39 protein-coding genes and 1 tRNA gene (1 of these 40 running past the window's edge) are annotated in these 57,671 nt (G+C 33.5%); 16 read left to right on the top strand and 24 right to left on the bottom strand.

The genetic code is table 11. The features are described from left to right. Window positions 1-59 precede the first annotated feature (59 nt). The 7 genes from LBP67_10235 to LBP67_10265 form a co-directional block, all read right to left on the bottom strand. Window positions 60-572, bottom strand: a complete 513-nt coding sequence (locus LBP67_10235) for an ORF6N domain-containing protein (protein MDR2085357.1) — start codon at window positions 570-572, stop codon at window positions 60-62. 11 nt (window positions 573-583) lie between these two features. After that, on the bottom strand, window positions 584-1,816 hold the full coding sequence (locus LBP67_10240) for a site-specific integrase (protein ID MDR2085358.1): 1,233 nt from the start codon (window positions 1,814-1,816) through the stop codon (window positions 584-586). Between the two features lie 263 nt (window positions 1,817-2,079). Further along, window positions 2,080-2,152: transfer RNA gene (locus LBP67_10245), tRNA-Lys, on the bottom strand. 171 nt (window positions 2,153-2,323) lie between these two features. Further along, window positions 2,324-2,983, bottom strand: a complete 660-nt coding sequence (mnmD, locus tag LBP67_10250; GenBank protein ID MDR2085359.1) for a tRNA (5-methylaminomethyl-2-thiouridine)(34)-methyltransferase MnmD — start codon at window positions 2,981-2,983, stop codon at window positions 2,324-2,326. A gap of 6 nt (window positions 2,984-2,989) precedes the next feature. After that, a complete protein-coding gene (dnaE, locus tag LBP67_10255) occupies window positions 2,990-6,451 on the bottom strand; it encodes a DNA polymerase III subunit alpha (protein ID MDR2085360.1) in 3,462 nt (1,153 codons plus the stop codon). Between the two features lie 294 nt (window positions 6,452-6,745). Further along, entirely contained in the window at window positions 6,746-7,234 is a 489-nt protein-coding gene (locus LBP67_10260; GenBank protein MDR2085361.1) for a GNAT family N-acetyltransferase, read from the bottom strand. Next, window positions 7,234-8,868, bottom strand: coding sequence for a hypothetical protein (locus tag LBP67_10265; protein MDR2085362.1), 1,635 nt, complete (start codon window positions 8,866-8,868; stop codon window positions 7,234-7,236). Before LBP67_10265 ends, LBP67_10260 begins: the two co-directional genes overlap by 1 nt. Before the next feature lie 476 nt (window positions 8,869-9,344). On the opposite strand from LBP67_10265, the gene LBP67_10270 reads away from it, so the two are divergent. The 3 genes from LBP67_10270 to tatC all read left to right on the top strand — a co-directional run bounded on the left by LBP67_10270 (window position 9,345) and on the right by tatC (window position 11,411). Continuing rightward, on the top strand, window positions 9,345-10,208 hold the full coding sequence (locus tag LBP67_10270; protein ID MDR2085363.1) for a hypothetical protein: 864 nt from the start codon (window positions 9,345-9,347) through the stop codon (window positions 10,206-10,208). 121 nt (window positions 10,209-10,329) lie between these two features. After that, window positions 10,330-10,599, top strand: a complete 270-nt coding sequence (locus tag LBP67_10275) for a twin-arginine translocase TatA/TatE family subunit (protein ID MDR2085364.1) — start codon at window positions 10,330-10,332, stop codon at window positions 10,597-10,599. Then, window positions 10,596-11,411 carry a twin-arginine translocase subunit TatC gene (tatC, locus tag LBP67_10280; protein ID MDR2085365.1) on the top strand — a complete coding sequence of 272 codons (816 nt, stop codon included), beginning with the start codon at window positions 10,596-10,598 and terminating at the stop codon, window positions 11,409-11,411. Before LBP67_10275 ends, tatC begins: the two co-directional genes overlap by 4 nt. Before the next feature lie 96 nt (window positions 11,412-11,507). On the opposite strand, the gene LBP67_10285 is transcribed toward tatC, so the two are convergent. From LBP67_10285 to LBP67_10315, 7 genes are all read right to left on the bottom strand, one after another. Next, window positions 11,508-13,277 (bottom strand): long-chain fatty acid--CoA ligase, encoded by a 1,770-nt coding sequence (locus LBP67_10285; GenBank protein MDR2085366.1) that lies wholly within the window; start codon window positions 13,275-13,277, stop codon window positions 11,508-11,510. Between the two features lie 30 nt (window positions 13,278-13,307). Beyond that, the gene (gene fabZ, locus LBP67_10290) at window positions 13,308-13,742 is read right to left on the bottom strand and encodes a 3-hydroxyacyl-ACP dehydratase FabZ (protein MDR2085367.1); all 435 of its coding nucleotides are present in this window, start codon (window positions 13,740-13,742) and stop codon (window positions 13,308-13,310) included. Next, window positions 13,742-14,989 carry a beta-ketoacyl-ACP synthase II gene (gene fabF / locus LBP67_10295; GenBank protein MDR2085368.1) on the bottom strand — a complete coding sequence of 416 codons (1,248 nt, stop codon included), beginning with the start codon at window positions 14,987-14,989 and terminating at the stop codon, window positions 13,742-13,744. The genes fabZ and fabF overlap by 1 nt, the downstream gene beginning before the upstream one ends. A 90-nt stretch (window positions 14,990-15,079) precedes the next feature. Further along, window positions 15,080-16,030, bottom strand: a complete 951-nt coding sequence (locus LBP67_10300; GenBank protein MDR2085369.1) for a beta-ketoacyl-ACP synthase 3 — start codon at window positions 16,028-16,030, stop codon at window positions 15,080-15,082. Window positions 16,031-16,320: 290 nt separating this feature from the next. Beyond that, window positions 16,321-18,459, bottom strand: a complete 2,139-nt coding sequence (locus LBP67_10305; GenBank protein MDR2085370.1) for a S46 family peptidase — start codon at window positions 18,457-18,459, stop codon at window positions 16,321-16,323. Window positions 18,460-18,784: 325 nt separating this feature from the next. Next, complete coding sequence (locus LBP67_10310; protein ID MDR2085371.1) at window positions 18,785-24,784, bottom strand: T9SS type A sorting domain-containing protein; 6,000 nt, start codon at window positions 24,782-24,784, stop codon at window positions 18,785-18,787. Window positions 24,785-24,825: 41 nt separating this feature from the next. Beyond that, window positions 24,826-25,776 (bottom strand): IgGFc-binding protein, encoded by a 951-nt coding sequence (locus LBP67_10315; protein ID MDR2085372.1) that lies wholly within the window; start codon window positions 25,774-25,776, stop codon window positions 24,826-24,828. A gap of 656 nt (window positions 25,777-26,432) precedes the next feature. Between LBP67_10315 and LBP67_10320 the strand changes: the two genes are divergently transcribed. Then, complete coding sequence (locus LBP67_10320; protein MDR2085373.1) at window positions 26,433-29,693, top strand: hypothetical protein; 3,261 nt, start codon at window positions 26,433-26,435, stop codon at window positions 29,691-29,693. Between the two features lie 31 nt (window positions 29,694-29,724). Here the strand turns inward: LBP67_10320 and LBP67_10325 are convergent, their stop codons facing one another. The 4 genes from LBP67_10325 to rfbD all read right to left on the bottom strand — a co-directional run bounded on the left by LBP67_10325 (window position 29,725) and on the right by rfbD (window position 36,023). Continuing rightward, window positions 29,725-31,212 (bottom strand): Gfo/Idh/MocA family oxidoreductase, encoded by a 1,488-nt coding sequence (locus LBP67_10325; protein MDR2085374.1) that lies wholly within the window; start codon window positions 31,210-31,212, stop codon window positions 29,725-29,727. Between the two features lie 82 nt (window positions 31,213-31,294). Further along, the gene (locus LBP67_10330) at window positions 31,295-33,355 is read right to left on the bottom strand and encodes an Ig-like domain-containing protein (GenBank protein ID MDR2085375.1); all 2,061 of its coding nucleotides are present in this window, start codon (window positions 33,353-33,355) and stop codon (window positions 31,295-31,297) included. Window positions 33,356-33,403: 48 nt separating this feature from the next. Continuing rightward, a complete protein-coding gene (locus LBP67_10335) occupies window positions 33,404-35,032 on the bottom strand; it encodes a phospho-sugar mutase (GenBank protein MDR2085376.1) in 1,629 nt (542 codons plus the stop codon). A 148-nt stretch (window positions 35,033-35,180) separates the two neighbouring features. After that, window positions 35,181-36,023: a dTDP-4-dehydrorhamnose reductase gene (gene rfbD, locus LBP67_10340; protein ID MDR2085377.1), complete on the bottom strand. Its 843-nt coding sequence runs from the start codon at window positions 36,021-36,023 to the stop codon at window positions 35,181-35,183. Window positions 36,024-36,345: 322 nt separating this feature from the next. On the opposite strand from rfbD, the gene LBP67_10345 reads away from it, so the two are divergent. Next, window positions 36,346-39,279: a GH92 family glycosyl hydrolase gene (locus tag LBP67_10345; GenBank protein ID MDR2085378.1), complete on the top strand. Its 2,934-nt coding sequence runs from the start codon at window positions 36,346-36,348 to the stop codon at window positions 39,277-39,279. Window positions 39,280-39,325: 46 nt separating this feature from the next. Here LBP67_10345 and LBP67_10350 read toward each other — a convergent pair whose 3' ends face one another. From LBP67_10350 to LBP67_10370, 5 genes are all read right to left on the bottom strand, one after another. Further along, window positions 39,326-40,099, bottom strand: a complete 774-nt coding sequence (locus tag LBP67_10350; protein MDR2085379.1) for an EFR1 family ferrodoxin — start codon at window positions 40,097-40,099, stop codon at window positions 39,326-39,328. Then, window positions 40,099-40,686 carry a flavin reductase gene (locus LBP67_10355; GenBank protein ID MDR2085380.1) on the bottom strand — a complete coding sequence of 196 codons (588 nt, stop codon included), beginning with the start codon at window positions 40,684-40,686 and terminating at the stop codon, window positions 40,099-40,101. The genes LBP67_10350 and LBP67_10355 overlap by 1 nt, the downstream gene beginning before the upstream one ends. A gap of 318 nt (window positions 40,687-41,004) precedes the next feature. Continuing rightward, entirely contained in the window at window positions 41,005-42,234 is a 1,230-nt protein-coding gene (locus LBP67_10360; protein ID MDR2085381.1) for a murein transglycosylase domain-containing protein, read from the bottom strand. Between the two features lie 102 nt (window positions 42,235-42,336). Continuing rightward, window positions 42,337-43,035 (bottom strand): murein L,D-transpeptidase catalytic domain family protein, encoded by a 699-nt coding sequence (locus LBP67_10365; GenBank protein ID MDR2085382.1) that lies wholly within the window; start codon window positions 43,033-43,035, stop codon window positions 42,337-42,339. 45 nt (window positions 43,036-43,080) lie between these two features. Beyond that, a complete protein-coding gene (locus LBP67_10370) occupies window positions 43,081-44,037 on the bottom strand; it encodes a L,D-transpeptidase (GenBank protein ID MDR2085383.1) in 957 nt (318 codons plus the stop codon). 485 nt (window positions 44,038-44,522) lie between these two features. Here LBP67_10370 and LBP67_10375 point away from each other — a divergent pair, with 485 nt between their 5' ends. From LBP67_10375 to LBP67_10405, 7 genes are all read left to right on the top strand, one after another. Beyond that, window positions 44,523-45,188 (top strand): hemerythrin domain-containing protein, encoded by a 666-nt coding sequence (locus tag LBP67_10375; protein ID MDR2085384.1) that lies wholly within the window; start codon window positions 44,523-44,525, stop codon window positions 45,186-45,188. Further along, window positions 45,175-45,783 carry a LuxR C-terminal-related transcriptional regulator gene (locus tag LBP67_10380; GenBank protein MDR2085385.1) on the top strand — a complete coding sequence of 203 codons (609 nt, stop codon included), beginning with the start codon at window positions 45,175-45,177 and terminating at the stop codon, window positions 45,781-45,783. The genes LBP67_10375 and LBP67_10380 overlap by 14 nt, the downstream gene beginning before the upstream one ends. A 616-nt stretch (window positions 45,784-46,399) precedes the next feature. Next, entirely contained in the window at window positions 46,400-48,823 is a 2,424-nt protein-coding gene (locus LBP67_10385; protein ID MDR2085386.1) for a TonB-dependent receptor, read from the top strand. Between the two features lie 217 nt (window positions 48,824-49,040). Beyond that, a complete protein-coding gene (locus LBP67_10390) occupies window positions 49,041-50,144 on the top strand; it encodes a PepSY domain-containing protein (protein ID MDR2085387.1) in 1,104 nt (367 codons plus the stop codon). Window positions 50,145-50,240: 96 nt separating this feature from the next. Further along, on the top strand, window positions 50,241-50,720 hold the full coding sequence (locus LBP67_10395; GenBank protein ID MDR2085388.1) for a DUF5606 domain-containing protein: 480 nt from the start codon (window positions 50,241-50,243) through the stop codon (window positions 50,718-50,720). Window positions 50,721-50,855: 135 nt separating this feature from the next. After that, window positions 50,856-51,623: a dihydroorotate dehydrogenase electron transfer subunit gene (locus tag LBP67_10400; protein ID MDR2085389.1), complete on the top strand. Its 768-nt coding sequence runs from the start codon at window positions 50,856-50,858 to the stop codon at window positions 51,621-51,623. Beyond that, window positions 51,617-52,525 carry a dihydroorotate dehydrogenase gene (locus LBP67_10405; protein MDR2085390.1) on the top strand — a complete coding sequence of 303 codons (909 nt, stop codon included), beginning with the start codon at window positions 51,617-51,619 and terminating at the stop codon, window positions 52,523-52,525. Before LBP67_10400 ends, LBP67_10405 begins: the two co-directional genes overlap by 7 nt. 198 nt (window positions 52,526-52,723) lie before the next feature. Here the strand turns inward: LBP67_10405 and LBP67_10410 are convergent, their stop codons facing one another. After that, window positions 52,724-53,890: a sigma-54 dependent transcriptional regulator gene (locus LBP67_10410; protein ID MDR2085391.1), complete on the bottom strand. Its 1,167-nt coding sequence runs from the start codon at window positions 53,888-53,890 to the stop codon at window positions 52,724-52,726. A 329-nt stretch (window positions 53,891-54,219) separates the two neighbouring features. Between LBP67_10410 and LBP67_10415 the strand changes: the two genes are divergently transcribed. The 4 genes from LBP67_10415 to nth all read left to right on the top strand — a co-directional run. Then, complete coding sequence (locus LBP67_10415; protein MDR2085392.1) at window positions 54,220-55,797, top strand: ComEC/Rec2 family competence protein; 1,578 nt, start codon at window positions 54,220-54,222, stop codon at window positions 55,795-55,797. A gap of 292 nt (window positions 55,798-56,089) precedes the next feature. Further along, complete coding sequence (locus tag LBP67_10420) at window positions 56,090-56,620, top strand: sigma-70 family RNA polymerase sigma factor (GenBank protein MDR2085393.1); 531 nt, start codon at window positions 56,090-56,092, stop codon at window positions 56,618-56,620. A 383-nt stretch (window positions 56,621-57,003) separates the two neighbouring features. After that, window positions 57,004-57,207: a hypothetical protein gene (locus tag LBP67_10425; protein ID MDR2085394.1), complete on the top strand. Its 204-nt coding sequence runs from the start codon at window positions 57,004-57,006 to the stop codon at window positions 57,205-57,207. Further along, window positions 57,207-57,671, top strand: the 5' portion of a protein-coding gene (gene nth, locus LBP67_10430) for an endonuclease III (GenBank protein ID MDR2085395.1). The gene runs 168 nt beyond the window's last position; 465 of the gene's 633 nt are visible here — the first part of the coding sequence; the start codon lies at window positions 57,207-57,209; the stop codon falls past the right edge of the window. Before LBP67_10425 ends, nth begins: the two co-directional genes overlap by 1 nt.

The following is a 57,671-nucleotide window of genomic DNA, read 5'->3' on the forward strand; positions in this document are numbered from 1 at the left end:
GAAATACTTCCCCGTTTTTGATTGTGATTGTTTCTTCTTTCATGGTACTAATCTTTTTGTTATGATTTATAACCAATTTGTTTTCTTGGATTAGAATTAGGTTCGGGCTTACTTAATAGTTTCGTTAAGGCTTGGTATATTTCGTTAAATTGCACATCTGTACTTTCCTCCAACGCCTCAATACGTTTCAATAATTCTTCGTGTCCAATTACCATTTGTCGCATCAGAACAAAAGCCCGCATGATGGAAATATTTACTTGAATGGCGGTCTTACTCCGTAGAACTGATGAAAGCATGGCTACTCCTTGTTCTGTGAATACCATTATTAAGGACACGCCAACGTTATATCCAGAGGGTATCACATTTTGTGATACCCCTATATTCACAATCATATCGCTTTCTTCCCTTGTTAATTCGAACATAAAGTCTGATGGAAATTTGTCCATATTTCGTTTAACTGCTTGTTTTAATGCTCTTGTTTCTACTTGATACAATTCTGCCAACTGAAAGTCCAACATTACCCTGTAACCTCGAACTTCAAAAATTTTATTTTGAATAATTTGTAATTCCATAATTTTGTGTTTTATTGATTTATAACTAATTTTGTCTCTATTCCTTTAAGTTTTCCTGCTAACATTGCCATATCATCACTAATTTTCGTATCCGTAATTTTTGCATAAATTTGAGTGGTTTTGATATTCGTGTGTCCAAGCATTTTTGATACGCTTTCAATTGATACTCCTTTCGTAAGAATCAGAGTAGCAAACGAATGTCGAGCTAAATGGTACGTTAATTTCTTATTGATTCCACACAAATCTGCAATTTCTTTCAAGTAAGCATTCATCTTTTGATTACTCAAAATAGGAAGAAGCAAACCATTAGGAAGATTACCTTTGTATTTTTCAATAATTATCTTGGGAATATCCAACAATGGAACACGATATGTTACATTCGTCTTTATTCTTTTACCGATAATCCATAGGTTATCGTCAAACGATTTACAAATATTATCAGTTGTTAAGCTTTTCACATCAATATACGCCAAGCCGGTAAAAGCCGAAAAAAGAAAAACATCGCGAACTTGTTCCAATCGTTTGATAGAGAAATGTTTATTCATGATAATTTCTAATTCGTTTTCTGTAAGATAGCCGCGGTCTGTTTTTTCAAAACTAAATTTGTAATTTACAAAAGGATCAACATGAAGTTTTCCGTTGTTTTTGGCAATTAAAACAACGGTGCGTAAATGTTGAATGATTTTCACAGCGGTATTATGTCCACAGCCATAATTCGTCTTCAAAAATATTTCAAAATTAGATATAAAGGAATAGTTGATTTCTTTTATACTGATGTCGGAAATCTTATACTTTTCTTGCATATACTGTTGAAGCCTATTATGAGTTCTCTCAAATCGTTTTACTTGATTTGTTCCAATGAGATTGTTTTCACATTTTGACTTCATCATCTTGATGTGATTTTGAAATAAATCTAACAAGGTATCATTGTTTAATTGTTGCCCTAAAAAGGCATTTCGGATTTTCTCGGCTGTAACGACAGATTCTCGTTCGGAAATTTCCCGATAATGATTATATATCTTCGCTTTACAGTTATCTAAGAAAACATTTAATTGTTGGATTTGTGCCGTCTTTCCAATTGCTTTTCCGGCATTGGGATTCCAATCGGCGGGATTAACTTCACACTTTAAACTAAATTGACTGACTTTACCGTCTAAGGTAATCCGTGCCATAATGGGAGCTTTCCCATTGCTTTTGATTGCATTGCCTTTAATATAAAAAAGGACTTTGTACGTGCTTCGCATGTTTACTCATTTTTAATGGTTACAAAATTAAACTTTAATTCTGTCAAATGAGTCATTTCTTCTGTGCCAAATTACGACAAATCAACGCCTTATTGCGACTTTCGTTACCTATTTCAGTTTTCCAAAAATAGGTAACGATTTGGTAACTGAGCTTTGTCTGAAAATGGCTTTTAAATGTCTTGAGGAGGGTATAAAGAAAAAAGCCAAAAATCAGTAAATGTATTATCTTACAGAGTTTTGGCTTCGATTTTGTCCTTTTCCAGTGTCCTCGCAGGGACTCGAACCCTGGACCCATTGATTAAGAGTCAATTGCTCTACCAGCTGAGCTACGAAGACTTTTTTAGGCTGCAAAAATAATATTTTTTTGGCATTATGATGAATTTTTAAATAATTATTAAGAAGAGTAAGGAGATAAGAATAGGATTATTTTATTATTTCAGTACCTTATTAAACTTATATTCAAGCATATTACCGAATAAACAGAATTAAGCATTTCGGTTTTATTTGTTAATATTTAATTATTCTTGTAACTTCCCGTTTACCAACCGGACCGGGATGTGATTCCACTTCGAAACCTATGGTTTTCAGCATTCTTTTAAAGGAATTTTTTGCACAATATGTAACTATGACTCCTCCCGCTACTAAATGTTCTTTTAATTTCAAAAATATTTCTTCCGACCATAATTCCGGTTGTTTCGACGGGGAAAAGGCATCGTAATAAATCAAATCAAAATTATCCTTAAAATCAATTTCCTGCATCATTTTATTGATTTTAAACAAGTGAAAATTTTCATCAATCTTTATTTCTTCATTCCATTTCGAGATGTGAAGTTTCAGATAATCATTATTATCAATACTCAATAGTTCGCTGTAATTTAACTTCGATACGATATTAATATCTAAAGGAAAAGCTTCACAAGTTATATATTCGATATTAATTCCGTTCTCACGTGCAAAAATATATGTCAGAAAAGCATTCAATCCCGTTCCGAAACCCATTTCAAAAATCTTTAGACTTTCCCTTCCTTCAAAATATTTTAATCCGAGATTAATAAAAATATGACGGGATTCATTTACAGCACCGTTAACCGAATGATAGCTCTCTTCTAATTCCGGCACATATAAGGAGTTGGAATTATCTGAAGTTTTTATTATTTCAACCTTCATAGAATATTATGAAACTTTAAATTTCAGATTATATTCAAGGCACAGTTTAACAAACATCTGGGGATCGATGCCGCTACCGGAAACTTTTGTATCTACTACATAATTATGCTTTTTGTCGTATATCTCAATGTAAAGAGCGCAACTGCCCGGACATTGTCTTATATATGAGCTGAGATTTTCAATATATTCCGGAGTTATTTCCTGCGTTTCAACATACAAAATTACTTTTTTGGTTAATTTACTTAATACGGAATCCAAAAGCATAATCTCGGAAAACTTAAAAACATGTTCATTACTGCCTTTCCAGAATCTCGGTGCAACGTTACCCTTAATATAAATTAAACTTCCCGGTATAATAAAAGGCCCAAACCTAATATTATCTTCGGAAAATATTGCCATAGAAATATTCGTATCATAATCTTCAAGGACAAACCTGCTGTACTCATTGCCGTTTTTGTCGTAAGCCTTAGTAACATCGCCAACCATTGCGGCAAAAGTAAGATTAGGCATAGCTTTTGATTCGTCAAGAAGTTCTCTGACATTTGACAATGAACAATTTGTAAAATAATTTATTGTTGTTCTATATTGGTCAAGAGGATGACCTGAAAGATAGAAACCTATATTTTCTTTCTCAAGTTTCAACTTTTGAAGTAAGCCGAACTCCTTGCATTCGGGAAATTGAATCTCAAGATTTTCTTCCTGAACCTCACCGAATAAAGACATTTGCGGCGAATTCAAACGGTTTTTATAATCATTAATAAGTTTTAAAAAAGTATCAATAAATAACTGTCCGTCTTCTCTTTCCTTATACAGGAATTGTGCCCTGTGAATTCCGGGGAAAATATCAAAAGCACCTGTCATCATTAATGACTCAAGACATTTTTTATTCATAGCCTTGGAATCAACCCTTATAGCAAAATCAATAATATCCTTAAATGAGCCATTTGCATTCCGTTCCGTAATAATAGATTCAACGGCAGTGCTTCCGACGCCTTTAATTCCACCTAATCCGAAAAGAATATCGCCGTTTTTATTGACAGTAAAATTGATATTACTTTCATTGATACTCGGACCTAAAACTGTGATTCCCATTCTTTGGCATTCTTCAATAAAGAATGTAATCTTCTTTAGATCGGAAAGATTGTGAGTGAGAACCGATGCCATATACTGTGCAGGGTAGTGAGCTTTAAGGTAACCTGTTTGATAACCGATAATTGAATACGCAGCAGCGTGCGAACGATTAAAACCGTAGGCCGCAAATTTCTCCATTGTTTCGAAAATGCTTTCGGCTTTTTGTTTTGCAATATTATTTTTTTGAGCACCTTCAATAAATTCGGCTTTCATTGCCTGCATTTCCTCAAGTTTCTTTTTACCCATCGCACGCCTGAGTACGTCCGCTCTTCCGAGGCTGAAACCCGCACAAATCTGAGCCGTTTGCATGATCTGTTCCTGATAGACCATAATTCCGTAAGTTGGTTTTAATATTGATTCCAGATCCGGATGCGGATATTCGATTTTTTCTTTTCCTATTTTTCTGTTAATGAATTGAGGAATGTTATCCATAGGTCCCGGACGATATAATGCGTTCATAGCGATGAGATCTTCAATGTTTTCCGGCTGAAGGTCTTTCAGGTATTTTTGCATTCCCGGCGACTCAAATTGAAATATCCCGACAGTATTTCCATTTTGAAAAAGTTTGAAGGTAAGTTCGTCGTCAATCGGCAGATCATCAATATTTATTTCAATACCTGTAGTTTGCCTGATATTTTCAACAGCATCTCTAATTATTGATAAAGTTCTGAGCCCGAGGAAATCCATTTTCAACATACCGGCCGATTCCACTTGAGAGCCTTCGAACTGAGTGACCATCATTTTGGAATCTTTTGCAGTGGCTAAGGGAATATGGTTTGTAAGATCTTCGGGACCGATGATTACACCGCAGGCGTGAACTCCGGTCTGGCGAATAGAACCTTCCAGTTCTATAGCATATTTTATCACTTTTTGAGCCAATTCCGGACCTTTTTCCGCTATTTCCTTCAAGTCCTTATTCATACTGATAGCTTCAGGAATGCTGCCGGCTCTATCGGGAATCATTTTTGTCAACTTATCCGCATCGGGAATAGGCATTTTAAAAACTCTCGCAACATCCTTCAAAGCCAATTTCGAGGCCATTGAACCTATAGTAACAATTTGGGAAACATGATCCTGGCCGTATTTCTCGATAACATAATTCAGAACTTTCTCCCTGCCTTCGTCATCAAAATCAACATCAATATCGGGCATTGAAATTCTTTCCGGATTAAGAAACCGCTCAAAGAGGAGATTATATTTAATAGGGTCAACATCTGTAATACCAATGGAATAAGCAACTGCAGAACCGGCAGCGGAACCTCGTCCCGGACCAACGAGTACGCCCATTTCACGGGTCTTGTTTATAAAGTCCTGAACAATCAAGAAATAACCTGGAAACCCCATCTTCTCAATTACGGAAAGTTCATAATCCAATCTTTCTTTTATCTCATCGGTAATTTCACCGAATTTCTTTTCGGCACCGTTATATGTCAGTTTTTTCAGATATTCCATCTCACTCATGTTATCCTCTGTAGGGAAAACGGGTAAAATAACCTGATCTTTTTTTATCGAATATTCTTCAATTTTATCCGCAATCTCTAAGGTATTTGCCAAGGCTTCTGGATATTCGGGAAAGAGCATAGACATTTCTTCATAAGTTTTCAAATACTCATGTCCGGAATATCTTAAACGTTTCGGATCATCATAATCTGAAGCCGTACTTATGCAAATATAGATATCATGGGCTGTTCTGTCTTCTTTTTCTATATAATGTACGTCGTTTGTGGCAATCAGTTTTACATTATGTTTTTTAGATAATTCCGCTAAAACAACGTTTACCTTTTTTTGATCTGGGATTCCGTGATCCATCAATTCGAAATAAAAATCGTCTTTAAAAACTCTTTTAAACCAATTGATTGCTTCTTCTGCGCGTTCAAGCATATTATTTCTGATAAAATAAGGTATTTCACCGGCAAGGCAAGCGCTGGAAACAATAATTCCTTCGGAGTATTTTTCTAAAACTTCCTTATCTATTCTCGAATTATAATAGAAACCTTCCTTAAAACCTATGGAATTCAGTTTGCACAGATTTTTATATCCGATAAGATTTTTTGCAAGTAAAACGCAATGAAACCCGCGTGAACGTTCACTATCCACATTCCCTTTGTCGAAACGACTATTTTCGGCTATATATGCTTCACAACCAATGATAGGTTTAATCCCTTCTTTTTTAGCTGCATTAAAGAAGCTCATAGTACCGTACATATTACCGTGATCTGTAATTGCAATAGCAGGCATGCCCAAAGCTTTTGCTTTTGCAACAAGTTTGTTGATATTAGACAATCCGTCTAATATAGAATACTGAGTATGAACATGTAAGTGAACAAAGTTTGACATTTTAGGAAGGTTTTTCAGGATTACAAAGATAGAGAAATTAGATGAGAATAGAAGTGTGCGAATCGAAAGTTATTAACAATTACAAATTTAATTAAGGGAGTATTCTGGTTCTATTGCCGTCATTCTGAGTGAAATAAAAAATTCAGATGTATGAGAATATAAAAATTAAAGGCACATGTAGATAAGACATTAATACTTTTTCTATTTACTAAAATCGACTTAAAATCTTCACAACCTTTAAATCAGTTTGAATATTACAGTATTTTGAGGCTTAATAATATTAATTTATACTCGTTAACCTTTGTAAAAGATTTGCGAAACCATATTAAATCCGCGTTTTTCGAAAAATGCATGGGCAGAATGATTATCTTTTCCGGATTCCAAATAAAATTCCGTTATTCCCCTACTCTTTAACCACTCCATTCCGCTGTCAAAAAGTAAGGAACCTAAACCTCCGGTTCTATGGTTTGGCGAAACATACAAATCGCAGATAACACCGAAAGGCTCACCGCCGTCATCATCAATTTCAACAACGGTAAATCCGATTATTTCCTTATTATTTTCAGAAACAAAAACTTCGGAATCATTACTATTAATTTTCCGGATAATGTACTTTTTCCATTGATTCTCTCCGCCGGAAGCAACTTTTCCATTAGCCAATCCGACTCCCATTTGCATTTCACCATGAGAAATATATTCGGGATGTTTTTCTAAATTATTGATAAATAATTTAGTTAAGAAATCAACATCCTCATTTTTTGCTTTTCTAATTTCCTTTTCCATTATTTTTTCCTCCTAACATTAACAGTATAGATTAACAAGGTCATTAGACCCGTAAAAATCAGAAATATTGTTATGCCGATTAAACTTATTCCTATTCCGTTCGATTGTATTTTCAATGACTCCAGAAAAGGAATTTTTGTTTCCATAAATATAATCTGGAATAATGATGCAACCGATATTCCTCCCAAAACTATATTAAGCAACGTGCCTTGTTTCAACGACTGAGTTTCGCTGATATTATTAAGCGAGTTATCAATTCTTTCCATCATCTCTTCCAATTTCTCGCGGTCTTCTTCAACACCTAATCTCTTCCTTGTTCTGTCGAACATTATTTTATGAGAAACAAATTTCGAATATTTGACAGCATCTAATTTCGACAGTAATTTTGTAATTTCGATACTTAATTTTGCATTTGCTTCAATAGCTTTATTAGGGTTTTCAAAGGCTTTATCCGAAAGAACAGATTCCAGCAGTATATCCGTTACGTAAGATATAGTATGTTTTTTAGCAAGAACCATTTCAAGAATGAGCAGATATTCCGGCCATGAAACGTGATAATGACTTCTTTCTTTGAGATGTTCTTCCCAATCTGTAGGAGCTTCCTTACCGCCCCGCAATCCGTAAGTTCCAAAAACAACACAAACATTCTGATTGACGAGAATAAGATCGTCGGTATCTATTGCAACGTTTTCGCCGCAAACATCATCATGGGCTTCTTCTGTTCTGTAAGGCCATTCTGCAGGATAAAGAGACATAAGCCCTACTAATTCCCGTTTATGATGTTCCATAATATGCGATATTATTTCTTCCTCCTTAATCCTTCCGAAAAGATTGTCATAATGCTGAAGAGATTCCCAAATATCAACAAAAGCATAAATCGTATCAGCACCTACTGTCGGAATTTTGTTCTCGTCTTTTTTCTTTTTCCGATTTAATTTACCGTTATTATTATTGCATCTCACATCATCGCATAAATGCAGAACACATTCTTTATATCTATTAAAGACCTGAGTTAGTAAAGCTTTATCGGATGTAAAGCGGCAATTTTCCTCATAATTATCATCCCATTTCCCGTTACAATCCAAGAAAAGGCTTTCAATAGACAGACCGTCAATTTCAACATTAATATCCGTATGCGAGCCGTCATCACTCATACTCCAGTGCTCCGCACCTTCGGCCAAGGAAATCAAAGAAATCACATGGTCTGTAGTAAGTAAATCCGATGCTTTAACTATTTCATCATCAATAACCATGCGGTAAGTTATGGAAACGGTTTTGTTGAAAAATAAAGACATTTCAACATGCATCTTTCCTTTAATGTTAAGAGGATAAGGTTCTTCCAAATCAATATTAAAAGTAAACTCTTTAAGTTTGTATCTTTCTACAGGACTTTTATTTCCTGAATAGATAAAAATTTGTTTATCTATCGGATCCAAATCCCGTTCAACATACTTTTTTAAATTATCAGGAATACAACAAACGCTAAAGTCCCCTTTACAATCTTCTTTTCTTTTCTTTAATTTTTTATTATCGAATTCTAAAGTGAATATTTGCATAAACACAATAGAAAGACCTTTATATTTCAGTCCTTTGGTAAAATCGTTATTACATTCCAAGTTAATTATTTCACTCATTTTATTTTTCCCGATCTTGTTAAAATAGAAAATAAAATTCCGGCACCAATACAAATAATTACTAATACCGGACTCCATACAACATCAATAACTTCCGAAATAATTTTCTCTATACAAGTTATAAATGGCAGGTGCAAATTTAATATAATAAATGGAATGACGGAAGTAATTTGAAAAATCTATTCGAAACAAGGTTAAAGGAATATTTCTAAATTATTGAGATAAGAAAACTGAAGATAATGATAAGGAAATACGGGAAAATATCGGGTGAAATGAAAAATACATTTCACTCGAAATGTTGATATTTGAACGGGTTAATTCGGATGCGAAACACTGATTAATGTAACTAAAATATGATTTTTTTCTAATATTTATATTATTATTCAAAAAATGTTGTACTTTTGACATTGATTTTAATATATCGAAAATGAAAATTTAAAAACAACCAAAATATAAACAATTTAAATTACATCACTATGAAAAAAACTTTGTTATTTATTTTATCAATTATTGTTCTTCTTGGTACCACATCTTGTACTAAACAAAAGAAACAAATCGAAGCATTACAAAATCGTACAGACAGTTTACAAACTGTTGTAAATGCTAAAAATCAACAAATCAATGACCAACAACAAGATATTAATGAATATATCGGATTGATTATTGAAATTCAGAAAACCATTGAATCCATTAAGGAAAAAAGCGGACAGTTGACTGCTCAAACTATGGAACAAAAAGGCGCTACTACTGAAGCTCAAAAAGAACAACTTAAAAAGGATATTAGCGATCTATACGAGATGGTTGAAAACAGTAGAAAACAGGTTAATTCTCTACAAGGTCAATTAAGCAAATCTAAAAAGGAAATTCAAAATCTTACTGCTTTAGTTTCTAATTTAGAAGAACAGCTTAATGCAAGAGACAAAGAAATTGCCGAATTACGCGCATTGGTTGAAAAACAAATCGGCCAAATCAATATTCTTGAAAAAACCGTTACTGAAAAAGACGTACAAATTCAAACCCTTGAAGGTCAGGTTAACGACCATACTATAACTTTAAATACAGCTTGGTATATTATCAGTAACAAAAAAGACCTCAGAGAAAAAGGAATTGTTGACAACAAAGGCAGAGTTATTAAAGAAACCAATTCAAACTTTACTGCAATTGATGTTAGAACAACTACTGAGATTCCGGTTAACTCGAAAAGAATTACTATTTTAAGTGCTCATCCGGCTTCGTCTTACGAACTTGTATCAAAAGACAAAGTTGTAGAAAAGATAATAATTACTAATCCGGCTGCATTCTGGAGTGTTGAGAAGCGTTTGGTAATTCAAATCAAATAAGAAACATTTTTCTTCAGCAAATAATAAAAAAGAGTCACAAGTGGCTCTTTTTTATTATTCGGATATTAAGTTGATATTTAAAAGTGTTTATGGTAGTATCATAAAACCACAAGTAAAAATTATGACAAACAATATTATTCTCGGAGTTCTCGGCGCACAGGAAATAATTTTTATAGCTCTTATTATATTGATTTTTTTCGGAGGAAAGAAAATACCGGAACTTATGAGGGGGTTAGGAAAAGGTGTACGGGAATATAATAAAACTGTCAATAATATTAAGGATCAATTTAATGATATTAATAATGATGTTGTTTCATCGGGGACGAAAACAAAAGAGAATAATCCCGACGAAAAAACCGAAAAAGATGATACCGGGGACATAAAATCATGAAAGAGCTCAGTATATGGCAACATATTGAAGATTTGCGCTGGACAATAGTTCGTTCTGTAATTGTAGTTCTGGTTTTTACAATTGTTGCTTTTATTTTTAAGGATTTTGTTTTCAATTCGATAATTCTTGCTCCCTGCAGTAACGATTTTGTTTCCTATAAAATAATAAACAAAATATTACATGCTTTTTCACCGCAGATTAATATAATGGCTGAAAATATTAGCTTAATCAATATTAATCTTGCCGCACAACTATTCATACATCTTTCAATTTCATTTTATTTAGGATTAATAGCAGCGGTACCTTATATAATTATTGAAATATGGCTTTATGTTTCGCCGGCCTTATATTCAAACGAGAGAAAGCCTGCAGTTACAGGAATAATTTTTTTTGTACTCTTATTCTTCTTGGGTATATTTATAGCTTTCTATATAATTTTTCCAATAACTCTCAGCTTCTTAAGTTCCTATCAAGTAAGTGAGTCGGTTCCTAATCAAATCTCTCTCAATTCCTATATTTCAACATTTCTTTCATTAATATTTATGATAGGATTAGTTTTTGAAATGCCTGTTGTTGCTTATTTCTTCGCAAAAATCGGAGTGTTGAAATCGGCTTTTCTAAAAAAATACAGAAAAGTAGCAATAGTAATAATCCTAATCCTTGCCGCTATAATTACTCCTACTACAGACATTTTTACCATGCTTTTAGTTGCCGTTCCTTTGCAGTTATTGTTCGAATGTAGTGTTTTGGTAGTGAAGAAAGTTGAAAAAGGAAAGGAAAGAAAGGAAAAAGAGGAAAGTGCAAAAACTTGAAACACAAAAAATAAAAAAAGCACACCAAGGGAAAGGGGGTGTTGAGCGTGTTAAATATTTAATTTAACTTTCCCTCGGTGTAACTTAGAACTTTATCTATAAGCAATAAAGCTTATCAATATTCTCTTTATATCTATCAATAACTACATATCGCCTGATATTCAATGGTGACAGAATATTATTATCTATCGTCCATTCATCTGCAATCAATTCAAATTTTTTGATCTGTTCTTCTTCTTTGAAATAAGAATTATATTTATCGATAGTTTTTGCATATCTTTTTAATACTTTGGGATTGTTAACAATATCTTCTATTGTTGAGTATTCTATACTATGTTTTTCGCACCAAGATTTAAGAAAAGAAAAATCGGGATTAATTATCGCAACTGGATATTCCCGATTTTCCCCAACAACAACTATATGTTTTATAAACCTTGATTCGGTAAATTTTAATTCGATAGGCGCCGGATTTATTGTTACTCCCAAAGATGTTGTAAAGAGATTTGCCAAACGACCACGAATAATCACCTGACCTTTATCGGTAATCTCTGCTAAATCACCTGTTTTAAACCATCCGTCCGCATCAATAACCTTCTTTGTTAACTCTTCGTTTTTGTAATAGCCCAACATTACATTATGTCCCCGGCAGAGTAATTCACCGTTTTCAGCAATTTTAATTTCAACTCCGTTCAACGGTAGTCCGACTGTTCCGGCTTCTCTTCCGTCTTTTGCCCTATTACTTACTGCAATTACAGGAGAAGTTTCGGTAAGTCCATAACCTTCGAAAACAGGTATGCCGATAGCGGAGAAAAAAGAAGCAAGTTGTTCTCTGATACTAGCACCACCCGAAACTAAAATATCGAAATTAGTTCCGCCGACCAACTTTCTAAGTCTGGAATATACAATCCTATCGGCAATTTTATATTGAAGGTTATAAATTCTCGATCGCTTACTATCCTCTATTTCATAATTATTTGCCAGATTAATTGCCCATGAATAATTTATCTTTCTTATTCCTTTCAAATTATTACCCCAGTCCAGAATCCTATTATATGCCTCTTCAATAACTCTGGGCACCAATGACATCATCGAAGGTTTAATCCATCTCATCTCTCCGAACAAATGATCTGCATTTCGAACATAATAAACAGACATTCCCAAGTATTGATATAAAAAGACCAAAACTCTTTCATAAGCATGACTTAAAGGGAGATAGCTTAAAGCAATGTTTGATTTAGGATCAGGGATATGTTTTAAGTTAGCAACCTGATTTAAAATATTTGCATGTGAAAGCATAACACCTTTTGGAAAACCTGTTGTTCCCGAAGTATAAATGATTGTAGCACAATCTCCCGATTTAATATTGGTTCGTCTGTTTGCAAGTTCAATCGGATTCTGAAATGTTTCTCCGAAATCCACAAGTTGTTCAAAAGTAGGATATGTACCGTACTGACCTATAGTATAAACCAAATCCACGAAAGGAACATCGCAAAGTATATTTTCGGTTTTGTTAATTATACTCTCAACCTCAACAACAATTAATTTGGTATCGCTATGATTTAATATATAATGGTAATCCTTTTCGGAAATAGCCGGAAAGATAGGAACCGTAATGGCTCCTACCTGCATAATGGCCATATCCAACATATTCCATTCCGGTCTGTTATAACTCACTATAGCAATTTTTTCACCGGGTTTTATTCCGAGTTTAATAAAAGCATAGCTAAGGTTATTTACAATTTCAACATAATCTCGAATACTGTATTTCACCCACTCATTATCTTTTTTCCCGGCAAGCGCAACTTTTTGATTCGGAAAAAGTTCGATGTAACGGGCAAGCAGATCAAATAACCTTGTTTCTTTCATATTCTTGTTGTGATTATTTTTTCTTTTTTACTATTTCTGAATCGGTAATTTATCATTATCAATAAGAGCAAAAGACAGATTTCCTTTAACACATAGTTCGCCTTCTACCCTTGCTTCGGCTTCAACGAAGAAAATAAGCGCTCTTTGGTCGGTTATTCTTGCGGTAATCACAACATTATCGCCCGGTTTTACCTGTCTTTTGAAACGCACTTTATCAATTCCTGCATAAAAAGGAGTACGGCCAATAAGATGATCACCGATGAGTAAGCAGCAAGATTGTGCCATTATTTCACACAAAATTACACCGGGAACAACCGGATTGCCCGGAAAATGTCCTTTTAAGAAAAACTCTTCGCCGGTAACATAATAATTTGCAGTAGCAATTCCATTTTCAATAACAACGTTATCAACCAACAACATAGGTTCTCTATGTGGGATGTAGGTTTTAATTTCTTCTCTATCCATTATTTATTTTTTAATTTTCTAACTGTTAAACTTGCATTATGTCCGCCAAATCCGAGAGAATTTGAAAGACCAATTGTAACATCAGCCTCTACGGCTTTTCCTGGAACATAATTAAGATCGCATTCCGGGTCAGCCTCTTTCAAGCCGATAGTCGGAGGAACAATTCCGTTTTCCAATGTTAATACGGTTGCTATTAATTCCACAGCACCGGCAGCGCCGAGCATATGACCTATCATTGATTTATTTGACGAAATCAAAGCATTGTATGCTTGCTTCTCACCTATCGCAATTTTAATAGCAAGAGTTTCAGATTTGTCATTTAACGGAGTACTTGTTCCGTGAGCATTAATATAAAGTAAATCCTTATCATTGAAACCTGCTTCATCGAGAGCCATTTTCATTGCACGAGCAGCTCCGCTTCCATCCGGTCTTGGGGCTGTAAGATGGTGAGCATCGCAAGTATGACCGTAACCTGTAATTTCGCCATAAATTTTAGCATTTCTTTTAACAGCGTGTTCGTATTCTTCAAGAATAACGACACCTGCGCCTTCGCCAAGAACAAAACCGCTTCTGCGTTTATCAAAAGGCATAGAAGCACTTTTGGGATCTTCATTTTTTGTCAGAGCTTTACTATTAGCAAATCCGCCTATCGTAATCGGTTCAATAGCCGCTTCGGTACCTCCTGCAATAATTGCATCGGCAAAACCGTATTGAATAGCGCGATAAGCCTCGCCTATAGCATTTGTTCCTGTAGCACAGGCTGTAACAACCGGCAAACATGGACCTTGAGCATTGAATGCAATTGCCACATTACCGCCTGCCATATTTGATATCATCATAGGTACAAAAAGCGGGGAAACCCATTGTACACCCTCTTTCATCATTTTTTCTGTTTCATTTACGAAAGTTTTAATACCGCCAACTCCCGAACCAATGTAAACACCTAATCTTTCGGGTTCTATCTCGAGTTTACTGTCGTCCATAGCCTGTTTTGCCGCAGCAAGAGCGTATTGAGCAAACAAATCGGTACGTCTTACCGTTGAACTATCAATTCCGAAATCGGCAGGATTAAAATTTTTGACTTCGGCAGCAATTTTAACCGGTAAATCTTCAGAAGGTATAGACTTAATAAAATCAATACCGCAAACACCGTTTTTCAGGTTATTCCAAAAAGTTTCAACATCGTTACCAATAGGCGAAACAACGCCCATACCTGTAATTACAACTCTTTTCATATTATTACTCATTATTTTTTAAATTCATAAATTTATTACTATATCAATGGCAGCTAATTTCGAAGTCAAAACAGTACTTCCGAAATTCCGCTACCTCTTTCTTTACCACTTAATAACACAGGCTCCGGTTGTGAACCCTGCGCCAAAGGCGCTGAAAACCAGAGTTTCACCTTCGTGTAATTTACCCGACCTTTTCATTTCATCTAAAAGTAAAGGTATTGTTGCAGAAGATGTGTTCCCGTAATGTTCAATATTATGCGGGAATTTTTCTTCCGGTTGATTAAGTTTTATTCTGATAGTATCTATTATTCTGATATTTGCTTGATGAAGAATGAACTTATCTATATCATCAGCAGTCAGATTTGCCTTTTTAAGTACGGCTTTAATATCTGAAACCGAAGAGGAGATAGCAAGTTTGTAAACATCACGACCATTCATTACCAGCGGAGCGTCACCTTCGGACTTCTGATTGAAAGGGGTTGGCTCTAAAGCTCTTTGATAATATAACGGTTCAACCTTACAAGTAGTTGTAAGATGAGTTGCCTTAAGATTATCACCACGGCTTACAACAACAGCAGCGGCAGCATCGGCAAACAAAATACATGTATCACGTTCATTCCAATTGGTATAGCGGGAAGGTTCTTCGGCACAGATTATCAGAATATTGTTAACATTCTCTTTTGCACAAAAATAAGATTCCGCAATATCCAACGCATAAATAAATCCCGTACAGGCAGCATTAATATCAATTGTAGGACAACTCGCTCCTATTTCGCCTTGCAGAATACAACTTAGACCCGGAGTTACATAATTATTTGCCACATTAGAACAAATAATAAAATCCAAATCCGCAACTGTAATGCCCGCATCTTCAATTGCTCTATTTGATGCAATAGTTGATAATTCCGTAAGATCTTCCGTTGAAAGCAGGCGTCTTTCTTTGATACCGGTGCGTGATTGTATCCATTCGTCGCTTGTGTCCAAGAACTTAGTGAGCATATCATTAGTAACGACTAATTTAGGTACCGCACTGCCTGTTCCGATGATTTTCATAGTTATTATTTTTTATTATTATTAAAATCAAGAATTTTGTCTTAAAACTTTTGCAAAGAAAAAATAAAAGAATCAACTAAAAAAAAAAATGTGGTTTCTAATGATAAAAATAGGTAAAACTTCAATTTGTGGGACAAAAATTGGTTTTTTGGGGCGAAATGATAATTTTATTCGAGGTGAAATTGATAATAAATAGTTATTTGTGGCGAAATTATATAAAAATTCCGATTCAGGATTTATTACTCTTTACTAAACAATAAATCCTGAACCGGAAAGTTAGAACCCAAATATTACCTTACAATAGTCAATTCATCTATTAAGTTTTGAGCTTTACCTAATTTTTCTATTACAAATAGAATAAAACGTGCGTCAACCGATATTGTTCTTTGAACTTTCTGTTCAAAAGAAATGTCGCCACTCATTGCTTCCCAATTACCATCGAAAGCCAAACCAATCAAATTACCTTCACCGTCGAGGACGGGACTACCGGAATTACCGCCTGTAATATCGTTCGTGGAAATAAAATTAACTATCATTTCGCCATCATCAGCATATTCGCCGTAGTCTTTCGTATTAAATAATTCTATTAAATCATCAGGCAATCCGAACTCCCAGTTATTAGGAATATATTTCTCCATCACACCTTCCATAGTTGTTTCAAAATTATATGTAACCGCATCCGCAGGTTGATAAGAGGCTATGTTTCCATAAGTTAACCTCATTGTAAAATTAGCATCGGGATAAAAATTTCTTTCAGGATACATTTCCATTAATGCTTGCATATATAAACGCGAAGCCTTATTTTCAATTATATCGCTTTGTTCGGTCAAATTCAGAAGGTTTATATAAGATTCTCTTATGCTGACTAAAATAGCAAATAAAGGATCTTTATCCAAACTTTTCGGTTTTTCAAACCAATTGTTCAAACGTTCAGGCGAAGTAAAAACGGATTTTTCAAAGGCATTATTAATATATTTAGTGAAATCTCCATTGTTTTTATCACCAATTTTTAAAATCAATTCGGGAAGAAATTCCCTTGGTATATCCTGATAAAATAAATTTAATAGTGCTATGCTTGCATCTTTATCCAAATCGGCATTATAATTTTTGAAAAAGTTTTCCGAAGCGGGGCGCAAGCGGTCAACTGTATTTTTATAATCACTGTTATTTTCTTTAAGAAGGTCATTCAATTTGATGTAATTCATTGAATAAGAGATGGCTTCACCGCCTCTGAGACCGGCTTCGACATGATAAGTAATTGCCGATTGATATTTTGACATCACATCATATCTTTCTTGAAAATCCTTTAATACATTACTGTATTTTGCTTTACGTTTAGCATCTTGATTTATCCATTTTGTAAAATCTGCTTCCATTGTTTCTTTCTTTTCTACAACCTTATTACGTTTAAGTTGCTTAACCTGACCGATAAAGTATTTCCAATAATTACTAACACTTGCCTGTTTCGAAGCATATTGAATGAAAACTTCAGGATCTGCATCCATGTGCGCACGGTAAACATCCAACTTTGTTGTACGGCATTTTACTAATGACGGACCTTGATGCTCGATAATAAGTTTCACATTTTGAGAAGATGAATATCTGTCGGTAGAACCCGGATATCCGAGAATCATTGCATAATCGCCTTCATCAACTCCTTTTAAAGAGATAGGAAGATAGTATTTTGATTGCATAGGAATATTATTTTCCGAGTAAGTTGCGGGCGAACCGTCGGGAGCCGTATATACGCGGAAAATCATAAAATCGCCTTTATGTCGGGGCCAGGTCCAATTATCTGTATCGGCACCATATTTTCCTATTCCCCACGGCGGACAAGCTACCAGACGAACATCTTCATAAACATCATATTCAAACAAAATATATTGATTACCATGATAAAACGGAATAATCTGAACACGAATGTTTTTATCGCCTTTTCTTTCATTAACAGTGTTCTTAATCGTTTCTGAGATTTTTTTGTTACGAGTTTCTTCATTCATATCATCATTGATGTTTTCTAAAACAATATTTGTAACATCTTCAACATAAGACAAGAAAGACACTCTCAGACCGGGATTTGAAAGTTCTTCTTTCAAATCATAAGCCCAGAAACCATCGTTAAGATAATCATTTTCTAAAGACGAATGTGCCTGAACCTGACCGATTCCGCAGTGATGGTTAGTAAGAAGCAATCCGTTCGGAGAAATAAGTTCTCCGGTACAGCCACCACCAAATTGAACAATGGCATCCTTTAAACTTGGCTTATTTAAATCGAAAATTTGATCAGCCGTAAGTTTACAACCTAATGCCTGCATTTCGGCGAGGTTCTGTCCGTTAAGCATATAAGGCAACCACATGCCTTCATCAGCTTTTAAAGCATTAAACGACAATAATAGTATCGCCGAAATTGTTAGTAAAATTTTTTTCATATCAATATAAGATTAAAATTCAGAATTTATTGAAGTTGTAATTATAATCGCATATCCTCAAACTATATTTATTGAATAAGGATATGCCGTTACGGCTTGAAATAATCTTGTTAATTCTAATAAGTTTTTCAGGAAAAGATTCTATAGAACTCAACATCATTGCTGCAACATTATATAAATTATAATCTACAAAAGTAAGAATCATTGAAATATAAAAAGCATCTTTTATGAAGTTTTTATAAACAGTTCTTGAAATTTCTTTAAATAAAATTTCTTTATCATTTGACTATAACTATATTAAATATCTGTGATTATTTTAGTAAAACTATTTCAGGACGACGTACTTTCTCACAAATTGCTTATTCTTATTATGTACAACAAGCATATATATTCCATTTGTCAGATTTTGTACAGAATACTTGTAGCGATAAATATTATCCGAAACATTGATATTCTCCGAATGAAGTTTTTTGCCGTTATTATCATAAATCTCAATCTTGACTTCACTTTCTAAGTTTATCAATTCTATCGTCAATTCATTACTTACCGGATTCGGATATAATTTGACTTCTGAATTATCTTCATATTCATCAATACCATAATAACTTGTAATAATAATCTCTCGCCCATCACTTTCACATCCGTTGAGAAAAGCTTTGACTTTTAATACCGCTTCTCCGGTATTTAAAACATAAACCGTACATCTCGGAGAATTATTTTGAACTATATACCAACCATCGCTGATGATAGTCCATTCATAAGTGTAATTTTGATTGTTCGGAGAAACCTCATATTCACAAATTTTTGCCCCGTTGCCCTCTTTTATTATTATTTCATTGGCGCCGTTAATGTAATTAATTTCCGGAATCGGTTTTATGATAATATTCTTTGTTACAATACTATCACATCCATAAAAGCTTTGAAAAATTTCCGTTTGTTCGCCGCTTTCGGTATAAATTTTATCTGCCCAATAATAGGCACCACAACTTTCAACATTGTCAAAATAATGCATATATTTCTTATGAATTGTGATTGTGTTCGTTACAACACTATCACAACCTGTTAGTTGACTCTCAAAAGTTTGTTGATAAACACCGCTGGTGTAATATGTCTGACCACCCCAAGTATAACTGTAACAGGCTTCAGCAATTGTATCTTTGTAATGTTTATCCAAAATTGTTAATACTAAATGTACGATACTATCGCAATTATTTGTTGCAACTAACGTCTTTGTATAAACACCGCTTTGGATGTAAAGATCGCCTTCCCAATAATACTCATTGCAAACTTCCTGCAGGTCATCAACTTCATATTCTTCTACTATTGTTACATTATGAATCTCAGTACTGTCGCAATTGCTTTGTGTAATGAAAGTTTCTTGGTAGGTACCACTCTCAGTATAAATATTGCCGTTCCATTCATAAAATCCGCAATTTATTATCTCTCTCATAATGCTGTATCCCGGATTAACCTGCAATTCCAACCGTATAATGCTGTCACAAAAATATTGATTTACATAAACCTGGTCTTCTGTTATTAGTCCTACTAAATTTTCAGTATCAATGTAAAAACCATGATTATCGTATATCTCGCCTTGGCATATTTTATCTTGAATAATTACTAATTCTCGCGGATTTATTTGCAAAAACAATTCAACAATACTGTCACAGAGATAGGCACTTACAAACTGCTGACTCTCAGTATATGTTTGCCCGCCCAAACCTTCCGTACTTACTTCAAATCCATTTTCATTGTATATCTCACCTTCGCAGACTATAGCTTCTATCGGAGTATAAACATAATCGGAGATTGTTAAATTCAATATTAAAATACTGTCGCAATCGTATTCTTGAGTATAGTAATGTCTTTCGTAAATTCCACTCTGATTATAAGTTTGTCCTTGCCAGAAGTATGGAACACAAGTTTGAACTGTTTCGTGTAAGTAATATTCCGGATAAATCGTAAGATTTTTCCTTACAACGCTATCGCACCCATGTTGATTCGAAAGTATTTGTTCATATAATCCGGTTTCTGTATAAATTATACCGTTCCATTCATACTCCCCACAAAATGTTACATTTTCTACCGTATAAATTATCTCAGGGGGATAAATCGTGATTGTCTTTATTACAATACTGTCACAATCATGCTCGTTTTTAAAACTTTGAGAGTACACACCATTCTCTGTGTAAATTATACCGTTCCAATCATACTGACCGCAACCGAAATCATCTTCATAGTAGAATTCTATTTCCGGATAAATCGTTAACTCGATTGTTATTATGCTGTCACAATTATTCTGCGCTATAAATGTCCTTGTGTAAATACCGTTCTGAGTGTATAAAATACCATATATTTCAATGGCGCCACAACTTTCGTAAATTTCGGTATGTTCGTAGGCAGGAAGTATTGCAAAATTTAATGTTACTGTGCTGTCACAGCCGAATCTATTTGTGAAGGTTTGAATGTAAATACCGCTTTCCTCTAAAAGTTGATTACCCCACTGATAATTGCCGCAATGAGTATAGCTCGCTGTGTTTGTTTCAGGATGTGTAATAGTAAGGTTTAAAGTTGTAATACTATCGCAACCGTAAGATTGGGTGGAGGAAACGTGTTCAAAAGTATAAGTGCCGATTAGTTCTTCCGTGTTGATTGAAAATCCATGTTTGTTATACTCAAAACCTTGACAAATACTGTCGTTGATATGTGTGTCATAACTGTTGTGAATGGTAATATTCATCACAACAATACTGTCACAACCATTATATTTTTCGTAAGTTTTAAAATATTCACCACTTTGAGTATAAATATCTCCATCCCAATAATATTCATCACAAGATTGACCGCTCTCGTAACTATATTCGGGAGTACCGTTCATACTTAGTGTTAATGTAACGATACTATCACAACCCGTAAGTTTACTTGTTAGATTTTGAGTATAAACTCCACCTTCGGTATATCCAACATTATTCCAATTGTAAACATAACAACCTACATCAGTGATTTCAACACTGTCTATAGGAGTTACATATATATCCAAACTAACAATACTGTCACAACCGTAAATATCGGTGAAAACTTTGGTGTAGTTATCACTAATTGTGTAAGTCTGTCCAGCCCAAACTACTTCCCCACAACCATAAAGTGCGCCCATATGATATTCAGTACTCCTTAAATCCAAGTTTAATTCCCTGATGCTATCACAACCGTAAATATCCTGATAAATCTTCCTGTAGATACCGCTTTGGATGTAAAGTTCGCCTTCCCAATAATATTGATAGCAATCTATAACATTTTGTCTGTAGACTTCACCCGGATTTATAAATAAATTCAAGACCGCAATACTGTCACAACCGTATTGAGTTTTGAACTCTTTGATATATAATCCGCTTTGAGTATAAATTTCGCCGTTCCATTCATAATTGCCGCATATGTGAACTTGTTCAAATGTATCATGAACCGGGTTAACCGTTAAATGTAAAGTCACAATACTGTCACAGCCGTTTTGTGCTTTAAATGTTTGCCTGTAAGTACCGCTTTCGGTATATCTTTGATAATTCCATGTGTAGCTGCCGCAGACTTCTTCCCAGAACTGTTCGGCTTTCATCGGATTGATATGTAAGTCCAGCGACACAATACTGTCGCAGCCGTATTCATCCTGTAAAATTTGAGTATAAATCCCACTATTGTTGTACACATTGCCATTCCAAACATAGGACACACATGCAGTATCATATAAGAAATGGATTTCGTTATTCCTGATTGTCAGATGAAGCATTACCAGACTATCGCAACCGTGTTGGTCTGTTAACATTTTCGGATAAATACCGGTTTTAGTGTAGGTTTGGCCGTACCACTCATAGCTTTCACAAGCAACTTTGCCAATATTATATATTTGAGGTTGGTAAATAGTAAGTGTTAAAATGACAACACTGTCACAACCATTTTGGGTATTAAATGTTTGCTGATATATACCACTTTGGGTATATTCTCTTTCGTTCCAGATATATTTCCCACAAGCCTCATCAAATATGTTCTCAAATATATTATTGTTAATTATCAAGTCTAATGTTACAATACTGTCGCAACCATTTATATCTTTAAAACTTTGTTGGTAAATTCCGCTTTGGGTATAAACTTGATTGTTCCAAATGTAGGTACCACAACTTTCATCTTCGATATCAATTTCCTGTTTACTTAAAAGTGTCAATGTCAGATAAACCAAGCTGTCACAGCCATGTGAATCGATAAATGTTTGGTGATATAAATTCGTACCTAAAGATGTGTATGTTTGTCCCGCCCATGTATAGCTTTCGCAGGTGGAAACTTCATCATAAAAAATTTCCGTATTACGGATACTGATATCCATGTAAACAGTGCTGTCGCAATTGTGGATATCCGTATATGACTTAGAATATATTCCGCTTGATGTATAGATTGTTCCGTCCCAATCGTAACTATTGCAACCAATACCTTCCAAGTAAGTGTCTGTATCATTATGAATTGTCAAATACATTGTTACAGTACTGTCGCAATTGTCGGCAGTTTTTAAAATCTGAACATATTGCCCACTGCGGTCATATTCTATGCCATTCCATAAATAGTTGTCGCAAGACTCTTGAGTAAAGCTATCTGTTGCTGTGTTATACATTGTAAGATCTAATGTTACTATGCTGTCGCAACCGTTGATATCTTCAAACACTTGTTGGTAAATGCCACTTTTAGTATAATTATTTGTTCCCCAAAAATATCTGTCGCAGCCGTAATCGCTTATTATTATACTTTGTGGTTGATGAACGGTTAAATTCATTGTAACAATGCTGTCACAGCCTTTTTCATCAATAAAACCTTGTGAATAGATGCCGCTTACGGGATAAATTTGCCCGTTCCAATTGTATTCTCCGCAGGATGTTTGTTCAATTTCTCCGGAATAGGAATCGTAGAGAATAAGGCGTAAATATTCTATGCTATCGCAGCCGTATGTAGTCTGAAAAACTTTTGAATAAACTCCCGACTGAGTATAAGTATCGCCGTACCATATATAATTTTCGCAGGTTTCAACATCTATACTGTTGATCGGCTGAGGATGGATTGTCAAATCCAAGTTGACAACACTATCACAACCATATTGAGTTTTTAGGTTTTTAGTATAGAGGCCGCTCTCGGTTAAGTAAGTACCTCCCCAATAATATCTCCCGCAAGCTTGTTCCTGAAAAGTTTGAGAAGAACTTTTATGTATGGTCAGATTTAAAGTTAACACACTATCACAACCGTTAGTTGTTTGCAAAGTGTGTTCATATGCACCAGATTCCGTATAAGTTTGTCCGTACCAAGTATAGCTGTCGCAAACTTGACGTGTAATGCCGGTGGTTGTAGAATAATGTAAAAATAAATCTAAAGTAATAATGCTATCGCAACCTTGATTCATCGGCACTAAATGAGTATATCGTCCGGGAGAAGTTAAGGTTTGACCATAAAAATCATAGCTGTCGCAAGCACGGGTGTTGATATAACGGGCGGGAGCATCTAATACGGTAATTGAGACTGTTACAATACTATCACAATTATATTGATTACTACCGGAATATATTACTAAAGTATCATTTTCAGGATAAAAAGAGAAACCATACTTATTATATAATTCGCCTTTACATACGGTATCTTCAACATATAAAGCAAGTCCTTCGGTAATCTCAAAATTTGCACTCAAATAAGTAGTATCAATAACAAGGTACGGACTTAATGTTCGTACCATCATATCTACTGTATAATTTCCGCTTTGAGTGTAAGTATGATAAATAGTATCCCCTACATATGATGTACCGTCTCCCATATTCCAGCAAACATCAACATATTCATCCAACAAGACTTCTGCTCTAAATTCTATCGGTGTATTTATACAATAAGACTGTGTTGAGGAAATCTCGTAACTCAACACATCATCAATATACATAACGAAAATTTTACCTCCGAAAGAGCAAATAAACCCATAATTACTATATCTTGACAAAATATTTCCCACAATTCCACCTTGACTGGTAATCCTATGAACCTCATTGTTTGATAAAATTGTATAACCATAAGAGTATTTGGAATCTAAATACAGAAAGTTCGTATTACTAACATTTATTCCATTTACTTTTATGCTTGGGATATCCTCAGTAAGTGCAATAAAAGTAAAATAAAACAAATAATTGGATCTATGATCCGGGCTGGTGATAATAAAATCAGTGTGTGCTTGATCCAACGGCGCCGTCTTAGTTATAGAAGACGAAGTTGTAAAAGTAGTATGAAGTGTTATAGGTTTATCTGCATGAAATTCCATTGCTTCAGGCCAAAAGAAACCACTTTCGGATTCTCCTTTATTTAAATTGTAAGAATACCCATTAGCATAGGTAATATATGTATTATCATAAAACCTATAGCGGTAAGATAATACTCAGTGCTACTGTTATTAACCATTATAGCTGATGCCTGCTTCCCGCAGTACTTGATAGGTATAGCCTGGTCATAAGTGTGAGAGGCAAGCAAATTATAATTTGGATTATTTAGTCTTTCCTTTTCATAGGTTGCAGAGTTACCCTGAAACACCGCAACTTGACCTCCTTGAACAACTTCTACCCAGGAACCGGATAAACCAATTGTGTATTCAGGGAACTGACTTGAACTAGGAGGATGTTCGGCGCCAATCATATATACTTGACCTCGATTCAAAGTAACCTCAAACGGCAAATCTTTAAACTGGCCGGTATTTGTATCTAATTTAGAAGTAATCTTAATACGTGTATTGTCCGTAGTCGCAACAATAGCGAATTGAGCGGCATAAACATCACCACAATCGTCAATATAATATCTAGTTCCGACTGTAGTTATAGAATAATCTTTTCCTAAACATCTTATCGGAAGCACCAATGTTGCATCAAAAGAATTTTCTGCTTGATTTGAAGCATACACACAAATATTCTTTTCCGCTGTTATCAGCATGCCTGTATTCATTATAGTACCATATTCATCTGTATAAAACTGGGAATATGGTACCTCTAGTAATGTACGTGTCATTGCAGGCACAACAACGGTATTTGTGTATCCTGTAGTAGGATTAGAAATTGTTGCAGTAGTAACCTCTCTAGCAATAATTGTTAGTTGTAATTTATCATTATCATTGGGGACGGCAGTACAAGCCCTTTTTCCATTCTTCATGAAAGTTACCCAAAATTCCTTACCTTCAGTTGATGGAGATGTATTTTGACAGTATATTTGTGGACTTAACGCGGAAAGCATTAAAATTAAAAATAGTATTTTAATCTTATTTTCCATGACAGGAATTTTTAAACTTATCTCATTCGAATTAAATTACACATTGGTAAGACAAATGTTTGCAAATATATTAAATTTTATTAAAATAAAAAAAATTCAAATAATTAATTATTGCTCTTCTATTATATAAAACATATCCAGAATAATAGAGACTGTAAAAAATCGGTAGTTTTTATGATTATTTTTGATTTTTACATTTTCAGTTAACTTACCTGATATCGAAATGTTTTGTTGTTTAAACTCTATATGGAAACTGTTTTTTAGCAAAGATGATACATATATTGTATTTTACCAAATTTATACATTAGGTTTCAATAGACTTTATCTGGAAATGTTAATAAATACAATCTGTCTTTCCGATAAATGTATAGCAGAAAAATAATTAAATCTGGCATTAGAATAAACCACATTATGCTTAAATGACTTATCATTATTTCTTCAAATTGACGATAATCTATTTTATAGCACTGAATTTTGTGAAAAAATTTATTTAAGATATAAATTATTTAGTATAAAATATATGAATATAAAAATCATGCGGCAATTCTATAAATCTTTTGGCTTATATTTATTATCGATTTAATCTCTATACTAAAATCTTTCATTTTTCAATTTTTACTATATTTGCAAGCCAAAGAGCTTTTTGATTTTTTGAGGTGAAGAAAAAATTTCAACATATTAAAATTATATCCGCATTAATTCTTTTAGTGCTTTCATCTTTCAATTCTTATGCCCAGTTTTACAATGGCTCTAATATGACTTTCGGTAAAAGGAAAGTACAATATAAAAACTTTAAGTGGAATTATTACGATCATTCTAATTATCAAATTTATTTTTATCAGAACGGGCAGAATTTGGCAATTTTTACTCATCAAGTATTGAAAGATTATTTACCTCAGCTTGAGAAAGATTTTAATACTCAGATGCCGAGTAATATCCAATTTATAATTTTTAATACTCTCGGCGATTTAAAGCAAAGTAATCTCGGATCTCTTGCAAATACGAGTTATAACACTGGTGGAATTGCTCATATTATCGACCGGAAAGTTTTTATGTATTTTAATGGCGATATTGCGGAATTTGAGAAACAAGTTAGGGCGGGAGCCTGTAAATTAGTTATACAAAATGCATTGGGCGGCAATAGGCTACGAGATAGGGTAAGTATTACTGATGATATTAATGAAAATGATTGGTTCGTTGACGGATTGGTTTCTTATTATTCCGATAATTGGAACACAAAAATGGATGACGATTTTAAAAAAGTGTTTTTCAGCGGCAATATTAAAAAACTTAAACATGTTCAAGGCGAATATTCGGTAATTATCGGGCATTCCGTTTGGAAATTTATTGCTGATAAATTCGGCAAGAATGCTATAAAAGAAATTGTTAGATATGCCCGTAGGTTAGACAATCCTTATGATGCTTTTAAGGTGGTTCTTAGTATCAATTTTAAGGAATTGGAAAAGGAATGGCGAAAATATTATGAAGAATATTATACTGATTATAAAGAAGATAATATAGAAAAACAAGATATACTTCTATCCAATAAAAGAAAAAAACATCTTATTTATAATAATATCAATTTCAGTTCCGACGGAAAATATATCACATATACTACTAACGAAATGGGATTGAAGAAGTTATATATTAAAGATCTGGAAACCGGCGATTTGAAACGTGTTTACAAAACAGGCTACAGATCTAATACAAAGATGGACAATACTTTTCCAGTTTTAGCTTGGCATCCTACCCGACCGATTTTGGCTGTAGCCGTAGAAGAAAAAGGTAGCGTTAAACTTTTTTTCTACACTATTTCGGATAATAATAAAAAGAATTGGTTATTTCTTCAGAATCAGCAATTTTCAAGTCTGGGATTTCAGAAAGTTTTGGATATGAATTATTCTTTTGACGGTGCATATATAATATTCTCAGCCGTAAAAGACGGTCAAACCGATCTTTTCCTTTGGAATATAGTTTCCGGAGTTTCGGTTAATCTGACTAATGATATTTTCAACGATTTTAATCCTGTATTTCTTAATAATCAGGGTGATATATTATTTTCTTCTAATAGGGGAAATGATCTTATAAATTTAAATCCTAATAATGATCTCTTTAGGATGAATGTTTTTCAGCCGGAAAAGGTAACGCGAATGACTAATACCACCAATGCCGATGAAATCATGCCTCAATGGATTCATAATAATTTGGTAACGTACATTTCGGATAAAAACGGGATATACAATATGTACCTCGGTGAATTCGACAGTATTATCAGCTTTGTAGATACAATTACTCATTATAACTATTTTCTTAAAACAAAAAGTATTACAGATTATAATAGTAATATTGTTGATTATGATGTTAAGAATAATACTGCCATTGAAATATTAAGTAATTACAACACATCTTTAATAAGTAAGAAAACTATACCGGCACTCAGCAGTATTAATGACGGTTCCGGTATTGAAACCAAACTTGATAATACATATTATCGCAGCAGGCAATATATTGCAGATTCTCTGACAAATGCTGTGCCTCAAAAGAAAGAGGTTCGACAATTTAAGGATGTGTTAAGTAAGGATTTACGACGAGAGTTCCCTACGAAATATGTTTCCGAAATGGACCCGAGCACTCCCGACAGCGTCTGGGAACAGATTATTATAACTCATTATGAGGAAATTTCCGAAGAATTGAAAGAAGATGATTTTGCTCCCGATAAATGGAAAAATTATTATGTGGAGTTCTTTATCAATGATTTAATTACACAGTTGGATTTTTCTTCCATGAATTATTCCTATCAGCAATTTTCCGGAGGAAGTAATCCTATTTATCTTTATTCCGGATTTAATATTCTGCTTGGGACCGGCTTAACCGATTTGATGGAGGATTATCGCATTACAGGAGCATTTAGTTTGTCTAATGATCTTGTAAATAATGAATATGCCATTTCTTTTTCTAACTTGAAAAAAAGATTGGATAAAGAGTTTATCTTTCATCGCAATACAGATTATACATACAATTCATCCGAAATCGCCAAACTTCGTACCCATGAATTTATGTATAAACTTACCTGGCCGTTTACAGACTATTTACATGTAAGCGGAACTGCAATCTTGCGTAATAATAAAACAGTAGATATTACTTTAGGAAGTCTTGAATCAATTGCTGAGCCCATTAAAAACACAAATTGGCTCGGATTTAAGGGAGAATTAACTTTTGACAATACATATCAGCTTTCTCAGAATATTTTGTTGGGAACACGTTTCAAAATATTTGGGGAATATAGTCAAATGATTGTTAAAGAGAATAGAAACATGGTAGTTTTAGGTTTTGATTTCAGAAATTACCAAAGAATTCACAGGCAGATGATTTTTGCTTGGCGAATTGCCGGCAGTACCTCTTTCGGTACAGACAGATTGATTTATTACATGGGAGGTGTTGATAATTGGATTGTACCGAGATATAATTATGATAATCAAGTTAGTGATGAAATAAATTACGCGTATCAAACTTTAGCAACAAACATGCGCGGATTCAGTCAAAATACCAGAAACGGCCCGAATTTCATAGTTCTGAATACTGAAATAAGGCTTCCTGTTTTCAGATATTTTGCAAACAGGCCTTTAAGTTCGAAATTTTTGAATTCAATACAATTGGTAGGTTTTGCCGATTTAGGAACTGCATGGAACGGATTAAGTCCGTATAGCGATGAGAATGCTTTATACCGTAAAAAATATTACGCTAATCCAATGCTAATTGAGGTCATAAATTATAAAGAGCCTTTTGTCCTGGGATACGGTTTAGGATTAAGATTTTCTTTATTCGGTTATTTTGTTCGTATAGATTACGGATGGGGATTAGAAGACTGGAAGATAGCGGATAAAGGATGGCATATTTCCTTTAATCTTGATTTTTAAATTCACATTTACATACTTACATCAACATACTTTATTCCACTTCAAACTGATTATTATTATTTGCATTACGCATATTTCTCACTTGAGTATTTCCACCTTCAATCAAACTTAAATCTATAGGTTTATTGGTTTTCCAGTAGCCGCCGGTAAAATCGGGAACATCAATAGAGTTTGATTTATTTGCAACCGACCATTCGCTCAAAGGAGCTATTGCACTCCAAAGTGCCGCATCATATACATCTTGATCTAAAGGTAGTCCGTTACGCAAACAATCAACCAAACGCCAATCCATGAGAAAATCCATTCCGCCATGTCCTCCTACTTTCTTTGCCAATTCACCTATCTTCTTAACAATATCTAAGGTATATTTTTCTTCAATTTCTTTAAATTCATCATCCTTAATCCAGGAATGCCCCTTTGAAATTTTCGGCGGATAAGGCCATTTCTGTGCCATCGCATCGGTACCCATAACAAGATGAATTCTGGAATATGGTCTTTCGGATGTAACATCATGCTGTATCATCATGGTTTTCCCGGATTTTGTACGAATACAGGTAGTATTAATATTTCCTCTATAGTTTTTTCCTGCATAAGGTAAATAAAAAGGATCTTCAGCCGCTAATTTATCAGCCATCTTTCTCATTTGGAAATCATTACTCGACATTGAATTTAGGTAATCCATTCTATCGCCCCGATTGATGTTCATTATCTGGCAAATGGGACCGAGACCGTGAGTCGGATATAGATTACCGTTACGTGCGGCATTTTCTTTCAATCGCCACATATCCGTATAACCATAATCATATTGCTCGTCATCAATAGGCTTGTTAAAATTCATATCCATTAACTGATGAAGATAAGCTCCTTCGCCGTGTACTATTTCCCCGAAAAAACCTTGACGAGCCATATTCAGCGTGAGTAATTCGAAGAAATCGTAGCAACAATTCTCGAGCATCATACAATGTTTTCTTGTGCGTTCCGATGTTTCCACAAGCTGCCAGCATTCATCCAGAGTTGTTGCGGCCGGAACTTCTATTGCAACGTGTTTACCGTGTTCCATGGCATACAAAGCAATTGGAGTATGTGTTTCCCAATCTGTACAGATATACACTAAATCAACATTTTCATCCTCACAAAGAGCTTTCCAGGAATCTTCTTTTCCCCAAAACTCTGCCGCTTTGGGCAATCCTGTTTTCAATAATACTTTTTGAGAACCATCAACAGCAACCTGGCGTTTATCGCATAAAGCCGTTATTGCCGTACCGTCAATATGTGTGAAACGAGTTACTGCCGAACCGCCTCTATCGCCCAAACCTATAAATCCTACTCTAACAGTATCCAATTTAGGAGCGCGATAGCCGCACATATTCATTGATCGTAAATTTCCCAAAGGAGAATCCGAAAAATTAAAAATATCACCTGTTTTAGAATACAAAAATTTTCCGAACAGAATATTAGCAGTTAGAACTCCGGTACCTGCTGCGGTATATTTCAAAAATTCTCTGCGAGATGTTTTCATAGAATATTATTATTTAGAATAATGCAAAAATATTAAAGTATAAAGAATTATTAATTGATAACAACAGTTAGATTAGATCAAATCACCAAATTTCAATCACTTCCTCAACGTCCCACTTACCGATAACAGTTACGTTTTTAGGATAAATTATTTTTTCGGGTTGATATCTACCGGAATAATTTCCTGTTGTCCATTTACCATTATCATCAATATCATAAACTATCCTCAAGGAATACTCTCCCGGCACCAGCATCTTAAACATCAAAGTCACACTGTCATTTTCGTGTAAAGTAAATCTTTCATAAGCAACAACAGCTTTCTTTCCGTCCATCAATTCAATGAAGAAAGTATTGCAGTTGGGAATCGTATCAATCGGTAAATAAATCTTTGTCTTATTAATCGCTTTTTTTTCATCATGATGATCATGATCGCAATTATGACCATGATCATGGTCATAATGTAAAGAATCTTGTTGCAGTTCCGTATTCATTATTTCGAGTTCATAACTCAAAGTATCAGGAACCTGAATTTTTGGTTCAATATATAAAGAATCGGAAATATCTATTATCGAATCTTCTATAAATACCGAATCCGACTCGGAATTTGGAACCTGAACCCTGAAAACTTTTTTAAACTTCAGAATCAGATTTCCAAATGCATTTTCATCAACAACACTAAACTGCGAATTTATTTTTTTATTGTAATTTTCATTGATATCAAGAAAGGCCGAATCAGGAATGAAAAGCTGATATTTCTTTTCAATATCAAGATTCAAATCAATCTTTGCCGAAATATTTTCAGGTTCAAGCAAATGCATTCTTACAAAAGTTGTATCGAAAATAGTATCAATATTTGTCACAACTTTCAAGGTATCGCATAAAACTTCCTTTATGAAATTATTAAAATCCAAAAACAATTCGTCTTTATAAAAAACCTTATTACCGAATTCCGGCGTAACTTTTAAAGCAGAACTTTTCACCAACCTTTGATTATTTACAATTATTCTGACAGAATCAATAAATTGCTCTTTATCATAAACCGTACAAAAGACCGTGTCTATTCCGCTTGTAAAAACAGTAAGCGTATCTTTATTATTACTAAAAATTATATGCCGAGTTTCCGGTAAAGTATTATAAAATTCAATTCTCGGTTCCTGCGGCGGAAATTTGAAAATTAGTTGCATTGTATTGAGTTGAGTTGCTTTTTTCTCAATTACCTTTTGCACCGTATCAATTTCTTGAAACGACAATAAATTGATATGTATTAAAGTATCATAACTCAATTTAAAAGCGGAATCATAAAAAGCAATATCTTCCGTAATTAAATCAAAAGTGTAAGAATTATTGAGATCTTTTAGGGCAAAGATTTTATAAGTTGTGTCTTTCAAATGTGTGAAATGAAAAAAACCATCCTTATCTGTTTTGGTTATATAATAGGGTTTATTTTTGATAAATGAGCTATCCGACAAATCCGCATGAAGCATAACAAGTGAATTTTCAACAGGTTTAAACGTATATGAATCCCTAAGCCTTCCTTCGAGCGACAGAGAATCTAAACTTTCACCGGTTGAAACGATATAAGAGAAATTTTTTAGTGCGTTACCTTCATTGTAATCTACAATTGCATCATCGAAAAAGAAATTGTATGTTACATTTTCCATAAGCGGCGCATTTAATTTCATAGTTACTTTCTTGCCTTTTTGACTAATATCGGGATCTTTATCCAAAGGCGGCGAAACCATCAGCTTTTGTTTAACATTATTTAATTTGATATACTCATCAAATTCAAAAACAACAATATTCGAGTTAAAATTAACCGAGAAGTTTTCGGGTGTGCTTTTCAATACTTTCGGCGGAGTAATATCTTTAGGGCCGCCTGTCAACGCCGTTTCATTTGCGCAGGAAGAAATAAGTACGATTATAGCACTCAGTAATAACATTTTCAATGACAGTGATATAACCGGCAAATCTACGGGTTTCGAGTTTCGAGTTCGATTGTTCTTATTCCGGACGAGCTTAGAAATATTATTATTCTGCGAATTATAATCTCGATACCCGGATAATATATTTTTAAATTGAGATTTTCCTGCGGACAGATTCACAGAATTTTCAGAATTTACATATTTATCTGCTTCACTATTCACTTTTCAATCTATTATTATAAATGTGTTTATTTATTGTCATTTCAACTTTTAACTCTTCTCACTTCTGTAATACTTTATCTTCGGTTCTGTACCGGAAGGTCTCACTGAAATTTTCGTACCGTTATCCAAATAAAATTGAAGAACATCTGATTTTGGGATATCGGTCATAGGTTTAACCGTATTGTCTTTAAAGTTTATGATTTTTTGAGTGAGATAATCTCTGATTTCTACAACCGGACGATCTTCCATAACTCGCGGCGGATTTTCTCTGTAGTTTGTCATCATTTGTTTGATGTACTCCGCACCTTCTTTACCTTTGTGAACTTCGGTTCTTAAACTTTCCGTATAAAAACCGTATTCCTCGTAAATACTGTTCAGCAAACCGAGCAAACTCATTTCCCTGTCCTTTGCCCAGGCGGCAGCTTCGGCAATCAAACAACTCGCAGAAACGGAGTCTTTATCTCTTACAAAATCACCACAAAGATATCCGAAACTTTCTTCACCGCCAACCAAGAATTTCATATTTTCCTCATGTTCACGAATGATAGACGCTATATGTTTGAAACCGGTTAAACATTCGAAAACGGTAATTTCCTCGGATTCCGCAATATCATTGAGCACGTCGCTGGTTACAATGGTTTTTACAATATAGTACGGTAATACACTCGGTTTCCGGTTTTTAATCATATAGTAAAATAAAATCGCAGCAGTTTGATTTCCATTCAAAAGTTGATAATTACCCACTTCATCTTTTACCGCGATTCCGATTCTATCCGCATCCGGATCAGTTGCAATAATAATCTCAGCATCAATTTCTTTCGCTAATTTTATTCCATATTCAAAAGCAGAAGGTTCCTCCGGATTAGGTGATTTCAAAGTTGTAAAATTACCATCGGGAATGCTTTGTTCCTCAACAAGATTGACATTGGTAAAACCATACATTTTCAGTGCTTTCGGAACTAATTTTATTCCGGTCCCATGTAACGGAGTATAAACAATGCACAAATCATTATGACGTTCGATAGAATCACTATTTAACGATAGTTCCAAAACTTTCTTCAAATATATATCATCAATCTTTTTCCCTATTTCAATAATCAAATCTTCATTTTTATTGAAATTAACTTCTTTGATCGATTTTATTTTCTTTACTTCCATGATAATATCTTCATCATGTGGTTCTACAATTTGCGCACCGTCATCCCAATAAGCTTTATAGCCGTTGTATTCTTTCGGGTTATGCGAAGCAGTTATTACAATGCCTGTCTTACATTTCAACTGTCGAATTGCAAACGATAATTCCGGAGTAGGACGCATATCTTCGAATATATAAACCTTAATACCGTTTGCCGAAAGCACGTCTGCTGTTGTTTCTGCAAAGAACTTGCTGTTGTTTCTGCAATCATAAGCAATTGCAGCCGAAACTTCTTCATCAGGAAAACAGGATTTTACATGATTTGCTAATCCCTGTGTAGTCATCCCTACTGTATAACGATTCATTCTATTTGTTCCTGCGCCCATTATTCCGCGCAAACCGCCTGTTCCGAATTCCATATCTTTGTAGAAAGCATCTGTTAATTCAGAATCGTTTTTCTTAATCATTTCGGCTACTTCATTTCTGGTTGATTCATCATAATCTTCCGACAACCATTTTTCCGCACGTTTTATTATATCCATAAGGTTTGTTTTTGTATTCTGAATTTTGAACTCATTGTTGTCATTGCAAAAAGTGAAACAGCAAAGCCATAATTATACGACACCATAGAATTTTCAAAATTAATATCTAAGTTTTTATATTTCAAATTAAATTTTATTATCATTTTTTTTATTCCCCAACATTTAATATCCTGTCAATTTCTTTATTAATACTTTTCATACTAATTCCATAAAGCAATTCAATTTTCGAACAATTCAAAATACTTCGTTTAGGACGGACAGCTATCTGTGGGTACTCCGTTACTGCAAAAAGTTTACAACTGCTGTCTGTTTTCTCTTTCACAATCTTCGCAAAGTTATACCAACTTGCGGCAGGATCATTTGCATAATGAAGAATATCAATTCCTTTAGAAATTCTTTTAATTAACTTCATACTCTCATTGGCAAGATCAGTAGCACTCGTAAGCTTTGTTATTTGATTTTTTACAACCGAAACCTCATCTCTTGTTTTCATCAATCTGTTTATGGTGGTAATAAAATTATTCCCATAAACAGAAATTAAACCTGAGATTCTTATGATAAATCCGTCGGGATTATATTTAATAATATTGTCTTCGCCTTTCAACTTAGAAATCCCGTAAAAATTGCATGGATTAGTATCATCGGATTCAACATATTCCTCATTACTATTTCCGTCGAAGACATAATCGGTAGAATAATGAATAAGTTTGGTGTTATTTTTCTTACAGAACTCTGCTATTATTCCCGGAGCAATTCCATTAATAGCCATACAGAGCTCTTGCTCCTCTTCTGCTTTATCTACCGCAGTATAAGCTGCACAATTGATAATTAGATCGGCCGGATTATTTTGAAGGAATTGTCTTAATAAATCTTCATTCGTAAAATCAACATCAGCAATATCAGCAAAAAGAAAATCATGTTCAAATTGTTGAGCAATAGCCTGAAACGATTTTCCAAGCTGACCATTCGAGCCAAAAACAATAATTCGCATGTTTTTTCTGCAAAGATAAATTAAAATGAACATTTTATCCTATCTTTGCATGTAATTTTTAGTAATATTTATCAGATGAAAATCAAAAATATCATAAATGTTTTTTTAATTTTCAGCATCATTTCCTTAAGTTTGAAAATATATACTGAAGAAACGAATCAAATTTTCGAACCTTCAAAAAACCTTCATACTTCTAAATCTTCCAAAGGAAACTTTTTTATGCTTGTAATTCTTATGATATGATGATATAGTTATTCCGGAAAAGACAATATTAATTCGATATATATTACGCTGATTTAATGATAATTATATTATAAAAATAATGAAAAAACTTCCGATCTTAATCCTAATCGTTTTCGTTGCCTTATCCTGCAACAAAAATACTGATTTATATAAATTCGTCGATCCGATGATAGGTACAAATGCTCACGGACATACTTACCCGGGCGCAACAGCTCCTTTCGGAATGGTTCAATTGAGTCCGGATACGCGCCTTGATACTTGGGACGGCTGTTCTGGTTATCATTATTCCGATAATATTATTTACGGATTCAGCCATACACATCTCAGTGGTACAGGTTGTTCGGATTACGGCGATATACTTCTTATGCCTACAACCGGAAATCCGAATATTTCCAATGCAATAAATAATGGAAATACAGACAAATGTTATCCTTCAAAATTCAAACACAGCAATGAAAAAGCAGAAGCCGGATATTATTCTGTTGTTTTAGACGACTATAATATTAAGGCGGAATTAACTGCAACTGAAAGAGTCGGATTCCATAAATATACTTTCCCGAAAGGTTCCGGAAATATTATTATTGATTTAAAACATAGAGACCAAGTAATTGCATCTTCAATAAGAGTTGTTACAAATACTGAAATTGAAGGCTACCGCCGTTCAAAGGCCTGGGCACAAGATCAACATGTTTATTTTGTTGCTGTTTTTTCACAACCGTTTGATAATTACGAAATTGCTCTCGATGATGTTTTTATTGACGATGCTTTCCAAGCCGGAACAAATCTTAAAGCTTATGTTTCTTTTAACGAAATAAAAGAACCTGTTATAGTTACTATTGCCATATCTCCGGTAAGTATTGAGAACGCCCGCAACAACTTAGTTCACACCGGCGATTTCAATGCGGCATTAAAGGAAACCCGACAAAAATGGAATGATGAACTTTCAAAAATTGAAATCAACACAATCAACAATGACGATAAAGTTGTATTCTACACGGCTTTATATCATTCCATGATAGCACCTAATATTTATACCGATATTGACGGAAGATACAGAGGACGTGATCTCAATGTCCACAAAACCGGAAACTTTGATGTTTACACGGTTTTCTCGCTATGGGATACTTATCGCGCAACTCATCCTCTCCTTGCTATCATTGATCAAAACAGAACAAAAGATTTTATTAATACTTTCTTGAAGCAATATGAACAAGGCGGCGCACTTCCTGTTTGGGAACTCTCGGCAAATGAAACAGGTTGTATGATTGGTTATCACTCAATTCCTGTTATTTATGACGCTTACATGAAAGGTATTACCGATTTTGATACAGAACTTGCCTTGAAAGCCATGATGCATAGTGCAACCGAACAAAAACTCGGTATTCCGCAATATATGCAATACGGATTTATTCCTGCCGACGCCGAAGGAGAATCGGTTTCCAAAACTCTTGAGTATGCTTACGACGACTGGTGTATTGCGATGTTCGCCAAAGAACTTGGTAAGGATAACATCTATAAAGAATATATTTTACGCGCTCAGAATTACAAAAACCTTTTTGATACTAAAACAGGCTTTCACAGAGCTAAAGTTAAAAATAGATGGTTTTATCCTTTCGATCCTAAAGAAGTAAATTTCAATTATACGGAAGCAAATGCCTGGCAATATAACTTTTATGTTCCGCAAGACGTTAATAATCATATCGGAATGCTTGGCGGCGACGAAGCTTACATTGCCTTATTAGATAAAATGTTCTCCGAAAGCAGCGAAACAACGGGCCGGCAACAATCGGATATCACCGGATTAATCGGGCAGTATGCTCACGGCAACGAACCAAGCCATAATTTTGCATATTTGTATAATTATGTTGGTGAAGCGTGGAAAACTCAAGAAATGGTGAGAAAGATTATGCAAACTCTTTATCTTAATGCTCCCGACGGGCTTTGTGGTAATGAAGACTGCGGGCAAATGTCATCATGGTACGTTTTGAGTGCATTAGGATTTTATCCTGTTTGTCCGGGCGACGGTAAATTTGTTATTGGTTCGCCGGCTATCAAAAATGCCGTAATAAATCTCGAAAACGGCAATCAATTCATCATTAAAACAAAAAATCAATCCAAGGAGAATACTTTTATCAAAAAGATTGAGCTTAACGGAAAAGACTACACGGCGTCTTTCATAACTTATGATGATATACTTAATGGCGGTGAAATTACTTTTCACATGGCAAAAGTTCCTAACAAAGACTTTGCTGTCGCTCCGGAAGATCGTCCTGTAAATATTATATCCGAGCATTTAATAACTCCCGTACCGTATTTTGTAACAGATAATATTACTTTTTATGATGAAATGATGATTGCTATCGAAAATATTCTTCCGGGAAGTCAGATTTACTATACATTAAATGGTAAAGATCCTGATAAAGATTCCGAAAGATATACAGCTCCTTTTGAAATAAATAAAACTTATACAATTAAGGCGCGAGCCTTTTATGATAATCAGGCACCGAGCAAAATTATTGAAACAACATTTTTTAAGATGCCAAAACAGCGTTCAATACAATTGCTTTCGAAATATGAAAATCAATATAATGCGGGCGGGAATAATGCTCTTATAGATTTTATCAGAGGCGGCGAAAGTTTTAAAACAGGTGCGTGGCAAGGTTATCAAGGTACGCATTTTGAAGCAATTGTTGATCTGGGAGAAGTTGATAAGATTTCCGAAATTAGTATGGGATTCTTCCAAGATTCGCGTTCATGGATCTTTTTTCCTGTAAGCGTAGAATATTACACTTCTATTGACGGCAAAAGCTATGAATTATTCGGTAAGGTTCTCAATGCGATTCCACTGAATGATGAAAGGCCGCAGGTTTTTAATTTCACTGTTGATAAAAAGAGAAAAACAAAAGCCAAATATGTAAAAGTAGTTGCAGAATCTGTTTTAGTAAATCCGGAATGGCATTTAAGTCCGGGCGAACCTTCTTGGTTATTCGCGGATGAAATCATCATCAGATAGAAAACCGGAAATTCTTAATTCTCAACTAATTTTTTAGCCTTAACTCTTAACTGTAAAAAGTATATCTCCCTTTTTCCTGAGTTTTACCGTTGTACTGTATAGATTTTTCAGGACAATGGTGAATACAGGCTAAACATTGCGTACAATTATTAAACCATTTCGGTTTATCATTTTCGAGAATCATATTTCCAACAGGACAAGAATTGACACATATACCGCAGGAAGTGCATTTTTCATCGGCATAAAAAGGTTTCGCACTCATGGCAAACTTGCAAAAAAGCGGATAAATAATACGGGATTTCAAGAATGACGATTTTCCTTTTTCATAATAATGCATAGGATAATTATCATTTATTAATTGGATTAATACAGGAAGATGTTTTTCTGCCCTTTCTTTTTTCTTATCCTGAAGTTCTTTATTATCAATATCAAATGATGGAAAAATAATATAATTATTAGGCATTTGAAGTGAATAAATATGATCAGTTTTCCATGACTTTTCTCTGAATAATTTATCAAGCATTTTATTTGTAAGCCCACATTGGTCGCCACAAGTTATTATGCTATAAATCAAATTATTATTATAATTATTTATTTTCAGTCTCTTAATAAATTTCTTAACAACAAGAGGAATTCCCCAAGAATGGGTAGGAAAAACAAACCCTATCTTTTCATCTTTATTAATATTAAACTCGGGAACTAATTCGTTACCTATAACAAAATAATCACCAATAGCAATTATTCTGTTATCAGGCATAAATTCGGCAAGATATTTGGTAACCCATAAAGAATTATCCGTACCGGAAAAATAAAAAATCATTATTTTTTCTCCCAGACGTTAATTATTTTCCCAACAAACATAGTATGGTAAGAGGTATCTTCACCTTCATAGAAATTTTTACTTTTCGCATCAAGGATATTATCCTTTTCAAGATCGTTAAAATATATTTTCTCGCATTCTATTACGAGTCTCGCTTCTTCAAAATAAAGATTACCTTGTAATGTTTTTGCAGGTGTTAATCCCGATGCTTTAATTTTATCTTCATCTCTTCCGGAAGCCGTGCCGAAATAAGTTACTTCGTCTCTATATTTCTCATCGAAAGCACACAATGTGAAATAATCGCCTTTATCAATGAATTGATAAGTATGGCGGGAGTCTCTGATATAGATAGTAGCAACCGGATAACCCCAAAGAATACCTAATCCGCCCCAGCTTATAGTCATCGGATTAAAAACCTCATTTTCACCGGCAGTTACAACAAACCAATTATCATTAAACAATTCAAAAACATTTTCTTTTAAGTCTTTGACATCTATTCTATCGAATTTTTTTTCTTCGGAAGTTGTTTTACATGAATTCATAATAATTGCTGAAATTGTGATTAAAATTAGTAAGTAATTTTTCATACGAAAATAGTTTTAATTTATTGATGTTTAAATTTATTCGTTCATATTGACTCTCATGAATCATTTTCATGTTCGAAAGTGATAGATTCGTCATGTTGTATTAATACTAATATATTTTTGTTATTAATAATTAAATGCAAAAGTAATAAAGAAATAATAAATTAACAATCAATAAAAAAAATGTTTTTAAAATCTAAAATCGTAAAGAATAATATTTGATGAGATAGATATCTCATATCCGGGCAAGTGTAATTTCAAATTGTGTTTCAATGTTTTGAATAAAAAATATTACATTAAGCATTATCTGCAAATAATCAATTAAATTTCCCAACCCCATTCCTGATACTGAGCACGTCTTTCAGTAACTTTCTTTATATAATCTCGAGTTTCTTTATAAGGAAGTTTTTTCGACATATGATCATAAAGGTCGTTGTATTCATAATTGTTGATCAAAGGTATAGCGGAACTGATTTTAGTATTTCCTGTAAAAGCTTTGCTTACATTGCCGGCTCCGGTATTATAAGCAGCAACGGCACATAAAGTTCTGCAATCATCACAGGTTATCTTATTAAAACTTTGTGTAACAAGCATATTCATATATGCCGTACCAAGTTCAATATTATTTTTCGGATTATATAAATATAATGCGGTTGGCGTCTTATCTTTTCCGTAAACATATTTATAAGCCGCTCTCCCGCCGTATTTAGGTACTAATTGCATTAGTCCATACGCAGCAGCATGCGATTTTGCCTTCGGATTAAAATATGATTCGGTATGAATTATTGCACACACAAGAGCAGGACAAAGATTATATTTTTTGCTGAAGTATTTTATGTCGTCAGTAAATTTTTCAGCTCTTGTTTTGATATGATCCGGAGCAAGGTTTAATGTAAAACTTGCCACTTTACGCTCAACCCCGTCATCGCCTCTTACAATTTCTATCTTTACATCGCCCGTTTCGACCAATTGCTTAACATCTGTTTCCAATTTTTTCTCAGGTAAATCGGAAGTATTTTTTTCTGTTTTGTTATCTTCCGTAGGAAGTATAACTTGTCCGACAAGCACGGCTTCATCCGATAAAGGTTCGCGTTTCTCAAATTCAGTATCATAATCTTTTGTAGTGCCCTGAGTTGTAAGAAGATCCACAACCTGTTCTTCAACTTTTTCCTGTATTTTTTCAATATCTTTGGCTTCTTCTTCCGTAAGAACAATTTCAACACGCGCTTCGCCCTTTTCAAAATCTACAACACTTCTACCCTTCTTGTCATCAGTATATTCAACCCAATCTTTATTAGTACTTACAATAACATTTTCATTACCCCAAATTTTTGAAATACTCTTTATAAACTCATCATAAGCTTCCTGTTCTGCTTTAAGATATTCTTCAAATTCTTTTTCACTATCGATAATAAATTGTTCCCTTTCATTGCTCATTCTCTCAATTTCTCTTTGTTGAGCTTTTTGAAAATCACTAATTTGTTGCTCCGTTTGAGAATAAAGATGGAAACAGGAAAAAACTAAAATCAATAAAAAATACTTTTGCATCATAATAAAATTAGATTAATAACTATGCAAAGATAATTTTTTAATTAATAATTAATAAAATAATATGGAAGTTTGAAGAAAATGTACTAAGCTACAAAGTATATATTATCTCAACCTAAAATCTACACTTGCACGTAGAAATCTGCTATTAACATAAGAACTTTCTCTCTGATAATTAGCATTCTGAGCATAAATATAAATTAATGCTCCGTTTTTAAGTCTGTCAATAATTTCTTTTGCTTCCGAAACAGCTAAGGCAGGACAACCGTGACTACGACCTAATCGTTGTAGCGGAAATTGTTTGCTTGATGTTACATAATTAGCGCCATGAATAACAATAGCTCTATTCTTCGCATTATTATTAATGCCTTTCTCTAATCCGTTTAAAACTAAAGAATACCCGTTTCTTCCCTGATAAGTACTTTCGGTAAGAAAGAATCCCAAGCTACTCTTATAAGAACCGGTTTCATTGGAAAAATTAAGGGCATATTCATTTCCACTATTTCTACCATGCGAGACATAAGTATAATATAAAATCTCTTTCTTCACAAGGTCGAAAACAAAAAATCTTTTCTCTTTAGACGATTTTGTGTAATCAATAATGCAGACATATTTTTTGTTTGCCGGATTAATCAAATTATATCCATGCAAAGCCTGATAAAAAGCATCATATTCAAGTATATCTTCGTTTAAATTAAAATCGTAATATAATTGATTGATTTCTTTTTCATCATAAAAATTAATTTGTGCCGCTACATTAAATACTACACATATTAATAATAATATTAAAAATATTTTCCTCATACAGGTCATTAACGTTTTTAAATAAATTTTATTGCATTTCCAATGCTAATCAATCACAAAGACCAAACAATGATATAATATTCCCCATTCATAAACAAATTTGGCATGTGAGGTTGCATTACGCACACACATGTGTGAACGCGGCGTTGTACCTAATGTGCTGCCGTATTCTATCATTTCGGTTGCCGGTAGATTTACAGGTACTCCGTGAATATATCCGCCGTTACTGAAACGGCTCGCGTATGGAGCATAACCGCCTATTTCCGTAGTTCCGTCCACATAATAATGCATCTCCGGTTTTTTCTCCTGAATTACAAAAATACCCAATGGAGTCGGATACATCAATGGAGGTTTATGCAAGCCCGTTGTAGCCGGATTCATGCTTCTGACCAACCATTTAGTATCTACTTTTTCCAAAGTTGCAATATTTTGATTTGTTCTATCTACAAAAACAACCCTAGAAAAAGTCATTGTATCCGGAATTATATGTACATATTTCGACGGGACTATCCAATCACCCTCAAAAAATAGAGTGGAAACATTTAAACTATCCTCATCATTAGAAATAATTTTAACAAGAGTTCCGTCATCTCCGTATCTTTCGGGAATTTTCGTATTTTTATCTAAATACAAAGGAATTCCTTCATATTGTTGAATTCCGTACATATCAGTTATTTCTTTATACTCGTTTGTTTGATATTCTGCTGTTAGCGGCGGCCTTCCATTAACATCGTGCCTGTTTTGCAAAACACCCCAAACTGCAGGTTTATTTTGAAAATTCTCTAAAAGCACCAAGTTTTCTTTAATTTTATCCCATTGGAATTCACGGGTTTTATCCTTATAAGGGTAAACATCATCCAAGGTATATTTATCATAAGTAAAATCTTTTTCAATAAGAATATCATCAACAGTTAATACCTTTATTGTTTCCTTTAAAGGCGCTGGTGCAATAACTGCCGGCTTATCGTCCGTCTTCGTTTTTCTTACACAAGAAACGGACAAAATTATTAAACTTAGGCAAATTAATAAATAATGTTTTTTACTTAAATTCTTCATAATTAATTCTCCTTCAATTGAATATTCTTATTTTTATAATTGTGTTGACTGATGCAAAAATTATGCAAATGTACGGTTTTTTATAAAACCTGGAAAGAAATCTGACATTTTATCATGAATACATATTCAATATTATGTATGTGAATTACCCGAATTTATAAAAATATCTGATTTAAGTTTAAAAAATATTTGCAAAGAGTATTGATAAAAGCAGTTTAAAAAGAAATAATATTTTGAATTAGATTGCTTATTCGATGCGTTCTCCACCAATAACAAAATCAAATTCGAAGACTGTGGCCATAAGACTACAAGTCACGTAATAAAAACAAAATTAAAATTGTTAATTATTAATTACTAATTATTAATTGTTTTTATTTTTGCAAATTATTACAAAGTGATTTTTTATGCGGAATAATTTATTTACATCCAAAATGAAACTCTCTGAAATGTTGTTTGATAATTATAATCTGATTTTTGTGTTATCACGATTTGGGATAAAACTCGGTTTCGGAGAAAAAACAGTTGAAGAAGTATGCAAAAAATACGGAATTTCAACTTCTTTATTTTTAATGGTTACCAATGTTACTACTTTCGATAATTATTATCCTGATAATGATGAAATTAATTCTTTAAATCTTGAGGAATTAATCAATTACCTCCATGCATCACATACATATTACCGAGAAGATAGAATCAAGGCTATAGAAGAAAAATTAAATGATCTCTATTTAGATAATAATGATTATAAGACTATTATCGGCAGATTCTTTTCTGAGTATAAAAACGAAGTCATAAATCATTTTGATTATGAAGAGAATATTGTTTTTCCATATATAAAAGATTTAATGCATGATAAGATTAGCGTTAATTATAATATTAACCAGTTTGAGAAAAATCACAGCAATATTGAAGATAAATTAGACGATTTAATTAATATATTAATTAAATATATTCCCGAAGAGGACGATAGAAAAAGAGAGGATGCTTTATTTACAATTTTTATTTTTGCTAAAGATTTAAATAAACATAGTCTGATTGAAAATAAGATTCTGATTCCTTGGGTTAAACAAATTGAAACCGAGCATGGACAACAATAAATTATACAAACTTGTTATAATAGAACCTACCGAAATCATAAGAGCGGGTTTGGATAAGTTGTTCGGCGACAGTTATACTTTTAGAGTGATAGAAAGTTTCGAAACATTTGCCGATTTTAAAGAAAATATTCACAAATTAAATCCGGATATCATTATTATTAATCCTTCGATTATTGAGTTAGACAAACAGCTTACAATTAAAAGTTTATTTCACGATATTCCGCAGGCAGGAATTGTTGCGTTGGTATATTCCTACATTCATTCCGATATTTTAAGACAGTATAACGGAATAATAGAAATCGACGACTCTTTTAATACTATAGAATCAACTTTACGTTCCGCGATAAATTCAACAGAAGAGAAAAAAGACAATTTCGATAATCAAGAACTCACAGACAGAGAGAAAGACGTTTTAATAGCTGTTGCCAAAGGATGGATGAATAAAGAAATTGCCGATAAGTTGAACATTTCAATTCATACTGTTATTTCTCATCGAAAAAACATATCCAGAAAAACAGGAATCAAATCGGTCTCCGGCCTCACAGTTTACGCTCTCATTAATAATCTGATTGATAAAGACGAAATGTTTTTATAAAGGCGAAATATAAAAATTCGAAAATTAAAAAACTGAGAAACGCCTATTAACAATTGACGATCAGAAAGTTAATTATTGTATTGTAATTATTATTCCTATCCCTATAATTGATTAAAACGAGGAACAAAAAATCACTATAATTGGGGATTTTCCACATTAGCATAACAGAATAATTTTGCATCCATATTGTCGATAGATTTTAAATAAACACTTTTCACTGTTAATTTATCCGGGAAGGCAATATGTTCTTCTCGGATATTTTTAAAATCAACGATAGTTCTTGAAAAATATCGAATTAAATTTTACGCCATAATTTTTAATAAAATGTTTTGATTAACACAACTAACACGGACACGTGTTAAATAATAAAAAACCGGACATCCCAAAAGTCCGGTTTTTTTGTTCAAATACAGACGAAGGGCTTTTATCATTTTTACCCTTTACACATATAATCCTTTACGCTCACAGCATTTTTCATATCATCATTAATAGTTAAAAATTGTTATCAAAAATAACAAGAATTTGGGATTTTGAATGAAAAAGTAAGATAATACTTTTGCAGTTGTAAATTTTATTTAAATTAACTCATTCAAAATTAGTAAATTAATTATTATCTATGAAAAAAATCATTATCAAAAATCAAAAGAAAAACGTATCAAAAAGAATATTATTAATCTTATTCTTCATGATATCATCAATGCCGTTAATGTTTTCACAAATTATTAAAGGTACGGTACTTGATGAATTAGGAAAACCTATGGCGGGCGCTAATATTGTAATTACCGAAACGGGAAAAGGTGCCGCAACCGGCAATCAAGGTCGTTTCATTTTAGAAAATGTGCCTGCACAAGTTGTTACAATAGAAGTAAGCTATGTGGGATACAAAAAGGAGCACAGAAGTATTGACCTTACAAAAAGAAATAATGTCAGAATAGAAATTAGAATGACTCCCGATAACAATCTGGAAACTGTTGAAATCTTCGGCGAAAGATACAAACAACCCGAAAAACTCGATGCAATCACACGTTTGCCGCTACGTCCGTCGGAACAAATTCAAAGTATATCCGTTATTTCCGAAAGATTAATTGAGGAACAGGGGGCATTAACAATCACGGACGCCGTGCGTAACGTTCCCGGAATTACTCTATTCGGTTCATACGGCGGTGTTCGCGAAAGTTTATCTACTCGCGGATATCGCGGTGTACCTATATTAAAGAACGGAGTAAGAGTTGATTCGGATTTCAGAACCGGCTCACTCGCTTCGGATATGCAAGGCGTGGAAAGTATCCAAGTAATAAAAGGTTCCGCCGCTGTTACTCAGGGTGTCGGTAACGATTTAGGAAGCCCGGGCGGTGTTATAAACGTTGTAACCAAAACTCCGAAATTCGTTAACGAAGGAGAGGTTTCCCTAAGAGTCGGCAGCTGGGGTCAGGTTCGCCCCACTTTCGATATTCAAAATGTTTTGAACAAATCCAAAACCGTTGCTTTCCGTCTTAACGGTGCTTATGAACGAGCCGACAGCTATCGTGTTCACATGGGTAAAAGTAAAGTTTACATTAATCCTTCTTTAGAATTCAGGCCTGATGATAAAACTACAATCACTTTAGAAATGGATTACCTTTCCGAAAATGCAACTCCGGATAGAGGAACTGTAAACTTAGCTCCCGACAGCGTTTACGCTCTTTATGAACTTCCTTACGACAAATTTTTAGGATTTGATACCGATAATGTGTCCACACAAATCTTAACATACGCAGGAAGAATCACAAGACAGCTTAATAGTAAATTGAGTTTGCGTGCCGCTTATTTTGCTTCAAGAAGAGATGTTGATAATACTGGTGTCGGCGCTTTAAGAACTGTTCGCGGACAAGATTATAATATCAGAGCCCGGTCTTTGGCACGTTCAACAAATGAAGACAATAACTCTACTTTCCAATTGGATTTGGTTGGTAAAGATCTTTATACAGGAATTGTTAAACATACTTTCCAAGTCGGTTTCGATTATACAACTGTAAACACATCAAGCATCAGTTACAATGCAATCGCCGTTGATACAATTGATATTTACAATACTTTTACCAATATTTTACCGGATTCAATTAAAAATCTTTCAATGGTTTCGGGTGATCCCGTTACCGCGAGTTCTTCAAGCTATGGAATTATGATTCAAGAAGTAATGAGTATAACCGATTACGTAAAAGTTATTCTGGGTCTTCGTTACAGTTTCATCAGCAGTTCATCCGGAACAAGTACCGGCTTAACAACCGGAGATGCCTGGAATCCTATTTTCGGATTAATGATTTCTCCGATTAAAAATTTAAATATTTTCGGATCATATACCACTACTACAAATTTACGTTCAGCTTCCAATATGCGTCCCGACGGTTCTTTCATCGGTCCGTCCATTACTACACAATGGGAAGCCGGCATCAAATCCGATTGGCTTGAAAACAGGCTTCGTTTCAATTTTACCTACTTCTACATTGTTAACAGAAATTTATCATATACTATTTATGATGACAATGGTGTTGCAACTCCGTATTATGATCTTGCGGGCGATTTATACAGAGACGGTGTCGAGGTTGAATTATCAGGACGAATTCTTAAAAACTTGCAACTTATTCTCGGTTATGCTTATTTGAATGCACACTATGAAAACAGTCCGGCATACATGGACGGTTCAGCTCCCATGAATGCTCCGAAGCACACTGCAAACGGCTGGATTCATTATAAACTTGATAAAACTGTGCTCAAAGGTTTATCCGTTGGTATCGGTGTCTATTACGTTGGAGAACGTCCTGTAAATGAATACACAAAAATTACAGCAGCTCACGATACACAACCCGGTGTCGAACCTTTTAATATGCCGGCATACACAACTGTTAATGCACAAATCGGCTACACTTATAAAAACTGGGGCGCAAATATTTATTTCAATAATATTTTCAATGCTTTGGGATATAATTCATACTACAGAGGCGGTTACATCAATCAAATCGATCCGCGCAACTTTGCGGGAGTAATTACATACAGGTTTTAAATTTTAACTTTAATAGCTTTCTAATATTTGTCGGTATATATTTTAAGATAAAATGAATAAATGGACGAGGAAATTAATTTGATTAAATATTATTTTCAAATTTCTCCGAATAGATGAGAGAATATTAAACCCTATAAATTTTATTCATTTTATTTTAAAATAATATCGCAGACAGTAATTTTTTATGACAACACACTACTTTTAACATTTAATAAAAATGAGAAAATTTTTCAGAGCAATACATAAATGGTTGGCAATACCAGCAGGAATTGTCATCACAATCACATGTCTTACAGGTGCTATTCTTGTTTTTCAGGATGAATTATTAAGACTTACTCATCATTCACGGTATTACGTTGAAGATATAAAAGAAGAAACAATTCTGATGGAAATATTAATTCCGATGGTTAATGCTCAATTGGAAGATAACGCTGTTGTTAACGTCAGTATTTTTTCAAATCCGAAACGCACTTACCAAATGTCTTTGGAAAACGGATTTCGCGTTTCTGTTTTCGTAAATCAATATACCGGTGAAGTAACAGGGATATACAATTTTAGTGAAGGTTTCTTCTACTTTGTTTTGAGGCTTCACAGATGGTTAATGGACACTACACGAACCTGGGGAAAACAAATCGTAGGAATTTCTACTATAATCTTTGCTGTTATTCTTATAAGCGGCATTCTTATTTGGTTTCCTAAGAAATTTAGATTTAAGAAAAGACATTTTAAGATAAGGTTTAAAAAGAGTAAAGGGGTTTTGTTCTACGATCTTCATAATGTTTTGGGAATGTATGCTTGTATTGTTTTGTTGATATGTGCTTTAACCGGATTAATGTGGTCTTTCGAATGGTATAGAAACGGTGTATTTAAACTATTTAATGCCGAAGTTACGCAAACTCAACATGGTGGCGGACAAAGAAATCAGGAAAAAGAAAAAAAGATAATTAATACCGCTCAATGGCAATATATTGCAGATCAAATCAAAGAACAAAATCCGAATTATGAATACATACGAATTCAGGACGGCAACGCATTAGTTCATTTAAAATCAGCAGTTTTATCAAGAGCTACCGACAAGTACGTGTTTGATAAGAATTCCGGAGAAATAATCAGAATAAATTACTTCAAAGACGAAGCAAAAACAACAAAGATTTGGGCATGGGTATATAGTTTACATGTCGGAAATTATTGGGGTATCTGGTCTAAGATTTACACTTTTATCTTTGCATTAATCGGAGCAAGTTTACCAATAACCGGATATTATTTATTCTTTATCAAAAGAATAAGAAAAAGAAAAAAAGACGATGTGAGGATAAGTTAAGCGCATCATACTCTTTATTCTCAGATTCTTACATAATTGTCATTTGTCAACTATACATTATTATTTTTTTTGTATTTTTGCAACAAAAATTTTAAAATGGATTTAAAAGATATTCTTACTATTTCAGGGAAACCCGGATTGTATAAATTAATTGCTAATAATAAAAACGGACTTATTGTTGAGTCTTTCAATGATGAGAAACGTATTCCTGTTTTTTCTACGGATAAAATTAGTGCTTTAGATGAAATCAGCATTTTTACTGAAGGCGACGATATTCCTCTAAAAGAAGTTTTCATAAAATTATACAAACACCTCAATCATCAAGCTGTTGAACAATCGGTAATTAACGACAACAAAGCGACAAAAGAGTTATTCAAGGCTTTCTTCCCTGAATATGATGAAGATAGAGTTTACGCATCTCACCAAAAGAAAGTATTCCAATGGTATAATGAGTTATTAAGATTGAATTTGATTAATGATGAACCTGAGAAAACCGACAATGAACAATTGACTACGGATAATGAGGAGTCAGGTAAAGATAATGTTGAAAATAAAACAGATAAAGCTGAGAAGTAAAAACGCTAAATCACGAGCGCGGAAAATCTGCTTTTATCCGACAGAATGTTTCAGGCCTAATTTGAATCAAAACTATAACAATTGTTTAGATTTCTTATTTTTTAAAATGATATTTTAAAATCTTAATCAATATTAATGAAGCAGATACGAAATTTAAAAATTCTTGAAAACAAAAAACTTGATGATGTATATTTTATCTTAAAATGTACGTCTGATGAATACTTGCCGGAAATGAAACCCGGTCAGTTTGCTTCGATTAAGGTTGAACGCAATCCGGATGTTTTTCTACGCCGGCCTTTTTCTATTCACGATTATAATAAAAGTGACAATACTGTTTCTTTTCTAATTAAAGTTGTAGGAAAAGGAACTAAAGAACTATCGCTTCTAAAAATAGGAAATACAATTAATATTATGCTTCCGCTCGGAAACGGTTTTAATTTCGATTCGAAAATTAAAACTTTAATCATCGGCGGCGGTTGTGGAATTGCTCCTATTTATTTTCTTGCAAAAACTTTGAAAAATGAAAATGCTGATTTCGATATTTTAATCGGCGGAAGAACGAGCAATGACTTACTTCGCTACGAAGACATAAATCAACTTTCCAGATCTTACTGCTCAACTGAAGATGGTTCCTTTGGCGAAACCGGCCTCATTACTCAACATACTTGCATGACGAAAATGATATCGGATTATAAAAAAATTCACTGCTGCGGTCCGGAAAATATGATGAAAGCGATTGCCAAAATTGCTAAAGAAAATAATATCGACTGTGAGGTTTCCCTCGAAAATACTATGGCTTGTGGATTTGGAGTTTGCCTTTGCTGCGTTACCGATACGGTTCACGGGCATGAATGTGTTTGTACAAAAGGTCCGGTTTTTAACACAAAAGAATTGAAATGGTAAATCTTGAAGTAAATATCGGTAAATTACAATTAAAAAATCCAATTCTAACCGCTTCCGGAACTTTTGGTTATGGTTATGAGTTTGAAGATTTTTTTGATATTTCGCAACTTGGCGGAATTATTGTAAAAGCAACTACTGCCGAGCATCGCGAAGGAAATTCTTACCCGAGGATGGCGGAAACTTCTCATGGAATGCTTAATGCAGTCGGATTACAAAATAAAGGAATTAATTATTTCGTAGAAAATATTTACCCTAAACTTAAGAAGATAAACACCAATATTATAGCAAACGTTTCCGGTTCGACAATCGAGTCCTGCGTTGAAGTTGCCGAAAGAATGAACGAACTTGATCATATTACGGCAATCGAACTTAACATTTCATGTCCGAATGTTAAAGAAGGTGGAATGGCTTTCGGTACAAGTACTTGCGATTCTTATAATATAACTTCCGCTGTTCGAAAAGTTTATCAAAAACAACTGATTGTAAAACTTTCTCCCAATGTTACTAATATTGCCGAAATTGCCAAATCGGTAGAAAGTGCCGGTGCCGATTCTGTGTCACTTGTAAATACTTTCTTAGCAATGGCTATAGACATAAAAACCCGGAAACCAATTTTATCTACAATTACCGGCGGATTATCCGGCCCTGCAATAAAACCGATTGCGTTGAGAATGGTTTGGCAAGTGTATAAAGCAATTAAAATCCCTATCATCGGTCTTGGCGGAATAATGAATTCAGATGATGCCGTTGAATTTTTCTTAGCCGGAGCAAGCGCAATACAGGTCGGAACTGCAAATTTCATCAATCCCAGCGTTACAATTGATATTTTAAACGGGTTAAAAGAATATTGTGAAAAACAGGGCGTTAATGATATCAGAGAACTAATTGGCGGAATGAAATAGAATGAAAGAATAAAGATTTCGAGAATTTAAAGATTATTTATTTTGCAAACTTTTATTTGTTTTGTTATAATTGAAGATTAAATCTATAAGAATAATCATTGAACTTGATATCTGAAATACAAAATTTCAAACTAAACGAAAGCTGTCAACAAAAACACAGAATCTTAAAATTTAAATTTTTAATCGAATTTATATAGCTTATACATAAGGCGTTGCAAACCTATCAATATCTTCTGCCGTAATTTTATTTTCGCAAAGTATAATTAATCTCTCAACAACATTTCTTAATTCTCTGACATTACCGCGCCAGTAAATCGATTTTAATTTTTCCAATGCTTCATCTGTAAACTCTAATGGCAGCTTACCCATTCTGGCGCTTATTTCATCCAAAAAATATTGAGCAAGTAACGGAATATCATCTACTCTATTTCTTAATGGCGGAACATGAATAAGAATTACAGATATTCTATGATATAAATCTTCTCTGAAATTACCTTTTTCAATCTCAGCACGTAAGTTTTTATTGGTAGCGGCAATAATTCTAACATTAACAGGTATTTCTTTTTCCCCGCCAACACGCGTAATTTTATTTTCCTGCAAAACTCTTAATACCTTAGCTTGTGCGGATAAGCTCATATCACCAATCTCATCAAGAAATAAAGTTCCGCCGTCAGCTAATTCGAAATCGCCTTTACGAGTTTTTATTGCCGATGTAAATGAGCCTTTCTCATGCCCGAACAATTGACTTTCAATCAATTCGGAAGGAATTGCAGCACAATTGACTTCTATAAAGGGAAATTTATATCTTGAACTTTTTTCATGCAACTGTTGAGCAACAAGTTCCTTACCGGTACCGTTTTCGCCGGTTATTAACACGCGTGCATCCGTATCGGCCACTTTATCTATCAAACTCAATATTCCTAATATTTCCTTAGATTCACCGATAATTTGATGTTTTACTGAAATTTTTTGTTTTAAAATTTTCGTTTCGTTTAAAAGCGATGTTCTATCCAAAGCATTCTTAACGGTAATTAGCAACCTGTTTAAATCAAGTGGTTTTGCAATATAGTCATACGCACCTAGTTTAATTGCTTCTACAGCAGTTTCTATTGTTCCGTGACCGGAAATCATGACAATTGGAGTGTCGGTAATTTGTATTGCCGAATTTAGAAACTCCATTCCGTCCATGCCGGGCATTTTAATATCACAAAGAATTAAATCGAAATGATTATTCCTTACAAGTTCGATTCCCTCAATACCATCTTCTGCAATTTCAACCGAATAATCTTCATATTCAAGAATTTCCTTAATTGTTCTTCGGATACTTGCCTCATCGTCAATAATTAATATTTTAGCCTGGGTCATGATTATGAATTTATGTTTTGCAAAGATAAGTGTATTAATTGACAGTTAACAATTGAGGATTGATAATTTTTAAGTTCAGGATACGCAAGATAATTTTGAAAATTTAAAAATTATTTATCATGTAAATAGATATTGATTTAAAATACTTTAGATATAAAACCGTTGAAGCTGGAGTTTATTATTTAATCTGAAATTCTATGCCTGAAATACATTATTTCTAACTGAGCAAAAATAAACTTAATATCTTCAACTTTTCTTTCCCATAAAAAATTTAATTAAACTATGGTAATGTTTTGTCTTTTTTGCAATTTATATATAAACGCATTAAAATGAAATATTTTTCTTTACCGAAGATATTGGTCGTTGTAATAATTGGAGTTTTGATTGCAAGAAAAATTATTGTGGACACAAATACTGCTATAATTATTTCATGCGGGTTTATTGTTTTTATTATAATCGGAAGTATTTTATTTAACAAACACTTCTATAAATATAGACTATTGCATGTAATTGTAATACTTCCTTGTCTTTTAGCTGGCTTAACATTGCAGGTTACAAACAATAGTATTTTCTACAATTATGAAACAACCGAATTTCAAAAAAGCACATTATTGAAAGTTACTTCAACACCTAAATTAAAAGGGAAAAATTATCGATTTAAATGTAAAATTATCAATCATAAAAATATTCCGAATGCTTTTGTATATATCAGAAATAATGAAATTGAAGTTTTACCTAAAAGATATGATATAATTCAAACAAACAAAAAGATAAATCTTATTGAGAATAGTGAAACGAGTACTTTCGATTTCAAAAAATACTGCATTAACAACAATATTGCATATTCGATTTATATAAACAATTCGGATATAAATTTAGTTGATTTGAATAATAGGAAAACTCATTTATTTTTTGAAAAGATTCAAGAAAGTTTGGCAAATAGATTAATGTATTATTTACAGGATAGCATTTACTATTCCATTGCTGCCGCCTTAATTTTGGGATATGATCAATTGACACATGAAACTCGAAGTACTTTTTCCGCAACTGGTGCTATTCATGTTTTATGTGTTTCCGGTTTACATGTTTCAACTATTTTCATGCTGATTACTTTTTTCCTAAAACCATTAAACAATTTATATTTCAGAAGATATATAACTCCAATCATAACACTAATTCTTTTATGGGTATATGCCGCAATAACCGGATTTTCACCATCAGTTGCACGAGCATCATTTATGCTTAGTTTTATTTTAATAGGAAGGCTGATAAACAGAGATGTTATTACAATAAACGCATTATGCGGCGCTGCAATAATAATGATAATATCGAATCCCAATATTATTTACAATGTTGGATTTCAGTTGTCTTTCGGAGCGGTTTTTGGAATTATATTCTTCAATAATGAAATAAATAACAGGCTATTAAAAATTAATGAACTGACAAAGAAGATAAGATATTTTCCGACCAAACTATTAGAAAAAATATTGGGATTAATTTCAGTTTCAATATCAGTTCAAATGTTATTAGCTCCTGCATTACTGTATTATTTTAAGATTTTTCCTAATTATTTTTTATTTGCCAATATGGCAGCAATTCCATTAGCAACTATTATTCTTTATTTAGGAATATTTTTATTGATTATTTCACCAATAGAGTTTTTAGCATCCATTGTCGGTAAAGCATTATATTTCATTATAAAACTGTTACTATCAAGCATTAACTTCATTCATAATATTCCATTTTCAACATGTGAGATATCCGGATTAAAAATCAGCCAGGTATTACTATGCCTAATCTTTATCTTCATCTTTATTAATTTATTAAGATTCGGGTTATCAGCGAAAAAAATTATATACAGCTTGATAGTTATTATTATATTTATAGTTAGTTTGATAATTCAATAAAGTATATAATTAAAAAAATTGCAATATTTAAAAGCACATAATGTTAAATTTCATTTTTTTTACGAAAAACTTAACAAACATAAAAAAGATTATTATCTTTGCATATCGTATATGTGCGAATTAAGCATTGTTGACACTTTTGCACGATATTTGATAATGATAAAATCTGTTTAATTAAATTATTGCCTATTGACAAGACCCTTACAATTTTAATTTTAATTGTAAAATTTAGATGAAAGAAAGTTTTAAATTATCTGATAATGAACTCATAGCTAATTATCTAAATGGGGATATGTATAGCATGGAAATTTTAGTTAATAGGTATAAGGGAAAAGTTTACTCTTACATACTAATGATTGTTAAAGATGACGTACTTGCTGACGACATTTTTCAAGAAACTTTTATTAAGGCCATCCAAACTCTTCGCTCTGGTGTATATAAAGAAGAAGGAAAGTTTATCCAATGGATAAATCGGATTGCACATAATCTTATTATTGATAATTATAGAAAAGAGAAACGTTTAGGTACTACCGGAACAATAGATGTGGATAAATTGGCTGGGGTCAATGATTTCTTGGTAGATTCTATTGAAGACTCTCTTATTAGACGTCAACATGAAGAACAACTTGTTAAACTTCTTGATCTTCTACCGGAAGAACAAAAAGAAGTTGTAAAGTTACGCCATTACTGTGATCTCAGTTTTAAAGATATTGCCGCTCTTACTGATGTTAGTATTAATACAGCCTTAGGAAGAATGAGATACGCCATCATTAATCTCAGAAAGATTATTGAGGAGCAGAATATTACGTTGATGGAACGATAAAAAACTCTAAGTGTTGAGTTCCGATTATTCGTAGTTCATGTATCCAAAAGGAATTTATTTTTTAATAATAATATTTCTGTAGATTGAATCTCAGGATTTATACATTTTTATTTTGCAGCTACATTTTTAAAATTGGATTCTTATTTCTTTAATATTAAGATTGTGTAGTAAACATTTAATAAACTGCGATTTATAATTCGCCTCTATCTTACTTATCCTGAATTCCATTGATTAAAAAGTCTTAGACATTTATTACCCATTCATCTAATAATCACATTATCACGCAATCACATTATCACATCAAAAAAATTCCTCTTCCGAACAATTTTTGCCCCCCAATACCGTTATCAATATGTAAATTATTGTTTAACTAACCCTAATCTATGAAAAAAGATTTACTTTACTTATTATCAAATTATTACAATTTAACAAATAAATCGGAAAAGACTGATTGTTCTATGCGAAATTCTATGGAAATTCCGCTTCCAAAATCAACTCAGAAAAGGGTTGATAATATTTTAAAATACGCTAATTATCAACTGATTCTGGATAAAGCGTACAAATCTGGTTCTTATTTGCTTAATTAATATTTGTGACGGATAAAATTAAATTCTTAATTGAGTACTTCACTAAAAATATGCCCGAGCCTGAAACGGAACTCGCATATAAAGATGAGTATCAGTTAGTCGTTGCGGTTGTGCTGTCTGCTCAATGCACCGACAAACGTGTTAATATTATTACTCCTCCATTTTTTGAAAAATTTCCGAATTTCGAATCTTTAGCCTCAGCTTCGTTTGAAGAAGTATATCAACTTATAAAATCTTGTACTTATCCGAATAATAAATCGAAGAATCTAATAAAACTTGCTCAAACTGTTTGTAATGAATACGATGGCATTTTGCCTCAAACTCGTGATGAGTTGGAAAAACTTCCGGGTATAGGCAGAAAAACGGCTAATGTTGTTGCTTCAGTAGCTTTTAAAGAAGCTCGTTTTGCTGTCGACACGCACGTATTTAGAGTTGCTAATAGATTAGGTATTGTAAATGCAAAA

The sequence above is a fragment of the Bacteroidales bacterium genome, from assembly GCA_031276035.1.
Classification (GTDB): domain Bacteria; phylum Bacteroidota; class Bacteroidia; order Bacteroidales; family BM520; genus RGIG7150.

Coding starts and splice junctions, on each gene's coding strand:
- LBP67_10235 (MDR2085357.1), bottom strand. CDS start 572: ATGGAATTACAAATTATTCAAAATAAAATTTTTGAAGTTCGAGGTTAC.
- LBP67_10240 (MDR2085358.1), bottom strand. CDS start 1,816: ATGCGAAGCACGTACAAAGTCCTTTTTTATATTAAAGGCAATGCAATC.
- mnmD (MDR2085359.1), bottom strand. CDS start 2,983: ATGAAGGTTGAAATAATAAAAACTTCAGATAATTCCAACTCCTTATAT.
- dnaE (MDR2085360.1), bottom strand. CDS start 6,451: ATGTCAAACTTTGTTCACTTACATGTTCATACTCAGTATTCTATATTA.
- LBP67_10260 (MDR2085361.1), bottom strand. CDS start 7,234: ATGGAAAAGGAAATTAGAAAAGCAAAAAATGAGGATGTTGATTTCTTA.
- LBP67_10265 (MDR2085362.1), bottom strand. CDS start 8,868: ATGAGTGAAATAATTAACTTGGAATGTAATAACGATTTTACCAAAGGA.
- LBP67_10270 (MDR2085363.1), top strand. CDS start 9,345: ATGAAAAAAACTTTGTTATTTATTTTATCAATTATTGTTCTTCTTGGT.
- LBP67_10275 (MDR2085364.1), top strand. CDS start 10,330: ATGACAAACAATATTATTCTCGGAGTTCTCGGCGCACAGGAAATAATT.
- tatC (MDR2085365.1), top strand. CDS start 10,596: ATGAAAGAGCTCAGTATATGGCAACATATTGAAGATTTGCGCTGGACA.
- LBP67_10285 (MDR2085366.1), bottom strand. CDS start 13,277: ATGAAAGAAACAAGGTTATTTGATCTGCTTGCCCGTTACATCGAACTT.
- fabZ (MDR2085367.1), bottom strand. CDS start 13,742: ATGGATAGAGAAGAAATTAAAACCTACATCCCACATAGAGAACCTATG.
- fabF (MDR2085368.1), bottom strand. CDS start 14,989: ATGAGTAATAATATGAAAAGAGTTGTAATTACAGGTATGGGCGTTGTT.
- LBP67_10300 (MDR2085369.1), bottom strand. CDS start 16,030: ATGAAAATCATCGGAACAGGCAGTGCGGTACCTAAATTAGTCGTTACT.
- LBP67_10305 (MDR2085370.1), bottom strand. CDS start 18,459: ATGAAAAAAATTTTACTAACAATTTCGGCGATACTATTATTGTCGTTT.
- LBP67_10310 (MDR2085371.1), bottom strand. CDS start 24,784: ATGGAATTTCATGCAGATAAACCTATAACACTTCATACTACTTTTACA.
- LBP67_10315 (MDR2085372.1), bottom strand. CDS start 25,776: ATGGAAAATAAGATTAAAATACTATTTTTAATTTTAATGCTTTCCGCG.
- LBP67_10325 (MDR2085374.1), bottom strand. CDS start 31,212: ATGAAAACATCTCGCAGAGAATTTTTGAAATATACCGCAGCAGGTACC.
- LBP67_10335 (MDR2085376.1), bottom strand. CDS start 35,032: ATGGATATAATAAAACGTGCGGAAAAATGGTTGTCGGAAGATTATGAT.
- rfbD (MDR2085377.1), bottom strand. CDS start 36,023: ATGCGAATTATTGTTTTTGGCTCGAATGGTCAGCTTGGAAAATCGTTT.
- LBP67_10345 (MDR2085378.1), top strand. CDS start 36,346: ATGAAAAAACTTCCGATCTTAATCCTAATCGTTTTCGTTGCCTTATCC.
- LBP67_10350 (MDR2085379.1), bottom strand. CDS start 40,099: ATGATTTTTTATTTTTCCGGTACGGATAATTCTTTATGGGTTACCAAA.
- LBP67_10355 (MDR2085380.1), bottom strand. CDS start 40,686: ATGAAAAATTACTTACTAATTTTAATCACAATTTCAGCAATTATTATG.
- LBP67_10360 (MDR2085381.1), bottom strand. CDS start 42,234: ATGATGCAAAAGTATTTTTTATTGATTTTAGTTTTTTCCTGTTTCCAT.
- LBP67_10365 (MDR2085382.1), bottom strand. CDS start 43,035: ATGAGGAAAATATTTTTAATATTATTATTAATATGTGTAGTATTTAAT.
- LBP67_10375 (MDR2085384.1), top strand. CDS start 44,523: ATGAAACTCTCTGAAATGTTGTTTGATAATTATAATCTGATTTTTGTG.
- LBP67_10380 (MDR2085385.1), top strand. CDS start 45,175: ATGGACAACAATAAATTATACAAACTTGTTATAATAGAACCTACCGAA.
- LBP67_10385 (MDR2085386.1), top strand. CDS start 46,400: ATGAAAAAAATCATTATCAAAAATCAAAAGAAAAACGTATCAAAAAGA.
- LBP67_10390 (MDR2085387.1), top strand. CDS start 49,041: ATGAGAAAATTTTTCAGAGCAATACATAAATGGTTGGCAATACCAGCA.
- LBP67_10395 (MDR2085388.1), top strand. CDS start 50,241: ATGGATTTAAAAGATATTCTTACTATTTCAGGGAAACCCGGATTGTAT.
- LBP67_10400 (MDR2085389.1), top strand. CDS start 50,856: ATGAAGCAGATACGAAATTTAAAAATTCTTGAAAACAAAAAACTTGAT.
- LBP67_10405 (MDR2085390.1), top strand. CDS start 51,617: ATGGTAAATCTTGAAGTAAATATCGGTAAATTACAATTAAAAAATCCA.
- LBP67_10410 (MDR2085391.1), bottom strand. CDS start 53,890: ATGACCCAGGCTAAAATATTAATTATTGACGATGAGGCAAGTATCCGA.
- LBP67_10415 (MDR2085392.1), top strand. CDS start 54,220: ATGAAATATTTTTCTTTACCGAAGATATTGGTCGTTGTAATAATTGGA.
- LBP67_10420 (MDR2085393.1), top strand. CDS start 56,090: ATGTATAGCATGGAAATTTTAGTTAATAGGTATAAGGGAAAAGTTTAC.
- LBP67_10425 (MDR2085394.1), top strand. CDS start 57,004: ATGAAAAAAGATTTACTTTACTTATTATCAAATTATTACAATTTAACA.